Source organism: Modestobacter sp. VKM Ac-2983 (assembly GCF_026967885.1).
Classification (GTDB): Bacteria; Actinomycetota; Actinomycetes; order Mycobacteriales; family Geodermatophilaceae; genus Modestobacter.
Genome location: NZ_JAPVBK010000002.1, coordinates 459,652 through 514,255 on the forward strand (window position 1 = coordinate 459,652; position 54,604 = coordinate 514,255).

Sequence of the window (54,604 nt, forward strand, 5' to 3'; positions counted from 1 at the left end):
GCGATCGACGCCGCCAACGCCGCCTCGGTGCCGGTCTCCACGATCGCGTTCGGCACCGACTACGGGACGCTGGACATCAACGGCGAGCGGGTGCCGGTGCCGGTCGACCGGGCCACGCTGGAGCAGATCGCCGAGGAGACCGACGGCAGCTACAGCGAGGCGGCCAGCGCCGCGGAGCTGTCAGAGGTCTTCGAGGACCTGGGCAGCCAGATCGGCTACACCACCGAGGCGCAGGACATCAGTCCGTGGTTCGTCCGCGGCGGCGTGCTGTTCGCGTTCCTCGGCGTCGTCGCGTCCCTGCTCTGGACCAACCGCCTGCTCTAGCCGGCTCCCTCCCAGGCATAGGAAGCTCTTCGCCCACTTCTGGCTCGAGAACTGGGTGGAAAGCCTCCTGTGCCTGGCGCCTCAGCGGGTGGGGTCGAGGACGAGCTTGCCGGTGGTGCGCCGGGCGAGCAGGTCCTGGTGGGCCTCCCGGACGGCGGTCAGCGGGTAGCGGCCACCGGAGACCGGCTTCAGGGTCCCGTCGGCGACCATCGCCAGCAGGTCGGTCATCGCGGCGTCCATCATCTCCGGCCGGGTCATGCAGTGCGCCAGCCAGAAGCCGATGACCGCCCGGCTGGTGCCCATCAGCGCGGGCACGGCGACCGTGGCGGGGGCCTCCCGACCGGCCATGCCGTAGGCGACCAGCCGGCCGAAGGGCGCCAGCGCCGACAGCGACCCGTCGAAGACGTTGCCACCGGTCATCTCCAGCACGATGTCGACCCGTCCGCCGCCGTTGGCCTCGCGGAGTGCGGCGGTGAAGGCCTTCGGGTCGTCAGTGGCCAGCGCCGGGTCGACGGTGGCGTCGGCGCCGAGGGACGCGGCGAGCTCCCGCTTCTCCGGGCTGGAGGCGGTGGCGATGACCCGGCCGGCGCCCCAGCGCTTGGCCAGCTGGATCGCCAGGGTGCCGACCCCGCCGGCGCCGGCGATGACGACGACGGACTCGCCCTCGGCCAGGTGGGCGGAGGTGCGCAGCAGGTGCCAGGCGGTGGCCCCCTGCAGGACCACGGCGAGTGCCTGCTCGTCGGTCACCCCGTCGGGCACCGGCCAGGTCAGCCGCGGGTGCGCGGCGACCCGCTCCGCGTAGCCGCCGCCGGGCAGCAGGCCCACCACGCGCTGGCCGCCACCGGCCGGGGTGCCGACGAACTCGGCCCCCGGGATCAGCGGGAGCTGCTGCTTGGCGAGGTAGCTGTCCTCGGTCTGGTGGGTGTCGGCGAAGTTGACCCCGGCGGAGGAGATGTCGAACAACGTCTCGCCGTCCCCGGGCACCGGGTCGGGCAGGTCGACGACGTCCATGACCTCGGGTCCGCCGAAGCGGGTGATCTGCACTGATCGCATGCACGTGAGGCTAGGCGCGGCCCAGAGGTCCGCAGTGCCGAGGTCCGCAGTGCATGCGACCAACCTGCCCGGTCAGCACACCTAGAACTCGGCCCGGACACCGGTCAGGGCCTCGGTGGCCGCCCACAGGGCGCGGGCGGTCTCCTCGTCCAGCCCCTTCCGCGCCTGGCGGCGCACCGTCGGGTGGCCCTTGACGCTGGCGATGCCGTCGGGCCCGACGTAGGCGTTGCCCGGCACGTCCTGGGTCGCGGCGAACAGCGTCGGCAGGGCGCCGTGCTCGACGTCGTTGAGCAGCGGGCCTCCCAGGCGCAGGACGACCTTCTGGCTGGAGTGGTCGACCAGGCCGGTGTGGGCGATGCCCGGGTGGGCCAGCACCGAGCGGACCGGGCTGCTGATCGCGGTGAACCGGCGCTGCAGCTCCAGGGAGAAGAGGACCTGAGCGAGCTTGGAGTCCCGGTAGGCCTGCATCGGTCGGTAGGTCCGCGTCCTCCAGTCCAGGTCGGCGACGTCCACCTTCCCCAGACGGTGCAACTGGCTGGTCACGCTGACCACCCGACCGGTGACGTGCGGCAGCAGCAGGTTCGTCAGCACGAAGGGGCCGGTGTAGTTGGTCGCGGTCTGCCGCTCGAGGCCGTCCGCCGTCCGCGCGGCAGGGGTGTCCATGACCCCGGCGTTGTTCACCAGCACGTCCAGTGGCCCGGTCCACGCCGCGGCGAACTCCCGGACCGACGACAGGTCCGACACGTCCAACCGGCGGACGTCGAACTCGCCGGCCAGCCCGGCGACCGCGGACCGGACCCTGTCCGGGTCACGGACCCCCAGCACCACCCGGGCGCCGGCCCGGCCCAGCTCCCGCGCGGTCACCCAGCCGATGCCCCGGCCCGCGCCGGTGACCAGCACCGTGCGCCCGGTCGAGTCCGGCAGGTCTGCCGCCGTCCACTCGCTCATCTGAACTCCTCCTCGATCGTGCCGACGGCATCAGTGCACGGCAGCGCGGGCGCAGCAGAAAGGACACGCCCAGCCACTGACCCCCAGTCAGTGGCTGAGGACGCTGCCGGCCGCGACCATGGGGTGACGACAGGAGGACCATGGGGCGGTCGGTGGACCAAGCTGCGCTCGGTGATTTCCTGCGCGCGCGCAGGGAAGCACTGAGCCCGGAGGACGTCGGGCTGGTCCCGCGGGTGCGCCGGCGCACCCCAGGGCTCCGGCGCGAGGACGTCGCCGAGCTGTGCGCGATGTCGGTGGACTACGTTGCCCGCCTCGAGCGCGGCGACGGCCCGCAGCCCTCGGCGCAGATGGCCGCCGCGCTGGCCCGTGGCCTGCGGCTGACCCTGGCCGAGCGCGACCACCTGTTCCTGCTCTGCGGGCACCGGCCGGCGTCCCGGGAGCTGCGCGGCGAGCACGTGGGCCCGGCTCTGCTGCGGGTGCTCGACCGCCTCGCCGACACCCCTGCCCAGGTGATCGGGCCGGCCGGCGAGACGCTGCTGCAGACCCCGGCCGCCATCGCCCTGCTCGGTGAGCAGACGCAGCACGCCGGCCTGGCGCGCAGTGCGACCTACCGGTGGTTCACCGACCACGGTGAGCGCGCGCGGTACCTGCTCGACGACCACGAGCTCAACGGCCGGGTGCAGGTCTCCCAGCTCCGCGCGGCAGCGGCCCGGGACGGCGCGGACTCGCGGGCGGCGCAGGTGGTCGCCACGTTGCGGCGGGACAGCGCCGAGTTCGCCGAGCTCTGGGACCGGCACGAGGTCGGGCTGCGGTGGAGAGACGCCAAACGATTCGTGCACCCGCAACTGGGCCGACTCGACCTGCACTGCCAGACCTTGCTGGACCCCGACCAAGGGCAGTCTCTGCTCGTCTTCACCGCGACCCCGGGCACCGAGGACGCCGAGAAGCTGGCCTTGCTCGCCGTCCTCGGCACCGACCGCTTCCCGATCGGCTGACCCCGGCCCTCCGGGTACAGCCGGCCGTCGGTCAGCCGCCGGTGAGCCGCTGCAGCCGGGTGGTCAGCGCGGCCCGCCGGTCGGCATTGCCGTGCAGCTCCACGTACCGCTGCCCGAAGCCGGCCAACAGCGTGTCGTCCAGCCGGCGCACGGCACCCGGGGGATAGCGGTAGTCCATCCGGGCGGGGATGCCGCTGTCGTCGGCGCCGCGCAGCACCTCGCCCAGCTCCACCAGGCTGGTCACGCCCAGCTCCAGCAGCAGGCCGGAGATCCAGGTGTAGTGGTCCGGACGCGACCAGCCGGCGTCGGCGTACTGCCCGGCCAGGAACGCAGCCAGCTCGCGGGGCGCGATCCGGGGGTCGTCGGGGTCGGTGTCGTCGACCTCGTCGGCGGGAACCGGTGCCCGGAGGCGCTCGCGGATCGCGGTGAACTCCTGGTCGGCCAGCTCCAGCAGCCCGGCGGCCAGGGTGAACCGGCGGTCGAACTCGGAGGCGTGCTCGGCCGGCACCGTGCCCTTGTAGCGGATGTCGTGCTCGAACTCGGCCCACGCGTGCTGCAGCACCGTGCGCACCTGCACCTGGACCACGCGCCCGACCAGCTCCGGCAGCTCGGCCACCCGACCCGGGTCCACGCCGATCAGCAGGTGCCGGCTGGCGTAGCCGAACCGGCCCTGCTGCGCGGTCCGCCGACCCATGTCGCGGTCGTCGATCACCCGCACCTGCGCGGCCAGCAGCTCCGCGACCGCCTCCACGTCGCTCTGCACGTAGGTGATCACCCGCACGCCGATCTGGTCGGTGATCTCCCGCGCCGGATCCGGGTAGGCGAGCACGCCGTCGACCGTGCGGGCCGCCTTCTCCGCGAACGAGGCGATGGTCTTGGTCCGCCCGGTCACCGACAGGTAGTTGATCCCCGCGTCGTCGAGCACCCCGGTGACGAGTGCGAGCGCCTGCGCCCCGGCGACCAGGGTCTCGGGCCGGCCGTCGGCGTACGCCTGGATGGCCTGCTGCACCGGGTCGGCCGCGGGTGCGGCGACCCGGGGGCCGGGCTGCAGGTCCGGCGGCAGGGTCGGGGTCACGATGGCGCCGCCGGCCGCGTCGCCGTATGTGGTCACCTCGTCCGGGCGCCGGACGGCGATCCATCCCACGTAGGCGCACACCACGGCGTCGACCTGGTCCTCCGCCACCCGCAGCTCGCTCTTGCGGGTGGCGGCCTGCACCTGCTGGCGCAGCCCGGCGAACGGTGCGCCGAGGTCGAGCTCGACCACCGCGCCCAGCAGGTCGATGAGCAGCAGCAGCTCCGCGCGCATCTGCTCGAGCACCCGGCCCGGCTTGTTCTTGTACTTCAGCGTGCGGCCCAGCCGGAACAGCGCCACCGTCGCCGCGTGCGGGTAGACCTCGATCCCACGGCGGTCGCGGCCCGAGCGGGGATCGAGGTCCAGCCGCAGGCGCCGGCCGATCCGCCCGGCCCGGGTGTCACCATCGGTGAACTCTGGTTTCCCGGTGTTCGTCGGGTGCGTCCCGGCCTGGAACCTCGCGAAGTCGGCGTTCAGCGCCCGCTCGGCGGCCCGGTTGCCGGTGGCGTTGGTGACCACCAGCGGGGCGTCGATCGCCACGATGCACGGGCCGGTCGTGAACGGGGCCAGCGCGGTCTCGATCTGCTCGTCGGTGCGCACCGCGCAGACGTGCACCAGTCGGCCGGTGTCGTCGAGCACGGCGAGGCCGGTGGGCTGCTTGAGCCCCCAGGCGAGGTCGATCCCGATGTGCTGCACGGGGTCAGCTTGCCCTGCCCCACACCTCGTCGGGGCTCCTCCCGCGGGACCTGCATGGCGCGTGCATGTGTCGGTCCGCCCGAGGTCGCTCGGATGAGCGCCGTTCCACCGGCCGGCCCGTTCTCCGGGTGGACGAATCGCCGACCTGCACGTCGTCGTGGCGACGCGGATGTGCACCTGCCCTGTGCCGGCCCTGGGTGCTCGGAACAGCGGGCCGCGCGGTCGCCGCCCGATGCCTCCGTGGCGCCGGATGCCTCGGGAAGCGCTGCACCAACCTGTCCGGGCAGCACGACTAGCGGACGGTCAGCGGGGAGCCTGGTGAGGGGGTGGTGGTGCTGGGGAGCGAGAGCTGCGTGAGACGGTGCGCATCCCGCGTCCCGGGTGCCGGTGAATAGACCACCAGGCGCACGTCGGAGCCAGGCGCCTGGAGGACGTCGCCGTCCAGGACGAGCAGTCCGACGTCGGGGTGCTGCACGTGCTTGCGCATGCCCCGGAAGCGGGCGGGACGTGCGGCGTCCCAGCGCTCGACGAACTCGGGACTGGTCTGGCGCAGAGCGGCGACGAGGTCCACCAGCTCCGGGTCCCGGGGATGCTCGACCAGGGCCACCCGCAGGTCGCCCACGATGGCGTCCCGGTAGTTCTCGTCCTCGCTGGGATCGATCCACACGCCCGGGTTCGGCTGGGTCATCTCGAACCAGACGACGTTGCGCTCACGGGCCCCGACGGGCGCGGGGTCACCGAGCAACGCCGACCAGGCGGTGTTCCACCGGAGCAGCCACCAGTCGGCCGAGTACACGGCGACCGGCCACTGCTGCAGGCGAGCGACCATGCGCTCGACGCCTTCGGGGACGACTCGGACCACGGGCCCGACGACGGGGGCCAGGCCGGCGGCGCGGTGCAGGAGCGCGGACTCGTCCGGGTCGAGGCGCAGCGAGCGGGACAGTGCCGCGACCACGGACGCCGACGGTCGGGACGCCCGTCCCTGTTCCAGCTGCACCACGTAGTCCACGGAGACGCCTGCCAGCAGGGCCAGTTCCTCGCGGCGGAGACCCGGGGCGCGGCGAGCGGCGACCGCGTCGACGGGAGCGAAGGTGCAGCGGTCCCGGAACCGGCGCAACAGGGTCCCGAGACCTGGCGCTGCTCCGGGATCGCTCAGAGGGGCTGCCACGCGACCATCCTGCCTCGCCCCGGCCGCTGCCAGCGGAGGGTGGTACCAGCAGTCCTACCGACCCACGTCGCCTTCCACCCGGCTCCGCGGCGTCGCACGCTGGCGCCCATGGACACCATCACCCTCGTCACCGGGGGCAACAAGGGCATCGGGTACGAGACGGCCCGACGGCTCCGCGACGCCGGGCACACGGTCGTGATCGGCGCGCGAGATGCTGGGCGCGGCCGCGCAGCCGCCGCCGACCTCGGCGTCGGTCTGATCCACCTGGACGTGACCGACCAGGCCAGCGTGGACGGGGCGGCTGAACGGGTGCGGCAGGACCACGGTCGCCTGGACGTCCTGGTCAACAACGCCGCGGTCAACAGTGTGGTGGCACCACTGGAGAGCACGGACGCCGCCGACGCCGCCGCGATGCTGGACACCAACCTGCTGGGGGCGCTGCGGGTCACCAACGCCTTCATCCCGCTCCTCCGGGAGTCCCGGCACGCCCGGATCGTCAACGTGTCCTCCTTCGTGGGTTCGTTCGCGGCGACCCTCGAGCACGACATGTTCGACTGGCGGGTCGTCCCGCCCGTGTACGCCATCTCGAAGACAGCGCTCACGATGCTCACCCTCCGGTACTCCCGGGAGCTGCCCGGCATGCTGGTGAACGCCGCTGACCCCGGCTACACGAAGACGGACCTGAACGACCACCAGGGCACCCAGACGGTCACCGAGGGGAGTGATGTGATCGTGCGCCTGGCCATGCTCGCCGACGACGGTCCCACCGGCACCTACGTGAGCCGGGACGACGTCGTGCCGTGGTGACGGAGGGCGGCACCTGCCTCGCCGCACGGGGTCGTCCCGCCGTGGGGTGGACCGCAGCGCGCGGCCGTCCGCACCCGCCGTGGCCTTCCGGGGTGTTCAGGTCCGGTGCCCGTTCCTGAACCGTTGGGCACCGGTGCCGAGCTGTCCGATGGGCAGTGGGCGGTGATCGAGCCGTTGATGCCGTAGGTGACCGGCCGGTCGGGGCGGTACCGGGATCATCGGCAGCCCGGGCGGAGGCAGCGTTCGCTCCCAGCAGTCGGCAGCCGTCGTCGCTCTCCTCGCAGAAGAGCTGTGCGTCATTCGCTCGGGGGTCGCCAGGCTCGTCCGGCGCCGGCTGCAGAGAGGATGCGCCGGGTGATGTCTTGGAGTTGGCGTTGCTGCGTTTTCGTCAGGGGCTCCAGGACCAGCCGCCGGACGGTCGCGATGTGTCCCGGCGCGGCTTCCTCGACCTTGTCCCGCCCGAGGTCGGTGAGGGTCGCCAGGGTGTAGCGCCCGTCGCCAGGGTCGACGGCGCGTTGGACCCATCGTCGTCGCTCCAACCGCGTCACTGCGCGGGAGAGCCGGGTCAACGTGCTGTTCGCGTAGCCCGCCAGGACGCTCATCCGCAGCGTGCGGTCCGGCGCGTGCATGAGGGCGAACAGGACGCCGAACTCGAAGTGCGTGACGTCGGCGTCCCGCTGGAGCTGGGCGTCCAGCAGTGCTGGCAGCCACTCGAGGACGGTCGCGAAGCCGGACCACGTGTGCAGCTCATCGTCCTCGAACCCGGGCGGGTCGGGCGCCTCACCCATGTCGATGGTCATCCCGGCAGCGCATGCGCTGCAGCTTAGGTCAGTTGACGAGGCAAGTGAAGCGACCTAGTTTCACTTGCCCAGGCAAGTGACGACGGAGGCCGGACATGGATCTACAGCTCGTGGGCAAGAGTGCGTTCATCAGCGGATCGACGCAGGGGATCGGCTACGCCATCGCTCGGGCCCTCGCTGCCGAGGGGGTCTCGGTCGTTCTCCACGGCCGCAGGTCCGAACGGGTCGAGGAGGCAGTCGCTCGCCTGCGCGCGGAGGAGCGCGGCGTCGAGGTGTCCGGCGTCGCAGGCGACTTCGCGGACGACACGCAGGTCCGGGAGGTGCTGGATGCCCTCGGTGCCGTCGACATCCTGGTCAACAACGTCGGCCTCTTCGAGGTGAAGCCCTTCGCGGCCGTCACGGACGAGGACTGGCAGTTGTTCTACGACGTCAACGTCATGAGTGCCGTCCGCCTGTCCCGGCAGCTCCTGCCCGGCATGCTCGCCCGGGGTTGGGGCCGCGTCGTCTTCATCAGCAGCGAGTCCGGCGTCAACGTCCCGGCTGACATGATCCACTACGGCGTCACGAAAGCGGCTCTGCTCGCGCTCAGCAACGGCCTCGCCAAGTTGACCCGCGGCAGCGAGGTCACGGTGAACGCCATCGTCGGAGGCCCGACCTACTCCGACGGCGTCGCGACAGCGGTCCGATCCATAGCCGAGGCCCAGGGCCTCCCCGAGGCGGACATGAAGGCCGTCATCGCGCACGGGAACGCCACATCACTCGTCCAGCGGTTCCTCCACCCTGCCGAGCTGGCATCGCTCACGACCTACCTCGCCAGCCCGCTCTCCGCAGCCACGAACGGCAGCGCCCTGCGTGCTGACGGCGGCACGCTCGTTCAAGTTCTCTGAGTCCTGGTGGGCAATTGGACTACCAGCCCACTCCCCATCTCGTGGTGCCGGGCGGAGGGTGCGGTCGAGTCAGTTGGACGACGGCCGGTGATGCGCGTCGGCGTGGTCTACCCCGCCGAGCTCACCTCGTCCAGCTGCTCGCCGTCCCCGGGGACCGGTTCGGGCAGGTCGACGACGTCCATGAACTCGGGCCCGCCGAAGCGGGTGATCTGCACGGCTCGCATGGGCAGGAGGCTGGGTCGAGGCCGCCCCCAGAGAATGGGCCATCGCAGCTTCCTGCTCGAGCAGGTGGCCCATGAGTGCAAGGGATCGCGGCGGGCGTGTGGGCGCCGCTGCCATGAACGGGCGACGGTGTGAAGGCGAGTACTCCCTGGCCGGGCAGGGGGGCGTCGTCTCCTCGCTGGTCACCTGGTGTCAGCTTGGGTGGGTCATCCCGCGGGTAGGCCACCGTTTCGGTGTTCGCGGACCACAGCGAGAAGCGCGGGGCTTCTCTGGCGTGACGCTCCTGCCATGGGGTCGTGGCCGGAGGAGGGCCGGGGGTCAAGTCTGCGACAGGCAGACACTGTCGCTGTCGTTTCATGCCCCTATGAGTCTCATGCTCCTGTGAGGAGTGCCCTGGTGCTTTCCTATGAGGCGCGAGCGGTGTCGGCGGCTCCGCGCCCTGAGGTGTGGACGCTGCTGCTCGACTCGGCCAGCTGGCCAACATGGTCGACCGTCGATGAGCTGGTTCTGGACCGATCCGAGGGGCTGGCACCCGATGGCCGTGACGGAGTCGGCGCCACCCGAGCCTTCCGCACCGGCAAGGTGGTCACGGTCGAGCGCATCACCGCTCTCGATCCTCCCCGGCGTTTCGCCTACGAGGGAGTGCGCAGTGCTCTCGTCTTCGACTACGCCGCGGTGATCGAACTGGATGAGACGTCGTCCGGGGGAACGACCATCCGGTGGTCAGGCAGCTACACCGCTCGCTGGGGCACCCGGTGGCTGATGCGTCGCATCATGCGCGGGGTGATGCAGAGGATGGCGGACGGTCTGGCGTCCCACTCGTCCGCGCAGTGAACACAGTCGGCGCTCCTGGTCTCCTCACCACCCGGTGAACGTGTGCGCGACCGTCACGGGGCTGACGTCCGGTCACTCGGCGATCTGTTGGCTGGACCGGTAGTGCGCGTCGTCGCATGCCCGGACCTCGTGAGCGCCGCGGGCGGCACCTCATGGAGGCCTTGTCACGGCCGTGGTCGGTCGTGGCGCGCGTAGCGATCGGCTGGCTGGTCGATCGAGCCGCCGGCGCGCCGGCCACAGGCGGCTGACCCACGGATCACCCACGGGGGCGCGCCCAGGTCCCGGCCCACTGCACCCGGCTTCCCGGGCTCGGGTGCCGCTCCACGTGGTCCGGAGGCGCCGTGACGCATCTACGCGTGGACCGGTGCCCTGGTCGCCACGAGGGGCCGGACGGGCTGACCGCTCATCGCGGGGTCATGCGGAAGACGGGCCAGCCGATCTCGGTGCGCCAGGCAGCCGGGTCGGCCGTGTCTCGTGGGCCGACCAGGTACGTCTCCCGTACCGGCCCGGCAACGGCCAGCGCGTTGCTCACCACCCAGGTGCCGAGCTCGCCGTAGGTGACGTCGATGCCGTCGTGCTCGCCGACGTGGGTCGTGACGGCGAGCTCGACGGCCGGCAGGGTGACCGGGTGCACCCGGCCGCTGCGCGGCGGTTCCGCCGTCGGCCGGTACACGAGGAGGTGCCCGCGGCCGTCCTCGAAGAGCGCGTTGTCGTAGAGCCCGCCCGGAGCCCCGGTCGGCTGGCGGACCACGGCGTCCAGCTCGGCCATGGCGCCGGCGTACCAGTCGAGCACCTCCTCGTGCGCCACGTCGTCCTCGACCGCGGCCACCGTCGTCGCCGGGACGGCGCGGACCTCGACGTCCAGCGGGGCCGGCTCCGGCCGGAGCAGTCGGCGCAGCGACGTCACCGCGGCGCGGGTCCGATCCAGCTCCGACTCGAGTCGTTGCAGGTGGTCGGCGACGAGGGCGGCCCGGGTGCTCGGGTCGGGGGAGCGCAGGATGCGCTGGACGTCGGACAGCGGGACGTCGAGCCCCCGCAGGCGGTGGATGACCTGGGCGATCGGGATCTGGTCCGCGCTGTAGTAGCGGTACCCGGTCGTGGCGTCCACTGCCGCGGGCTCGAGCAGGCCGGCGTCGTGGTAGCGGCGCAGCGTGCGCACGCTGAGGTGGGTCAGCCGGGAGAACTCGCCGATCGCCAGCATGCGTGCACTGTGCACCCTCGCCCCCGGGGAGAGTCCAGCGCTTGACCCTCCCGCATCGGGAACCCGCACCGTGGGGACATGACCTCACCGACCCGCATCCAGCTCGACCAGCTCCCCGCGACGATCCGCGGCTACCTCGCCGCGCATGATGCCGGCGACGCGGACACCGCGCTGCGGGCCTTCTCACCCACCGCCGTGGTCGTCGACGACGGCCTCACCTACCGCGGGACCGAGGAGATCCGCCGCTTCCTGGCCAAGGCCGGGGCCGAGTTCACGTACACCAGCACCCTCGTGGCCGCGGAGCGCTCCGACGACGCCCACTGGGTCGCCACCAAGCACCTGGAGGGCGACTTCCCCGGTGGTGTCGTCGACCTGCGCTACCGCTTCGTGATGGACGGCGACTGCATCAGGGAGCTCCTCATCGCGCCCTGACGACCGTGCCCTCGTCGTCGGCGCGTGCCCGGCCGGTGACCCACCGGGTGGGCAGTCGAGAGAGCCCCGCCGTGTCGGAACAGGAGACGTCGTCCCGGCCCCTTACCGGGGAAGCCCTGCGCGCACTAGCTTGCCGTCGGCAAGGGGGATCGAACACCGTGCGGCAGCCGGACGGTGAGGGGCGTTGATGGGCGTGGACATGACGACAGCCCGCCTGGTGGGCCGGGATGCGGAGATCGACGGGCTCGATCGACTGCTCCGCGACGTGCGGCGCCGCGGCGCCGCCGTCCTCGTCTGCGGCGAGGCCGGGATCGGCAAGTCCGCCTTGTTGCACCACGTGTGCGACGCCGCGGCCGGACGCGGGCTGCGGGTGCTGGCAACGGCGGGCGTGGAGTCCGAGATGACCCTGCCGTTCGCCGGCCTCCACCAGCTGGTCCGGCCGCTGCTCGGCCGCCTCCCCGCGCTGCCCGCCCCGCAGCGGCGCGCGCTGAAGGCTGCGTTCGGGATGACCGACGACGCTGCACCGGAGCTCTTCCTGATCGGTCTGGCGGCCCTGACGTTGATCAGCGACAGCGCCGCGGACCAGCCCCTCGTGCTGGTGATCGACGATGCGCACTGGCTCGACCGGCCCAGCGCCGAGGTCCTCGGCTTCGTCGCGCGGCGGCTGGAGTCCGAGGCGGTGGTGATGGTGGCGGCCCAGCGCGACGGCTTCCCCCCTGCCCTCGCCGGCCCGGCGCTGGACGAACACCACCTGGAGCGCCTGGACCGTCGCTCCGCCGAGGACGTGCTGGCCCGGCGGGCGCCCCAGCTCGAGCCGGCCGACCGCCGGCGCCTGCTGGCCGAGGCGGCGGGGAACCCGCTCGCGCTGGTGGAGCTGCCCCTGGAGCGTGCGCGGGACGACTGGGCACCCCTGACACTGACTGTGCGGCTGGAGCAGGCGTTCGCAGCACGGCTCCCTGGGCTGCCCGACGTGACCCGGGACCTGCTGCTCGTCGCAGCGCTGGAGGACGAGGGCGACGTGGGGGAGGCCTTGGTCGCGGCGTCCGCACTCCGCGGCGCCGAGGTCACCGCGGACGCGCTGGCCTCGGCCGTCGAGGTCGGACTGGTCGCCGTCGACGGCGGGGAGCTGACCTTCCGTCATCCGCTGGTCCGCCACGCGATCCGCCAGCGGGCAACCCTGGCCGAGCGGCAGTGCGCGCACATCGCGCTGGCCGGGACGCTCCGTGGCACCGACCGGCGGATCTGGCACCGGGCGGCGGCCGCTGATGCGCCGGACGACGCGGTCGCCGCCGAACTGGAGGACGCCGCCACCCGCGCCCAGCGCCGAGGTGGCGTGGCAGCGGCACAGGCGGCGCTCGAGCGCGCCGCCCGACTGACCGCTGACCCGGCGGAACGGATGCGGCGCTACCTGCGGGCGGCTGAGCTGGCCTTCGAGTGGGGGCGCCCAGACGTCGTCGACCGCCTCCTGCGCGAGACCGCGGCCCTCGACGTCCCGGCTCGGGAGCAGGCCCGCATGACGGTGATCCGGGAGGGGTTCGAGGAGGGCATCCACGACGTCCGCGCAGGCACCCGGATGCTGACGGAGGTCGCCGCCGCGGCCGCCGCCGACGGCCGGGCGGACCAGGCGCTCAGGTTCCTCCAGGCCGCGGCGCTGCGGTGCTGGTGGGCTGATCCCGGCGCGGAGGCGCGCGCCGGTCTTCTCGAGGTCGTCGAGCAGGCACTCGATCCGGACGACGTGCTCGCAGTCGAGGTGCTCTGCTACGTGGCGCCGTTCGACCGCGGAGCGGTGTCCCTCGAGCGGTTGCGCGCCCTGTCCGACGGTCCGCTCGACCCGGCGCGGGCCCAGGCCGCTGGCTTTGCGGCGAGCGTCGTAGGTGACTTCCCGCTGGCCGTGGAGTTCCTGACGTCGGCGCTGGCGGGCCTCCGGGCCGACGGCCGGCTCGGGCTCTTGGGCCGGGGCCTGACGGTGCAGGCCTGGAGCGCGCTCAACGCCGGGCGGTTCGACCTGGCCGCCACGGCTGCCGACGAGGCCGCCCGGCTCGCGGCCGACTCCGCGCAGCCGCTGATGAGGGCCGTCGCCCTGGTGGTCCAGTCGGTCGTCTCCGCAGTCCGCGGCGCCGAGGACGTGGAGGAGCGCCTCGCCGAGGCGGCCCGGCTGGGGATGCAGGTGGACTCGAACGCCGTCCTGGCGGTCGTGCAGTTCGCTCGCGGCATGGTCGCGCTCAACTCGGGGCGGCACGAGACGGCCTGGGACCAGCTCGTCCGCCTCTCCGACCCAGCCGACCCTGCCCACCACCCCGTGGTGCGCAGCTTCGCCGTCGGCGACCTGGTGGAGGCCGCCGTCCACAGCGGGCACCGGGCCGTGGTCGAGCCGATCGTGGCGGACCTCGGGGCGATCGCGGCGCGGACCCGGTCGCCGGTGCTGCAGATCGGGCTCCGGTACGGCCGAGCGCTCCTGGCTCCCGAGGACGAGGCCGAGGAGCTCTTCGCGGCCGCTCTGGCGGCCGACCTGGGCTCCTGGCCCCTTGCCCGTGCCCGCCTGCAGCTGGCCCAGGGGGCCTGGCTGCGGCGCTGTCGGCGGGCGGGGGAGTCACGGGCCCCGCTGCGGGCTGCGCGGGACACCTTCGACGCCCTGGGCGCCGCTGCCTGGGGTGACCGGGCGCGGCAGGAGCTGCGGGCCTCGGGGGAGCAGAGCAGGCCGCGCACCCCGGAGGCACGCGAGCAGCTGAGCCCGCAGGAACTGCTGATCGCGCAGCTGGCCGCCGACGGCCTGACCAACCGGGAGATCGGCGCGCGGCTGTACCTCTCGCACCGGACGGTCGGCACGCACCTGCACCGCATCTTCCCGAAGCTGGGGATCACCTCGCGGGTGGCCCTGCGTGCCGCGATCGGCCCATGACCGGCCGACCCACCGTCGTCGCGACGGTCATCTGACGTACGCGAGGCCGGGGCACCGCTTCCTACGGTCGATGCATCAGCGCTGACGCGACCGATCCGGTCGTCCCGGTCGCTGCGGACCGAGAGGAACGAGCATGACCATCGACCCCGCCATCACCGCGCAGGAGAAGCCCACCGTGGTGCTCGTGCACGGCGCCTTCGCCGAGTCCGCGAGCTGGAACGGGGTGATCGAGCAGCTCAGGGGCGATGGCCACCCGGTCATCGCCGCGGCCAACCCGCTCCGGAGCCTGCGCTACGACGCCCTGCAGTTGCGCAGCGTCCTGGACCAGGTGAGCGGCCCGATCGTGCTGGCCGGCCACTCCTACGGCGGCTCGGTGATGAGCGTGGCGGCCGACGGGCACCCCGGCGTCCGGGCACTCGTCTACGTGGGCAGCTTCCTGCTGGAGGAAGGGGAGAGCACCGGTGAGCTGGCCGGGAAGTTCCCCGGCAACGAACTCGGGTCTGCGCTGGACCCGGTCCCCGTCCCCGACGGGAACGGCGGCACGGTGACCGACCTGTACATCCAGCCGGAGAAGTTCCGGCGAGTGTTCGCCGCCGACGTCCCGCCGGAGGTCGCCGAGCTGATGGTCGCGACGCAGCGGCCCATCACCAGCGAGGCGCTGGAGGAGAAGGCGACGGCGGCGGCCTGGCGGACCATCCCGTCCTGGACGCTCGTCACGCGGCAGGACCTCGCGGTCCCGGCCGAGGCTCAGGTCTTCATGGCCCAGCGGGCACGGTCCACGGCCGTCGAGGTCGATGCCTCCCACGCCGTCGCCGTGTCCCGGCCAGGCGCGGTCGCCGACCTGATCGCCGAGGCCGCCCGGGCGACAGCCGGCTGAGCCGCCGCACCACGACCGGCCCGCCGCCCTCCGGGACCCAGCTGACGGAGCGGGGCGGTCGGGGCGGCGCCGCCACCCCGCCGACAGGAATCGGTGACGACATGGAGTCCACGCCCTTGCTGCACCGTGGCGACGACGTACGAGTGGACCTCGCGCGAGCATCGTGGAGCACCCCCGATGACGTGAGCGACACGTCACCCCGGCCCTCGTGAGGGCCTTCTCGCACGTCCAGTTCCACGACGCCACCCGATCCGCGTCCCGGGGGACAGGATGCCCGCCCTGTTGCGGCTGGCCAGGCCGACCGGCGCCCGACCGGAAGGCGTTGGTCGTCTCGAGCGACTTCCCGGACGCCGTCGAGCTCGTCACCCGCCTGTACGACGACCTCGGGTTCGACGCGGTCGACGACAGCCCACTCAGCGAGTCATGGTGCAGTGCCCCGGGAAGGCCGATGTGGCGCCATCACGTCGACGGACAGAGCCGCGAGGAGCTCGTCCAGGACCTCCGGCGCGCCGACCGGATCCTCAGCTGATCGCGGACCGCGCCTCGCCCGGCTGTCGTGGGCCGGCGCGCGTAGTACACGACGGCGGGCGGGAGGTTCCGCCAGACGGTCCGGCCGATGAGCACCTCCTCGAACCGCGCCTCCAGCTCCCGGCGGAACCGTCGGGCGGCGGGCGTCCACCGGCTGTGGACGTACGCGAACGTGGTGAACACGCCATCCGGCGAGAGACCGGTGACCATCGCGTCGAGCAGCTGCGCCTGCTGCTGCGGCCGGAATGCGGCCCACGGCAGGCCGCTGACGACGACGTCGGCGTGCGCGATGCCGCGGTCGGTGAGCACCGTGCCGAGCTGGGCGGCGTCCGCCTGGACCACCGCGACGGCCGGGTGCCGGGTGGACAGGGCCCTGGCCAGCCGTGCGTTGACCTCGATCGCCAGCTGCCGGCCCCGCCCAGCGAGCCGCTGCTCGATGGCCGTCGTCATCGCCCCGGTGCCAGGACCCAGCTCGACGACGACCACGTCTGCGCCGAGGGGCACCGGTGCGATGGCGGCGCGGGTCAGCGCTCTCCCGCTGGCCGCGACCGCACCGATCGTCATGGGCGCTCGGAGGAACTCGCGCGGCATCGAGAGGTCGAGGCACCTCGTCGACGAGGGGTGCTCAGACACCGAACGTCACGCCCGTGAGGTCCTCGGAGACAGCCCACAGCCGCTGCTGGACCGCCAGGTCGTAGGACTCCGGGCTGGACGTGACGAGCCGGGGGTGCCCGCGGACCTCGCCGCGGCCGCTGGGACCGTAGTACTGCCCGCCCAGGACGGCCGGGTCGGTCGCGGCCCGCAGCGTCGGCAGGGCGCCCATCGCGGCCGGCTGGGTGAGGAGCGGAGCCAGCCAGTCCATCGGCGCCCGCAGGACGGTGGGGGAGTTGCGGACCAGTTCGGTGTTCGACACCCCGGGGTGCGCGGCCGCAGCGACGGTGGTGGTGCCGTGCACCGCGAGCCGGCGCTGGAGTTCGTAGGTGAACATGAGGTTGGCGAGTTTCGACTGCCCGTAGGCGCCCGCTCGGGAGTACGAGCGTTGCCACTGCAGGTCGTCGAAGTGGATCGCCGCGCGGATGCGGTGGCCGACGCTGCTGACCGTCACCACCCGCGAACCGGGAACGGGCAGCAGCAGGTCGAGCAGCAGCCCGGTGAGGGCGAAGTGACCCAGGTGGTTGGTGCCGAACTGCCGTTCGAAGCCGTCCTGGGTCGTCTGCTTGGGGGTGTACATCACCCCGGCGTTGTTGATGAGCAGGTCGATCTGCGAGTGCGCGGCGCGCAGCTCGGCCGCGGCCGCGTGGACCGATTCCAGCGACGTCAGGTCGAGCCGCTGAACGGTGACGTCGCCGGCCATCCGGGCCGCTGCCTGCCGGCCCTTGTCGACGTCCCGCACGGCGAGCACCACCGCGGCGCCCCGTTCGGCGAGGGCCTTGGCGGCCTCGAAGCCCAGGCCGGTGTTGGCGCCGGTCACGACCGCCACCCGGCCCTGCTGGTCGGGGATGTCGCGCGTTGTCCAGCTGGTGCTCACAGCGTCCTCCTGAAGAGACCATCGGTCTGTTGTGTCGAGGACGCTAAGAGACCACCGGTCTGCTGTCAAGAGACCGGTGGTCTGCAAGGTGCTAGGGTTGCGCGGTGACCTTCCATCGGGCCCGCAGTGAGGAGCAGCGCGAGATCCGGCGCCGGGCGATCCTGGACACGGCGGCCGCGATGCTCGACGAGATGCCGGTGGCCGACGTCAGCCTCAACGAGCTCAGCCGTCGCGTGGGCCTGGCCAAGTCCAACGTGCTGCGCTACTTCGACTCCCGCGAAGGCGTGCTCCTCGAGCTGATGGACGCCGTCCTACGGGACTGGCTCGCCGAGCTGACCGACGACCTGGCCACCGGGATCGACACGGGCCTGCCGCTGGAGCCGCGGGCCGAACAGCTGGCTGCGGTGCTCGCCCGGTCACTGGCGGGGAACCGGGTGCTGTGCGACCTGGTGGGGGCGCAGGGCGGCGTCCTGGAGCGCAACGTCACCGTCGAGGTCGTCACCCGCCACAAGCGCACGGCCCTGACCCGGCTCGCTGCCGCGGCCGATCTCCTGCGCCGGTACGTGCCAGAGCTCGGCGCCGCGGCCGAGACGTTCTGCTTCCAGGCGATGGTGCTGGCCGGCGCCCTGGCGCCCTACAGCTCGCCGCCGCCCGGCGTGCGGGCCGCCTACGAGGCCGAGCCGGCGCTCGCCGTCCTGCACCTGGAACTGCAGGACTCCCTGCAGCTGGCGATCCGGACCATGCTGTTGGGGGCCGTGCCCCGCGGCTGACGCTGCGGCTCTGACGGCACCGACCGACCTGGTCGCTCCTGTCGAGCGACCAGGTCGGGGACCTCAGGTCATCGGGTGGTCTGCGCCTCGCGACGCGGGAGCACCCAGTCGGGACGCACGTAGTGGCACGTGTACCCGAAGGGGATCTTCTGCAGGTAGTCCTGGTGCTCGTCCTCGGCCTCCCAGAACGGGCCGGCCGCCTCGACCTCGGTGACGACCTCGCCTGGCCAGATGCCCGAGGCGTCGACGTCGGCGATGGTGTCGAGCGCGACGCGCTGCTGCTCGTCACTGGTGTAGAAGATCGCCGAGCGGTAGCTGCGACCGACGTCGTTGCCCTGCCGGTCCTTCGTCGAGGGGTCGTGGATCTGGAAGAAGAACTCCAGCAGCTCCCGGAACGGGATCACATCGGGCTCGAAGACGATCTCGACCGCCTCGGCGTGGTCACCGTGATCGCGGTACGTGGCGTTCGGGGTGTCACCTCCCGAGTAGCCGACGCGGGTGGAGAGCACCCCCGGGCGCTTGCGCAGCAGCTCCTGGGCGCCCCAGAAGCAGCCGCCGGCGAGGATCGCGGTCTCAGTGGTCATGGGTGCCTGCCTCTCTGTCGAGTACGGCCGGACAACACCGAGACCGGTGTCAGTCCTTCCCACCGGCCCCGCGGCTGCCGGCCGGAGGCGATGGAGACCCGACGGCGACAGGGAGTCAGGGCGCCTGGCGGCGGCGAGCGCCGGGCCCGTCGCCCAACGCCTCGTCGAGGGCCTGCGCGAGCACGACCTGCTGGCCGCTCTCCAGGGACGTCAGTCCCTGCAGGTAGCCGTCGAGGTCGATGAGGTCGCCCGTGCCCGTCAGGGCCATGTACCGGAACCAGAGCGCCTGCGTCGTGAGGTCGGCGCGGACGCGGTCCGCGTCCAGGGACGGTCTGCTGGACCGGTGACGAGGGCACGCTGGCTGACCCCGGAGAAGGTCGCCGCCTGGGTGGTCGCCCCGGTGCTCGTCACCGCGTTGGGCGTGGGGATCACGTCGTGGGTCAACCGCCCTCGAACTGACCTCGAGGTCGTCGGCGTCACGGTCCTGGACGGCTCCGTCGTGACCGGCCAGCGCGAGGGTGAGTTCGAGATCGTGTCACCGAAGGTCCAGGTCGCCGTGCGCAACGTCGGCGATCAGGTCTCTGTGGTGACCGGCGCGCAGCTCGAGGTGCTCGACCACGCCTTCTTCGAGGTGTGCGAGGCGGGCGGCGCACTGATGGTCAGTCAGACGTACGACGTGACCCTGCCTCTCGATCCGGAGGCTGGTCAGGTCCTCGATGTGGACGTCGCCCAGGAGATCGAGCCCGCTCGAGCCGATCGGTTCGAGTTCTCCCTGCAGGTCCCCGACCCCGAGGACGTCGTGGGCACCCACATGTACCGGGTGCGGGTGTCGCTGACCCGCCACGGCGACTCCGAGACCCTCGACGCGGGAACCGTCGTCTTCGGCGCCCCGCACCTCCTGGTCGACAACCTCTGGGTGACCGATGAGGACCTCGAGATCCCTGGACCCGTCGGAGCGTGCTACCGCCGCCTGCACCAGGAGTGCCTGCGAGTGCAGGGATGGGAAGGCGAGACGTCGGAACAACTCCGGACTGCGCCTGAGGACGTCCTGCGGGAGGAACCGCTCGACTGAGGACGCCGTCGATGCGCGTGACTGCAGCGGCGTGGGACGGGACCCCGCCGGCCCGCTCCGCTACCTTGGCCTCCCGTTCGACGGGTCACCGGAGGCGAGGCCGCGCGTGCAGGTCAACGACTACGACAGCTTCGGTGCGGCGTACTCCGCGGAGAACGACGTCAACCTCATCAACGCCCACTACGAGCGACCCGCGATGCTGGACCTCGTCGGTGACGTACGCGGTCGCCGCGTCCTCGACGCCGGCTGCGGCTCCGGACCGCTCGCTGCGGCGCTGCGCGCCCGGGGTGCGGTCGTGACGGGCTTCGACTCGAGCGCGGTCATGGTAGAGCTGGCGCGGGAGCGGCTCGGCGAGGACGCCGACGTCCAGGTCGCCGACCTGTCGGCCCCGCTGCCCTTCGCCGACGGCGGCTTCGACGACGTGACCGCCTCGCTCGTCCTGCACTACCTGCGTGACTGGTCCGCACCGCTGGCCGAGCTGCGTCGCGTGCTCAGGCCGGGTGGCCGGCTCGTGCTGTCGGTGAACCACCCGAGTCTCTACAAGATGCTGCACCCCGAGACCGACTACTTCAGCCTCACCCAGTGGACGGACGAGTACACCTTCGGGGACCAGCAGGCTGAGCTGACGTACTGGCACCGGCCGCTGCATGCCATGACGGATGCCTTCGCCGACGCGGGCTTCCAGCTCCACCGGATCAGTGAACCGCCGTGGTCACCGGACACCCCACCGGAGCTCCTGCCGCCCCAGTTCACCGGCCGGACGTCGTTCCTGAGCTTCGTCTTCTTCGTGCTGGTCGCGAGCTGAGCCGGCGACCCTCCGCACGCTGATCAGGACGAGCTGGCTGTCACGACAGTCGGTGGGGGTGTCGTCACCCGTCGTCGGGGGTCAGCGGTGAGAGGCTCCCGAGCGGTCGCCCGGACGGTGACCGTCATGACGGGAGCTCGATGGTGATGACGTCCTCGGTCGGAACGGGGGACCTGGCCCAGGTGGACCCCCTCATCGGCGCCGACCTCCGCATCTCCGTCGGCGGTGAGCAGCGTCGCTACGTCGACCTCGACGCCGCCGCCACCACGTCGGCCTCGGCGGGCGTCGTCCGGGCCGTGCAGGAGTTCCTGCCGTGGTACTCCAGCGTCCACCGGGGAGCCGGTGCGAAGTCGCAGTTCACCAGTGCCCGGTACGAGCAGGCGCGGGAGACCCTCCTCCGGTTCGTGGGAGCCGATCCGGCGACGCACGTGGCCCTGTTCCCCCGGAACACCACGGAGGCCCTCAACCTGACCGCCTTCCGGTTGGGCCTGACCCGCGACGACGTCGTCGTCACCACCGCGGTCGAGCACCACGCCAACCTGCTGCCCTGGCAGCGCCACGCGCAGGTGCGGGTCGTCGACGTCGACCGGGCCGGGACCTTTGACGTCGCGGCCGTGGTCGCCGCCCTCGACGAGCGGCCCACGCCACGCGTGCTGGCGGTCTCCGGGGCGTCCAACGTCACCGGCTGGATGCCCGACCTGGCCGCGATCACGGCGGCGGCCCGGGACCGGGGAGTGCTGGTGGTGGTCGACGGCGCGCAACTGGTGCCGCACCGCCCGGTGGACATGGCCGCCCTCGGGATCGACGTGCTCGCGTGGTCCGGCCACAAGATGTTCGCGCCCTTCGGCGCGGGCGGCCTGGTCGTCGACCGCCGGCTGCTCGCCGACGGCGAGCCCTTCCTCGTCGGGGGCGGGGCGGTGAAGGCGGTCTCGCACACCGACGTCATCTGGGCCGACACCCCCGACCGGGACGACGCGGGCACGCCCAACGTCGTCGGCGTCGTGGCCCTCGCCGCCGCAGCGGAGGAACTGCTCGCCGCGGCAGGGCGGAACCGCTTCCACGAGGACCTCCTCGTCCGGGCGTTGGACGACGAGCTCGCCACCGTCCCCGGGCTGCACCGCCTGGGGCCGGTGTCCGGCGACCGTCTTCCCGTGGCCGCCTTCGTCATCGACGGGATGCCCCACGGGGAGGTCGCGGAGCGGCTGGCCCGGGAGCACGGCATCGGGGTCCGCAGCGGGTGCTTCTGCGCCCACCCCTACCTCAGCCGGCTGTTCGGGCTCACCCCGGGCGAGGTGCAGCAGTTCCACGACGACGCGCGGGCGGACCGGACCGACCGGCTGCCGGGCGCGGTCCGGGTGAGCTGCAGCTCGGCCACGCCGCTGGCCGACGTCGCCACGCTGGGAGAGGCCCTGCGCGCCCTCACCGCGCACTCCGGGGATCAGGTACCGACCCGGCGGCTCGTCCGCAGCTGAGGGCCGGTCAGGCCGAGGACCGCCGGCCCGAGCGCCCGGTCACGCCGTCGCCTTGACCGCACGCAGGACGGCGTCCGCGACGTCGTCGGGCCGCGACGCGGGCACCGCGTGCGAGGCACCCGGCAGCTCGACGACCTCACGCGCGCCGGCCCGGTCGGCCATGAACCGCTGGGCCTGCGGCGGGATGTTGCGGTCGAGCTCGGGGATCAGGAACCACGAGGGGATGCGCTGCCACGCCGGCGACGCCGCGGCGCCCTCGTTCAGGGCCACGTCCCGCAGGGGTCGCTGCGTGGCGGCGCCGAGGGCGGCCTCGCCCGCTGACAGGTCGGCGGCGAACTGCTGGTGGTAGCGGTCCTGGCGGATGTAGAGGTCGGTGCTGCCATCGGCGAGCGGGACCGTCTCGATCGTCTCGCCGAGCGTGCTGCCCGGGAAGCGGCCGGACAGCTCCCCGATGCTCTCGCCCTCCAGCGGGGCGAACGCGGCCACGAACACGAGCGCCTGCACCGCACGGCTGCCCTGGACGGCGCCGGACATGACGGCGCCGCCGTAGGAGTGACCGACCAGCACGACCGGGCCCTCGACGGAGTCGAGGACGGCCTTCACCGCCGCGGCGTCGCCGGACAGGCTCCGCAGGGGGTTGGACACGGCGATGGTGCGGTGCCCGGCTGCCTGCAGGCGGGCGATCACGCCGGTCCAGCTCGCGGACTCGGCGAAGGCACCGTGGACGAGGACGACGGTGGGTTGGGACATCTGCGGTCTCCCTGGGTCTGGTTGGATGCGGCGCGTCGTGTCACCGCAGCGCTGGGGTGCACGGTCGGCGGTGCGACGGGACTCAGGGTCGAGGGCCCCGGCCCGGGCCACATCGCACGTTCGTGCCAGATCCGCCGATGCGGGCCCGCTGATGCCGTCCGCCCCGGCCCCGCACGTCCCGTCGGTCCTCGCGGCCCAGGTCACGACCAGGAGGTGGTCCATGGCGACCGACCGCACCCCGCTGCGCGGCCGGGACACCGAACTGGCCTTGCTGCGCGCCCGGGTCACCGCCGCTCAGCGGGACGGTCGCGGACGGGTCGTCGTGATCTCCGGCGCGGCCGGCACCGGCAAGTCACGGCTGCTGCAGGAGGCCCGCGCGCTGGCCCGGGATGCCGGAGCGCGGATCGTCGCCGTGTCGGGGGACCCGGACGAGCACGTGATCCCGCACGGCCCGCTGCTGGACGCGGTGCAGGCCGGGCCGCACCCGGTGCTCCCTCGTGCCCTGCTCGACGCACTGCCGAGCGGCGCGCAGCAGGGCTGGTGGCTGCGCAACGAGCTCGAGGCTCGGTTGCAGGAGGTCGCCGTCCAGCAGCCCGTGATGGTCTGCGTCGACGACCTCCAGTGGTGCGACCACGGCACGCTCCGGGTGCTCCGCACGCTGCCGCCGCGGCTGGCCGCCGACGCCGTCGTCTGGGTGGTGGCCGTCCGCCACGGCGAGTCCGATCCCGCTGTCTCGGCCACCGTGCGCGCGCTGACCGAGATCGGCGCGGACCGGGTCGACCTGCAGCCCCTCGACGGCGACGCAGTGGCCTTCCTCGCCGGTGACCTGCTCGGGGCGCCCCCGGACGGGAGCGTCCTCACCTCGGCCGCGCGCGCCGGAGGCCATCCGCTGCTGCTGGTCGAGCTGCTGCGTGGCTGGCGGGAGGAACGCCTCGTCCAGGTGGAGGGGGGCAGGGCCCGGCTGGTCGGCGACGTGCTCCCGGCCCGCCTGCGGGACGCGGTCGCGTGCCGCACCGAGCGGCTCTCCGCACCCGCGCGCGAGCTCCTGCAGATCGGGGCCGTGCTGGGTCGGCAGTTCCCGGTCGACCTCCTCGCGGCGATGCTCGACCGGTCGCCCCCGGCGCTGCTCGCTCCGTTGCAGGAGGTCCTGGCGGCGGGCCTGCTCGAGGACGCCGGCGACCAGCTCGGCTTCCGGCACGACCTCATCCGCGAGTCGGTGGCCGCGGGCATCCCCGCCGACTTCGCCCGCGCGCTGCGCCGGCACGCGGTCGACGTCCTGCTCGATCGGGGCGCGCCCACCCTGCAGGTCGCGACGATGCTGGCCGGGTCAGCCGTCCCCGGCGACCTGGCTGCGGTGTCCATGCTGCGTGCCGCGGCCGCGACGCTGGCGCCCAGCTCCTCGTCGGCGGCCGCGGAGTTCAGCGTCCGCGCCCTGGAGCTGCTGCCGGACGACTCCGCGCTGCGGCCCGAGGTCGTCGTCGAGTCGGTGATGCTGCTGTGGCAGTGCGGCCGGGCCGTCGACGCCCAGCAGCTGGCGGCCACCATGCTGGCGGGCAGCCCGGGCGGTGACCCGGTGGCCGAGGCCCGGATTCGGCTCGGCCTGGCCAGGCTCGTCATCCGGTACTCCGGCGGCGAAGCCGTGCGGCAGTGCCAGACCGCGCTGGCGCTGCCCGGGCTCCCGGACGCCGTGCGGCTGGAGGCACTGCTGCTCCTCGCGGTCAACCACGGGATGGCCGGCGACCCCGATGCCGCGGACGTGGTCCTGGCGGAGGTGCGCGAGGCCGGTCCGTTCGAGCCCACGCCGGTGCAGGGCTCGACCATGGCGCGAGTCGAGAGCTACGTGGCCTTCCACCGTCAGCAGTGGGACGTCGCGTTCCGGCGCAATGCGGACGTCGGCATGCTCGCCAGGTCCGACGACCCCTCCAGCCCGCCCGGCGTGTGGGAGGCGGCGCTGTGGATCACGGTCGGCCATCCGGTGCGGGCGCTGGCGTTGATCGACCCCGAGCTGACCGCGGCGCGGCAGCAGGGCCAGGTGGGCCTGCTGCTGCTGTGGAGCACCATGCGGTGCCGGGCGCTGTTCGACGCGGGCCGGCTGGAGGAGGCGCGGGCCGAGTCCGAGGGCGTGCTCGACATGGAGGAGATCGACTCCATCGGTGGCCTGCTGGACCACCTGGTGTTCTACACCCTCGTGCGCTGGGCGCTGTACGTCGGCCGACCCGACGTGCTCCGTGCGCACCGGACCCGCGTGCAGCAGATGACCGCCGCCGAGACCGGGCACGTCCGGCGCAACGGACTGTGGCTGACGGCGCTGATGGCCGACAGCGCCGGGGACGTCGCCGCGGCGATGGTGGCGGCCGCCGAGGCCGTTGCGACCCTGGAGCGTCCCGGCCCCTCCATGGCCGGCGTCCCGGACGTCGCCGACGAGGTGGTCCTCGCCCGGATCGCGCTGCGGGCAGGGGAGCGGGAGATCGCGCTGCGGGCCGTGGCCGCCGCGGAGCGCAGGGCCGCGACGAACCCGACGCGCCGGATGGCCGCGGCCGCGGCGCGGCACGCCCGCGGACTGCTCGACGCCGACGAGGCCTGCCTGCGGGAGGCCCTGGACCTGATGGTCGGCACCGAGCGGCCACTGGTGCGGGCCTCGGCGCTGGAGGACCTCGCCCGGCTGGTCGCCGACCGCCCGCGCGAGGCGGTGGCGCTGCTGGACGAGGCGCTGGAGACCTACACCTCGACCGGTGCCGAGCACCATGCCGCGCGGGTCAGGCGACGGCTCCGCGACCTCGGCGTCCGGCGCCAGCGCATCCCCCTGCAACGCGGCTCGGAGCAAGGGCTGGCGATGCTGACGCCGGCGGAGCGGGACGTGGTGCGCCTGGTCGCCGAGGGCGGCACCAACCGGGAGGTGGCCGCGCGGTTGTTCCTGTCCCCGCACACCGTCAACACGCATCTGCGGAACGCCTTCACCAAGCTCGGCGTGCGGTCTCGCGTCGAGCTGGCGCGGCTGGTGGTGGCCACGGTGGTCCCCTGACGCCCGGTCGGCTGACGGGTCTGCTGAGTCCCCGGGGCCGGTCACCCACGGTCACGTCCGCGAGGTCGAGGAGCGCATGAGGCCCGGACCACCTAATGTCCTCGTGTGCCTGAGTCTGCTGTAAGGGGACCGGGCTGGCTCGAGGTGGTCGCGGCGCAGTTCGACGCCGTCATCGAGAGCGCCCCCCTGGGCATCGGTCTGTTCGACCTGCAGCTGCGCCACGTCCGGGTCAACCCGGTGCTCGCGGAGATGAACGGGTTGCCGGTGGAGCAGCTGCTGGGGCGCACGCCCGCCGAGCTGCACCCGGCGGTGGGCGGCGAGGCCGAAACGCTCTACCGGGAAGTGCTGGACTCCGGCCGGCCGCAGCTGGACGTCCCCCTGACCGGCGCGGTCGGGAGCCGGCCCGACGAGCTCCGTCACTGGAACGCGAGCTTCTTCCCCGTCCGGCACGCGGACGAGGTGATCGGCCTGTGCGTCCTGGTGGCTGACGTGACCGCCGAGCGCGAGCTCGGCCAGGCGCTCGCCGCCTCCGAGGAGCGGTACCGCCGTCTCGCCGAGGACCTGCAGAGCAGCCTGCTCCCCCCGCACCTGCCCGACCTGTCCGGAGCGGACGTGGCCGCGGTCTACCGACCCAGCTCGGCGAGGGCCACCGTCGGCGGCGACTTCTACGACCTGATCGAGCTCGACGGCTCCTCGTGGCTGATGGTGATCGGCGACGTCGAGGGCACCGGGCCGGTCGCCGCCGCGCGCACCGCCGCCGCCCGCTACGCGATCCGCGCAGCCGTGGTGCGCACCACCGACCTGGTGGACGTGCTGCGCACCGTCAACGAGGTGCTGCTGCGGCAGGGGGCCCCCAACGGCACGTGCACCATCGCCTGCGTGCTGGCCGAACGCATCGAGGACCGGGTCGAGCTGCGGGCGGTGTCCGCCGGCCACCCCCTGCCGCTGGTCCTGCGGCACGGCACCGGTGCGGTGGCGGAGCTGGGCGCGCCGGGGAGCCTGCTGGGCATCCTCCCCGAGATCGACCTCCGGGTGGCGACCACGACGCTGCAGAGCGGCGACGTGCTCGTCCTCTACACCGACGGGGTCACCGAGGCGCGCTACCGGGACGGCGAGGGCGTGGTCCACCAGTTCGGCGAGGAGCACCTGCGGTCGGTGCTCTCCGGAGCTCGTGGTGGCAGCGCGGTGGAGGTCGCCGCTGCGGTGGAGACCTCGGTCATGCAGTTCCAGAAGGGGCGTCGCGCCGACGACCTCGCCGTGCTGGTGCTCCGCGCCACCGGTGGCAGCTGAGCACCGCACTGCTCCATTGCGGTCGCGCGACGAGCTCCTTGCGATCCCACGACCGGCCTCGTGTCACCCGTCGGCGACGGCGGTGGCTGGACCACCCTGCGTGCATCGAGGCAGCAGCGCAGCTGCCGTTCATCGCGGAGGTGTTCTCGTGTCCGAGCTCCTGGACCACTCGGTCGTCGTGCAGGCCAGCGCGCTGGCCCGGATGTCCTGCTGCGTCGCGTGCGGCGGACAGGACGTCGGTGACCACCCCGGCGAGTTCGACCCGCAGGACTGGGTGGCGGTCCTGGTCTGCCTGAGCTGCGACCACCGGTGGTCGGTCAACTGCTGAACGCTGGGCAGCATGGGGCCTGACCACCCGGGCCCCCCCAGGTCGCATCAGTACGGCAACACGTGGGGGGAAAGGTGGGACATCTCTGCGTCCCACGACGGGCCTCGGTGACCGCTGCGCTCGGCCGACCCAGAGGGTTCTGAGCCTGGCCGTGGGCTGCGGCCAGCTGTGGCAGCGACACGCGGTTCGGCACGGGGCGATCAGCAGCCCGCTGGCGCGCAGCAACGTCTCCCTTGCGTCACGCTTCGGGTGGAACTGCTGGACTCGGAGGTCGTAGGGCCGCACGATGCGAGCTGTGAACGGACCCCGGCCGGTGTGGCCCCTGCTGGCGATGGCGGCGCTGCTGGCCGCCACGCCTGCGCTGGCCTCCTGCAGCGCCGGCGGGCCGGGCCGTTCGCCCTACGTTGCGGAGTTCGGCCTCGGAGCTGATACGCCCGAGGCCCGGGAGTTCGTGCTCACGCCGCTCCCCGGACTACGCGTTGAGCTGCTCCCCGCGCCGTCCCGTGCGCCGCGAATCAGGCTGCCCGACCCCGAGGAAGGGTTCGACGAGCGGACCTACACGCCCTCGCCAGCGCCTGCGCCCGACTCCGGTGGCCCGTCGCCCCTCGAGTCGGCCTTCCAGCCCTCGATCGCCTGGGTCAACGACGGCCAGTACCTCGCGGTGGTCACCTTCGGCAGTTCCAGCTGTCCCAGCGGCCCGCTTGGCATCGAGGTGGTCGCAGAGCAAGAGATCGAGATCCGCCTGGGACCGCTGTTCCCCGACCGGGACATCTGTTCCGCGGACATGAACGGGCACGTCACGGTGGTGGAGCTGCCGTCGGGGGTCACGCCGACGAAGCCTCTGGTGGCCCGCTTCGAGGACCACGAGGTGACCATCGAGGCCACGGGTCGCTGACCCGGTCCCGCCGTACCTGGCGGCTGCGGCGGCGCGGCCGGCCGTCGCCATGCGCCTACCGGCGTCCGACAAGGGCAGTGACCGGCACGTCCTCACGCATCCGCATCCCCTCGAACGGGCTCAGCGCCCGGCGCAGGCCTTCCTCGAACTCCGGCCTGCGGGCCGTCGGCAGGACGTCTTCGTCCATCGCCGAGTACAGATGGCCGATCGCGTAGTCAGCGTCGACGTCCGCCTGGTAGCGGTGCTCCAGCACCGCCACGTCGGCGAACCCTGCGGCCCGCATCTGGCCCTGACGCTCCCGCAGGGCCTCCTCGTCGCTCCCGCAGCCGGCAGTCACCGGGCGGCCGAACCAGTCCGCACCTGCCCCCGCCCACGGTGTCCAGTAGGCCCGGCACTTCCCGGTCCGAGGCCAACACGCACAGCAGGTTCCGGACGCTCTCCTCGCCGCGCTGCCGCAGCTGCGCCAGCATGTCCGGCTCGGGCTCCACGGCCAGCACCGTGCCGACGCGCGCGGCGAGGGGGACAGCAACCTGGCCGGTGCCCGCTCCCAGATCCAGGGCCACGGCGTCGCGGGTCAGCTCGACGTGCTCGACCAGCCGGTCGAGCAGGGCATCGGGGACGTCACGGCGGTAGAGCCGGTAGTGCGAGGCAGTCGGACCGGCGAAGGCTGGGTCCACCCCGCCATCGTGCCCGCCCAACGGTCGGCCGCAGTCACGTTTCGCGTAGGGCGGAGAGGGGCCTGGCGGGTCGGCGCGCTTCCAACGGCGGCGGCGTCGGCGCTCCTACGTTGCGGTTCACCTGCGGCAGTCGACGGGCCTCGCATGGCAGCGCCTGCGCCGGCCTCTCGAGCCCCACACCGGACCGCGAGCAAGTCCCACATCTCCCCCCACGTGTTGCCGTACTGGAGGTCGCACGGGACGGTGGACCCGACTTGACCTTGACGCAGGGTCAGGGCCGGACGCTCCTGCCATGACCACGACAGCAGCCATCGAGACCACCGGGCTGACCAAGTCCTACGGCGACCACGCGGTGCTCGCGGGCGTCGACCTGAGCGTCCCCGCGGGGACCGTCTTCGCGCTCCTGGGCAGCAACGGCGCCGGGAAGACCACGACGGTGCGCATCCTGTGCACCCTTCTGCGAGCCGACAGCGGGACCGCGTCCGTCCACGGGTTCGACGTCGCCACCCAGCCCGCCGAGGTGCGCGGGGCGATCAGCCTCACCGGGCAGTTCGCCGCCGTCGACGAGCTCCTCACCGGGCGGGAGAACCTCGTGCTCGTCGCCCAGCTGCGGCACCTCGACGGGGCCGGCCGGATCGCCGACGACCTGCTCGCCCGGTTCCAGCTGACCGACGCCGCCGGCCGCCGGGTGTCGACCTGGTCGGGCGGGATGCGCCGTCGCCTCGACATCGCGATGAGCCTCATCGGTGAACCGCCGGTGCTCTTCCTGGACGAGCCGACGACCGGCCTGGACCCGCAGTCGCGGCTGGAGGTGTGGGCGACGGTCCGGGCGCTCGCCGGCCGGGGCACGACGGTGCTGCTCACCACGCAGTACCTCGACGAGGCCGAGCAGCTCGCCGACCGGATCGCCGTCCTCCACCAGGGCCGGGTGATCGTCGAGGGCACCCTCGCCGAGCTCCGGCAGCTGCTCCCCCCGGCCACGGTCGAGTACGTGGAGAAGCAGCCCTCGCTGGAGGACGTCTTCCTCGCGATCGTCGGCTCCGGCCAGCAGGAGACGGACCGATGAGCACCACACACGCCGTCCGCGACACCACGACCCTGCTGAAGCGGTCGCTGCGGCACGTGCTGCGCAGCCCGGACACGATCATCACCACCGCGATCACGCCGATCGCCATGCTGCTGCTGTTCGTCTACGTCTTCGGCAGCGCCATCGAGGTCGGGGACGGGGCGTACGTCGACTACCTGCTGCCCGGGATCCTGCTCATCACCATCGCCTCCGGGATCGCCTACACCGCCTTCCGACTGTTCACCGACGTCTCCAGCGGGATCTTCGAGCGGTTCCAGTCGATGCCGATCGCCCGGCAGTCCGTGCTGTGGGCCCACGTGCTGACCTCGCTGGTGGCGAACCTCGTCTCGTTGGTGCTGGTCGTGCTCGTCGCCGTGGCGATGGGCTTCCGCTCCGGCGCCGGGGTGCTCGCCTGGCTGGCCGTGCTCGGCGTCCTGGTGCTGTTCACCCTGGCGCTCACCTGGCTGGCCGTCGTCCCCGGGCTGACCGCGACCTCCCTGGACGGGGTGAGCGGGTTCTCCTACCCGCTGGTCTTCCTGCCGTTCATCAGTTCGGCGTTCGTGCCGACGTCGGGGATGCCGGGCCCGGTGCGCTGGTTCGCCGAGCACCAGCCCGTCACGCCGATCGTGAACACCCTGCGCAGCCTCTACGCCGAGCAGCCGGTCGGCGACGACGGCTGGACAGCCCTCGCCTGGTGCGTCGGCCTCCTGCTGGTGGCGTACCTGTTCGCGATGACCACCTACCGGCGGAAGATCGGCTGAGCACGCCGCCGAGGAGAGGACATGCCCGTGCTGACCATCAGCCAGCTCGCGTCCTACGCGGGCGTGACCGTGCGCGCCGTCCGGCACTACCACGCCAAGGAGCTGCTGCCCGAGCCGGAACGGGACTCCTCCGGGTACCGGCGCTACGACGCGGTGGCCGTCGTGGAGCTCATCCGGATCCGCACCCTGGCCGAGGCCGGCGTGCCGCTGTCCCGGGTACGGGAGCTGCTGGCGGCCGGCGAGGAGGAGTTCGCGGCGGCGGTCGAGGAGGTCGACCGTCGCCTCCGCGCCGAGATCCGCGACCGCCAGCGGCACCGGACCCGGATCGCGCAGCTCACGGCGGGGGAGAGCCTCGTGCTGCCGCCGGTGGCGGTTGCCTACCTGGAGCGGATGCGCGAGCTCGGCTTCCCGGAGCGCCTGGTCGAGATCGAGCGGGACAGCTGGATCCTCATCGCGGCCCAGGCGCCGGAGCAGGTGCTGGCCATGATGGCGGTCAAGCACGCGCAGCTCGAGCACCCGACGCTGCGCCGGCTCTACCTCGACCTCGGGGAGCTCGCCGACTGCACGGCCGACGACCCGCGGCTGCCCGAGCTCGCCGACCGGGTGGAGGCGTTCCTCGATGGGGCGGCCGCCGCATCCGCCGGGGCGGCGGAGCAGCCGATCAGCGAGGACCTGGTCGCGCTGCTGGACGCGGCGTTCGTGCAGTCCTTCCCGTGGGCGCCGCGACTGCTGCGGCTCCTGGAACAGCGCGGCTACACCGGCTGGACGAACGTCCGGCGCACCTGCCCGGCCGGCTGACCCGCCGTCTCCGGTCAGGTCGGCAGGCGCTCCCGGGCGGCCAGCAGCTGCTCGCGGAGCACGTCCGCATGCCCGGCGTGCTGGGCGAGTTCACCGAGCACCTGCAGGTACAGCGCCAGACCGGGCGGGCCGCACTGCCACCCGCCATCGCCTCGTCGAGTCCCGCCAGGACTGCCCCGTCGACGAACGGGTCCGGGGACGGGTCATCGACGTCCATGTGGTGCTCCGCTGACAGCTCCGCGTTCCCTGGGGCGTGCCTCAGACCGCGACGGTGGTGCCGCAGATGCCACAGACCTCGACCTGTCGGCGTTTCCACCGGGCGACCGGCACGAAGAACAGCGAGAACTGCTTGTACTGCTCGACCCGATCCCACTGCGAGGTGTTGGTGCAGGTCGGGCAGGTGCGGGTCTCGCCGGGGCCCAGGTGCCGCCGCTTGGTGCCGAAGCCGAACAGGAAGAACATCACGTCAGCGTAGGGAGCGTCCGCGGGGGCCGCCTGCGGTCGGACGACGATGAGCCGACGCGGGGGCGCGACGACGGGGGCGGGCGTCCCGGGCGTCGGGCGGTCGTGTCCGGCCGAACCGTGCGGTACGGCTAGCGTGTTCTCCGACCGAGGAGACCAGAGCACCCGTGAACTGCTGGCTGCCCCGCCGCGCCGCCCACCGTCGTTCCCGACGGGACACCCGTGCGCTGTCCCACCTGCGCACCTCCTCGCCCGTGCACGTCCCGCGCTCGTGAACTCCGCCGCGCCGGAACAGCGCTGGGACGTGGTCGTCGCCGGCGCCGGACCGGCCGGGCTGTCGGTCGCTGCCGCCTGCGCCGCACGGGGGCTGAGCGTGGTGGTGGTCGCCCCGCACCTGCGGCCCTGGCACCAGACCTACGGCATGTGGGCCGACGAACTCGATGCCGTGTCCACGGTGCTGCTCGGCGACACGGCCCGGACGGAGGGACCTCCGCCGCTGGGTCGTCGCTACCCGGTCACCGTGGTGCGGACCACCGCCGGGAGCCAGGACATCGGTCGTGCCTACGCCCGGCTGCACAACGACGTCGTGCACGGTCTCCTGCTCGGTCAGCTGTGCGCCGGTGGCGGTGTGACCCGCACCGGGTCGGTCGCCGCCGTCCACCAGGACCCGGCTGGTCAGGTCGTGACGCTCACCGACGGCACCACCCTCACCGGCGACATCCTCGTCGACGCCCGCGGCGGCGGTCCCGGCAGCGCCCATCAGCGGGCCTGGGGGGAACGGGTCACCGGAGACCTCGATGCACTGGTCCCGGACGGGGGTGCACTGCTCATGGACTGGGCGGTGCTGCGCGAGGACGGCGTCGCACAGCCGCCCGCCTTCCTGTACGGGATGGGGCTGGACGACGGCACGACCCTGCTGGAGGCCACCTCCCTCGCCGCCCGCCCACCGGTGGCGCTGCCCCACCTGCGTGACCGCCTGCACCGCCTCATCGCCCACGCCGGTCTGCGCATCGCCGACCGCCCGGAACGGGTGGCCATCCCACTGGACGCCGCCGTCCGACGTTCCGTCGGCGTTCCGGTCGGGGCCGCGGCCGGGCTGGTCCACCCGGCGACCGGGTACAGCGTCGCCGCGTCACTGCGGGCGGGCAGCACGATCGCCGATGCCGTGCTGGCCGGGGCCGATGCGGCTGCGGCGCGGTCGCTGGTCCGCAGCGCCCGGCAGCGGGCGACCCTCGGCCTGCTCGGTCTGGGGCGTGAGGTCCTGCTCGGACTGGACGAGGCCCAGACCGACGCCTTCTTCCAGTCCTTCTTCAGCCTGCCGGAGTCGGCGTGGGTCGCCTACCTCGACATCGGGTCCGCCCCGACGTCCATCGCGGCCACGATGCTGCGGGTCGCCCGAGCGCTCCCACCGCCGGCCCGTCGCGTCCTCCTCACCACCGCCGTCCGTACCGCCCTGCCCCGACTCCCGTCCCGGCGCACCACGCCCCCCGGACCCGTCACGGGATGATGCGCGCCGCTCGGTACCGCTCCACGTAGCGGAAGAAGCTGTCGCGGGAGTCCCGGCTCTCGGTGAACCCGGCCTTGCGGCTCTTGTTCATGTCGGTCAGCACCTCGATCTCCCGGCCGAGGTCGCTGTCGGTGTGCCACCAGGAGGCGATCCGACCGAGGTCGGGCTCGACCAGCTCGTGCTCCGCGGCGATCCCGGCCCAGACGTCCTCGCTGCCGGCCATGCTCTCGGTGAGCGGGCGGACCCGTCCCTCGTAGCCCTCCCACTCCACGCCGAAGTGCGCGGCGATCTGCGGCCACAGCCAGCGCCAGCGGAAGACGTCGCCGTTGACGGTGTTGAAGGCCTGGTCGTGTCCCGTTTCGGTGGCGGCGGCCCAGATGATCTGGTCGGCCAGCAGGTCGGCGTCGGTCACGTCGGTCACGCTGTTCCACTGGGTGCTCGACCCGGGGAAGACGAACGGGCGGCCCGTCTGCTTGCAGATCGCGGCGTACGCGGACAGCGTCAGCACCATGTTCATCGCGTTGCCCACGGCGAAGCCGAAGACCGTGTGCGAACGGTGGACGCTCCAGGTGAACCCGGCCCGGGCCGCGGCGGCGAAGAGCTCGTCCTCCTGCGCGTAGTAGAAGTTCGGCGCGTCCAGGCGGGGCTCGTCCTCGTGGAAGGGCGTGTCGGGCATCTCGCCCTGCGCGTAGGCCTCGAAGGGGCCGAGGTAGTGCTTCAGCCCGGTCATCAGCGCCGCGTGCCGCACCGAGCCGGCCGGCTCGAGCGCCTCGAGGACGTTGCGGACGGCCGCACCGTTGACCGCGATGTTCTCCGCCTCGGTGGCCTGCCGGGTCCAGGCAGTGATGGCGACGAGCTCGGGGGAGCGGCCGGCCAGCGCGGTGGCCAGTCCTGCGGGGTCGGCCAGGTCCGCCTGCACGGGGTGCACGCCGGGGCCGGGGGCCCGCCCGCTGCGGGACAGCCCGTGGACCTCCCAGCCCTGGGCGGTGAGCCGCTCGGCCAGGTTCTGGCCGACGATCCCCGTGGCGCCCACGACCAGGGCCTGGCGAGCTCGGGTTGCTGCAGTCACGTGTCCGGTGTCCCCTGTCGGTGGTGCACGGCGCCGCTGACGCGGCGAGGAGTCGCCGGGCCGGGTGCACGTGTCGCGACGAGCCTCGCACCCACCGGGGCTCAGCGTGCGGTGAGGTGGGCGACGATGAGGTCGCCGAGCAACTCCTGCGGATGCACGCGGCTCAAGTGGACATCGTCGCCGCGCTGGAGGAGCGGTCCGGCTACGGCGAGTTCTTCCGCGCCCTGGAACGGCCGCCTTCCGCAGCCGCCGTCACGGGCCCGGTGCGGGGAACAGCACGGTGACGAGCAGCCCGCCGGCCGGGGGAGCGGACAGCTGCAGGTCGGCGCCGTGCACCTCGGCCACCCGGGCGACGATCGCCAGGCCCAGGCCGCTGCCGGAAGCGGTGGCGTCCCGGCTGGAGACCCGGCCGGTGCTGCGGACGAACGGCTCGGTGAGGGTGCCGAGCAGCTCCGGAGGAACGTGCGGCCCGGTGTTGGACACCGTCAGCTCCGCCCGGCCGTCCTCGGTGCTGCCCGTCGTGACCGACACCGTCCCGCCCGGGCCGGTGTTGTGCCGCACCCCGTTGAGCACCAGGTTCGCCACCAGGTGCCGGACCAGCGGCTCGACGCCGTCCAGGTCGCCCTCGCCCAGCTCGGTGTGCACGCTGACGCCGGCCCGGTCGGCCAGCGGGGCCAGATCCCGGACGACGTCCCCGGTCACCTCGGCGAGGTCGACCGGGGTGCGCGGGGGCGTGCGGCCCTGGTCCAGCGCGGCCAGGGCGAGCAGCGCCTCGACGGTCTCGGTGCCCCGGCGGTTGGTCTCGTCCAGGCGGGCGAGCAGCCGGGGGACGTCCACGGCAGCCGGGTCGGCCAGCGCGACGTCGAGCATCGCGCGCTCCACGGCGTAGGGCGTGCGCAGTTCGTGCGACGCGTTGGCGGCGAACCGGCGCTGCTCGTCGAACGTGGTCTGCAACCGGTCGAGCATCGTGTCGAAGGTGTCCGCGAGTTCGCGGAACTCGTCGTCCCGGCCGGTCAGCCGGACCCGGCGGTCCAGCGATCCGGCGGCGACGTGCCGGGCGACGGCGTGGACCTGGTGCAGCGGGCGGAGCATCCAGCCGGCCAGCAGCCAGCCCCCGCCCGTCCCGACCACCAGGAGGACGGCCAGCACCTGCCAGACCCGCGGCCAGAGGGCGGCCAGCAGGTCGCCGCGGTCGGGCAGGAACGGGGCGCCGGGCGCGCTGAGGTTGCCCTCGGGCACGAACCGGAGGACGTACACCAGCAGGGCCACCAGGGCGGCGGAGGCGATGACCAGGAAGCCGGCGTAGCTGAGGGTCAGCCGCAGCCGGGCGCTCACCGCGGGTCCGGCACCGGGTCCGGCGCCGGTGGCCCCACCCGGTAGCCGGCACCGGGGACGGTGTGGATGAGCCAGGGGTCGCCCAGGCGCTTGCGCAGCGAGGAGATGGTGATCCGGACGGCGTTGGTGAAGGGGTCGGCGTTCTCGTCCCAGGCCCGCTCCAGCAGCGACTCGGCGCTGACCACCCCACCCCGGGCGCCCAGCAGCACCTCCAGCACGGCGAACTGCTTGCGGGTGAGCCCGACGTACCGGCCGTTCCGGTACACCTCGCGCCGGAAGGGGTCCAGGGTGAGCCCGGCGAACTCGACCACGGGCGGTGTGCCGTCGACCGGCCGGCGACCCAGGGCGCGCAGCCGCACCACCAGCTCGCGCATCTGGAAGGGCTTCGTCAGGTAGTCGTCGGCGCCCAGCTCGAAGCCGCGCACCTTCTCCTCCAGCCGGTCGGCCGCGGTCAGCATCAGGATCCGGCAGGGCAGGCCCTCGGCGACGACCCGCCGGGCGACGTCGTCCCCGGAGGTGCCGGGCAGGTCCCGGTCGAGCACGAGGACGTCGTAGCTGGTGACGGCGAGGTTCTCCAGGGCGCTGTCCCCGTCGTGGACCACGTCGGAGGCGATCGACTCCAGCCGGAGACCGTCCCGGATGGCGTCGGCCAGGTAGGGCTCGTCCTCAGCGATCAGCACGCGCATGGGGCGAGAGTAGGAAGGCGGGGATGTCGGCGGCGTATCGGCGCGCGGCGCGCCGGGCCGGGGCAGGACGACGGCGCTCGTGTGCCTCGGCGGCCAGCTGCCGGGCCGCGACGACGCTGGCGGGTTCGCGGGCGGGGACCACGCGCTCAGCCGGCGGTGGGGTCGGTGGCCGGCGCGGGGCACTGGTCACCGCGGTCGACGGCCAGCTCGAAGTGCCACATCTCGTTGCCGTAGGTCTGGCACAGGCCGTAGTCCGACCCGTGCTGGGAGAGCCAGCTCATCGCGTCCGTCGGCCCGACGTCGACCGCGTCGCCGGTGACGTGGGAGGACTCGTCGGGGCGGAGGACCCATTCCCGGGCGGCCTCGGGGCTGCCGTACTGCTGCACCGCGGCGTCGAAGAGCGCCTGCTGGTAGGCAGCGCTGCGCCACCCGCTGGACACGTGGAAGCGGATCCCGCCGGCCGTCGCGTCCCGGGCCGCGTCCTGGACCGCCGTGCGCAGTGCGCTGTCGAGGTTGGTGAGGGCCGGGACGTCGGCGAACGCCGAGAGCTCCTCCCCGTCGACGACGTGGCCGTTCTCGGCGGTCATGGCGTTGCTCGGCGACGCACCCTGCACCGGTGGTCCGGCGGCACCGGCCGGCGTGCCTCCGGACGAGCACCCGGCCGTCGCGGCGAGGAGCAGGGGCGCGGCGAGCAGCGCAGCGACCAGCCCCCGCCCGGGACGGCCAGCGCCGGGCCGCCGCGAGCGGCGCGCGGCGGCCCGGAGCACGCTGGTGACCGCGACCCCCAGGACCGTGCCGGTGGTGTTGGCGGCCACGTCGGCGAGGTCGGGCACCCGGCCGGGCAGCGCGGTCTGCGCCAGCTCGACCACCACCGACGTCGCCGCGCCGAGGGCCACGGGCAGCACCGGACCGCGGCGCCGCAGGGCCAGTGCGGCCAGCGCACCCACCGGCACGAAGAGCAGCCCGTTCGCCACCGCCTCGACCTCGGCCCGGTGCACGCTGCCCGGCCAGGGCGCGGCGAACGCCTCGACCCCGGCCATCACCGTGCGGCGGGCATCGGCGATGAACCCGGCCGGACCGAGCGTGATCCAGCCGACCGCGAACAGCACGGCGACCGCGGCCACCAGGAGCAGCCCCGGTCGCCGGGACCGCGGGGAGCCAGGGGCAGCGGGCGTCCCGCTCGCCCGGACGGCGGACGGGTGGTGGGTGGGCGTCATCGTGGGACTCCTCCCCGCTCGGCGGAGCCGAGGCGGCATCGGGAACTGCTGGACCGATGCCAGTGCACGGGAGCGGGCGTTGCCCGACCGTCTCCGCCTGCGCATACGTCCACGACATCCCGGGGACGCGCCCGAGGTGCGCACCGGGACTCCGTGGGTGCGGAGGGGGCGTCAGCGTGCGGTGAGGTGGGCGACGACGAGGTCGCCGAGCAGCTTCCGCTGGTGCGCGCGGGTCGCCGGGTCGAGCATGTCGCGGTCGAAGATGGCCCGGAACGTGTGCCGGTTGGCGGTCCGGAAGACGCAGAACGCGCTGATCACCTGGTGCACGTCGAGCGCGTCGACGTCGTCCCGGAACAGCCCGTCGTCCCGGCCGCGCTGCAGGATGGCGCCCAGGACGTCGACGGCCGGGTCGGCCAGGCCGGCCAGCGCGGGGGAGCCGGCCAGGTGCGCGGCCCGGTGGATGTTCTCGATGCTCACCAGCCGGATGAACTCCGGGTGCGCTTCGTGGTGGTCGAAGGTGAGCCCGGCCAGTTCGCGGATCGCCGCGACCGGCTCGAGGTGCTCGACGTCCACCTGCTGCTCCAGCGCCCGGATCCGACCGTAGGCCTGCTCCAGCACCGCGACGTAGAGCTGCTCCTTGCCGCCGAAGTAGTAGTAGATCATCCGCTTGGTCGTGCTCAGCTTCTCGGCGATCTCGTTGACCCGGGCCCCGGCGTACCCGCGGTCGGCGAACTCCGCGGTGGCGACGGCGAGGATCTCCGCCCGGGTCCGGTCGGCGTCCCGGGTGCGCTCCACCGGGCGCGCCGCAGCGGCGTCGGTGCACGGCTCGCTCTCCGGTCGGCGCGCGGTCACGGGCTCCTCCTGCCTGGGCGGACGTGCGGCGGAGCCTATGCAACGGCCTGCGCGGAGCGGACCCGGCGACCGGGCCTCCGGCCCCGGCGGGGGGACTGGCGCCCCGACGTCCGATGTGGTCGGGTGGTCGGTAACTCACCACTTGGTACATAAGAGGGCAGGGTCCATGCCAGCAGCTCGTCCACCTCACCTCGCGGGCGCCCGGCACCCACGCCGGGGGATCGCCACCGTCTGCCTGTCGGGGACCCTGGAGGACAAGCTCACCGCGGCCGCGGCCGCGGGCTTCGACGGCATCGAGGTCTTCGAGCCCGACCTGATCGCCTCGCCCTGGCCGCCGGCCGAGCTGGCCGCGCGCTGCGCCGACCTCGGTCTGTCGATCGACCTGTACCAGCCGTTCCGGGACCTGGACTCCACCGATCCCACGCGGTTCGCCGCCAATCTGCGGCGTGCGGAGCGGAAGTTCGACGTGATGGGCGCGCTGGGCGTGGACACCGTGCTGGTCTGCTCCTCGGTCGCACCCGACGCCGTCGCCGACGTCGACCAGCTCGCCGAGCAGCTGTCGACCGCTGCGGGCCGGGCCGAGCGGCGGGGACTGCGGATCGCCTACGAGGCGCTCGCCTGGGGCCAGCACGTCTCGACCTGGGAGGCGTCCTGGGATGCCGTCCGCCGGGCCGACTCCGCTGCGCTGGGGTTGTGCCTGGACAGCTTCCACGTCCTCTCCCGCGGTGGTGACCCGCGCGGCTTCACCGCCGTTCCGGGGGAGAAGGTCTTCTTCCTCCAGCTGGCCGACGCCCCCCAGCTGACGATGGACGTGCTGCAGTGGAGCCGGCACCACCGTCTGTTCCCTGGGCAGGGTGCCTTCGACCTGTCCGGCTTCCTCGGCGCCGTCCTCGCGACCGGGTATCGCGGGCCGTGGTCGCTGGAGGTCTTCAACGACGTGTACCGGCAGTCCGATCCGGCCCGCACCGCGGTCGACGCCATGCGCTCGCTGCAGTGGCTCGAGGAGGCGCTCGCGCTGGGCGATCCCGCCGCCGGCGTCCATCCGCCACCGGCCGCGCCGGCGCTGTCCGGCTGGTCGTTCACCGAGCTGGCCGTCGACGGGGTCTCCGGGCCGCAGGTCGGGGAGGTGCTGACGACCCTCGGGTTCACGCACAGCGGTCAGCACCGGTCCAAGCCGGTGCAGCTGTGGGAGCAGGGGGCGGCGAGGGTGCTGCTCAACGCCTCCGTCGTCCGGCCCGATGCGCTCGGGGAGGCCGTGGTCTCCGCCCTGGGCCTGGAGAGCAGCGACCCGGTGCGCTCGGCCGTCCGTGCCGAGGCGATGAGCGCCCCGGTGCTGCCCCGGACCCGCGGTGCAGCGGAGGCGGACCTGTCCGCGGTCGCCGCTCCGGACGGGACGGAGGTCTTCTTCACCCGCACGGTGGCCGACGGGTGGCCGGCCGACTTCCTGCCCACCGGTGTCACACCCGCGCCGGGCGCCGGCCTGACCGGGACCGACCACGTGGCGCTGACCCAGCCGTTCGACTCCTTCGACGAGGCCGGGCTGTTCTACCGGGCCGTGCTGGGCCTGGAGCCGCAGCAGGTGACCGAGCTGGCCGCCCCCTTCGGCCTGGTGCGCACCCGGGCGGTGACCGGGCCCGACCGGGCGGTGCGGCTGACGCTCTCTGCCTCGTCGCTGCGCCGCGGTGGCTGGGCGCCTCGGGTCCCCGAGCCGCAGTACATCGCCTTCGCCACCGACGACGTCGTGGAGACGGCGCAGCGGCTGCAGGCCGCGGGCGCCCCGTTGCTCCGGCTGCCGGACAACTACGCCGACGACCTCGAGGCCCGCTTCGACCTCCCCGCCGACCTGCTCACGGCCGTCCGGCAGCACGGGCTGATGTACGAGGAGGACGCGTACGGCGCCTGCCTGCACCTGGCGACCGAGGTGCTCGGCGACCGGCTGTTCGTCGTGGTCGTGCAGCGGCTGGGGGGCTACGACGGGTTCGGGAACGCCGATGCGCCGGTCAGGATGGCAGCCCACCGCCGCCAGCGGCGGTCGCCCACGGTGACGCCGGTCCGGCGCCCCGGAGCAGAGAGGACGGACGTGCCGTGAACCGGTTGGCCGTGCACCAGTCGGTGGTGCACCCCCGCGACCCCGCCGAGCTCGCCGAGTTGCTGGCCGGCAGCGGCTGGGACTCGATCGGCCTGCACGTCGGGGCCGTGGCCGAGGTGGAGCCCTGGTGGTCCGGCGGCGCGGGGGAACGGAACCTGCTGCGACTCGTCGACGAGCTCCTCGAGACCCGGGTGACGGTGCTCGACGTCGGCCGCGTCCAGCTCGGCGGCACCCTGCCCGACGACCACGTGCACGCCGCGCACGGCCGGGTGCTGGACCTGGGGGCCCGGTTCGGCGCCCGGTACGTGACCGCCCGGTTCAGCGCGGACGACGCGGCCGGACGACGCGTCGCCGAGCGGGTCGAGGTCTTCGGTCGGCTGGTCGAGCAGGCCCGCCCGTACCGGCTCCTGCCGCTGCTCGCACCGCTGCCGGTCGACCGTCCGGACCTGCTCGCCGACGCGGCCGCCGTCGTCGGGCCGAGTGGCGGTGGGGTCGTCCTGGACGTGCCGGTGGGCAGCTGCGCGCCCGGCGAGGTCGAGGCGGCCGTCGACGTGCTCGGGGAGACCCTGGGTTACGTCCGGGTCAGCGCGCGCCAGGTCGAGCACGCCGGTGAGACCGTGGCCGGGCTGCTCGCCACGCTGCCGCCGCACGTGCCGGTCGCGCTCGGGGGCGACGACTCCGTCGGCCTGCTCACCGACGACCCCGTCGCCCGGCTGCACCACCTGCACGGCTTGGTCGACCAGATGCTCGAGCACCCCCGGGCCCGCGCCCGCCGGCTCGGGGCGGGCTGACCCCCGGTCAGCGCCGCGCTCGGGTCAGTTCAGCGAGACCGGTGAGCGCCAAGGGATAGCCGAGCACCCCGAGACCGACGACGACGCCCCGGGCGACGGGGGAGATGTAGGAGTGGTGCCGGAACTGCTCGCGGGCGTGCACGTTCGAGATGTGGACCTCGACCACCGGCAGCTCCACCCCCTCGATCGCGTCCCGCAGGGCGATGGAGGTGTGCGCGTGGGCGCCCGGGTTGTAGACGGCGCCGATCGCCTGGCCGTCCCGGACGCGCCGGCCCCACTCGTGCACCCAGTCGATGAGCTGGCCCTCGTGGTTGGACTGCCGGAACTCCACGTCCAGCCCGAGCTCGGCCGCCCGTTCCCGGCACAACTGCTCGACATCGGCCAGCGTGGCCGAGCCGTACACCTCCGGCTTGCGGGTGCCGAGCAGGTCCAGGTTCGGGCCGTTGAGCACGAGCACCGAGCTCATGACGGCCTCCTCGGGTGTGGGGTGAGCAGTCGGGCCGGGTTGACCACCGTCATCCGGTGGACGTCGTCCTCGCTGGCGCCGCCGGCGAGCAGCATCGGGACCACCCGCGTGGGGATGTTCTCGAAGCGCCAGTGCGGTGCGTGGACCGCGCGCCACGAGGGCGGCGTGACGCGGCTGAAGCAGGCTGCGTCGTGGGAGAGGACCATCCGGTCGGCGTAGCCCAGCCGCAGCAGCGCCAGCACGGTGGCGACCCGGCGCTCGTCGGGCAGGACGTGCTCCATCCCGAACCTGTCCATGCCGATGGTCGAGCCGGCGTCCATCAGCAGCCGGAGGTACGTGCGGTCCTCGGTGTCCCCGGAGTGGCCGATCACGACCCGGTCGAGGGGGACGCCGTGCTCCCGCAGGAAGGACTGCTGCTCCAGCCCGTTGCGCAGCGCGGGCCGGCTGTGGGTGGTGATCGGGACGCCGGTCTGCTGGTGGGCCACCGCGGCGGCCGTCATCACCCGGGCGACGTCGGTGGTGATGCCCTCCTCGTCGGTGACCACCTTGAGCATCCCGGCCCGCACGCCGGTGCCGGCGATGCCCTCCTCGATGTCCTGGACGAAGAACTCGATGAGCGGGTCGGGGCCGTCGACCAGCAGCCCCGGCCCGTGGGTGCGGAAGAAGGGCGGCAGCACGTTCGAGGTGTAGTAGCCGGTCGAGGCGATCAGGTGCACCGGGGCCCGTTCGGCCACCGGCACCAGGCGGGCGACGTCCCGGCCGAGGCCCAGGACGGTCAGGTCGACCACCGTCCGGACGCCGAGATCGCGCAACCGGGTCAGGGCGGTGACGGCCCGGTCGACGGCGGTGTCCGGCTCCCACTCCGGGTGCGGGTGGTTGAGGTCGAGCTCCGGGCTGCCGACGAAGACGTGTTCGTGCACCAGCGTCGACCCGAGGTGGTCGGGGTGCACCGGGCCCCGGAAGGTCTGCACCACCGCCCCGGGGCGCTCCTGCGCGGAGTCGCCCCGGGGCTGGGTGCGGAGAGCGTCGGTCACTCGGCCGAGTCGCGGATCGCCTCGTAGACGCCGAGCTGCTCCTCGCTCAGGTTGGCCCGCAGGTACTCCTCGGCCCGGGTGCGGAAGGCGTCGACGTCCACGTCCTCCACGACCTCGAACTCCCCGCCGGAGGTCCATTCGTCGAGGACCTGCTGCTCGTCCTCCGCGACGCACTCGGGGACCTGCTCGACGGCCGCGGCCACCGCGGCGTCGAGCGCCTCCCGCTGCTCGTCGGAGAGCTCCTCGACGCCCGGGCCGGCGATGACCAGGTTGGAGTTCTCCTGGTGCGCGGACAGGCTCAGGTAGTCCTGCACCTCACCCAGGTTCTGGGCGTCGATGTTGACGATCGGGTTCTCCTGACCGTCGACGATGCCCTGCTGCAGAGCCAGGTACAGCTCCTCGTAGGCCACCTCGGTCGGGTCCGCACCCAGGGCGCGGGCGTTCATCAGGTACTGCGGCGAGTTGGGGAACCGCATCCGCAGGCCCTCCAGGTCGGCGGGCTCCCGGATCGGCTGGCCGGCGGTGAAGTGCCGGGCGCCGGCGGACCAGGCACCGAGCACGCTGGCGCCGGTGGAGTCGGCGAACCCCTGGGTCAGCTCGTCGGAGGCGTCGCTGCCGAAGAACCGGGCGAGGTGCTCGCCGTCGTCGAACGCGTAGGCCGCGTCGACGACGCTCATCGGCTCGTAGACCGCCCCGAGCGCCGAGGCGCCCTGGATGTCGAGGTCGATGTCACCGGAGATCACCGACTGGATGCGGTCGGCGTCACCACCGAGCTGGCTGCTCGGGAAGAGCTCCACGGTCACACCGACGTCGGCGGCCTCGACCTCGTCGGCGATGACCTGGGCACCGCACCGGTGCTGCGGCTGTGCCTCGGTGTAGCTGTGCGCGAGCGTCAGCTCCACCTCGCCGCCGCCACCGCCGGCGTCCCCGCCGCCGGCGTCGTCGCCGCCACAGGCGGTGGCGAGCAGGAGCGGGAGCAGGGCGGAGGCCGCGAGGAGCGGGCGCTTGGGGAGGGGACGGTTGGGCATGGTCTTTCCCTTCGTTGGGATTCTCAGTGCTCGGTCGGTCGGGTGGTCGGGGTGCCTGGTGGTGGGTTGCCGGACGGGTCGTCGCCGTTGACCTCGGCGGCGACGAGCGCGTCGAAGTCGGCGAACATGGCCGGCCGAGCCGCAGCACGGCCGATGAAGAGCTCGAAGGAGTCGGCGGCCTGGTTCACGGCCATCCCGGCGCCGGTCATCACCTGGCACCCCAAGGCGGTCGCCTCCCGCACGAGCTCGGTCAGCAGCGGTCGGTAGACGATGTCGGCGACCCAGAGGTCCGGGCGCAGCAGGCCGGCGGGAACCGGGGTGCCCGGGTGGGCCGCCATCCCCATCGGGGTGGCGTTCACCAGACCGGATGCGCCGGCGAGCAGGTCGGGCAGCTCCTCTGGCGCGCACACCGCCGTCGACACCTGGTTGCCGGCTGCCGCGAGCGCGCCGATCAGCTGCTCGGCGCGCACCGCGTCGCGGTCGACCACCGACAGCTGCTCGACGCCCTGGCCGGCGAGGGCGTGCGCGACCGCGCCTCCCGCACCGCCCGCGCCGATGAGGACGACACGCTCCAGCGCGACCCCGGGCAGCCCGGCCTGCAGAGCAGCGGCGAAGCCGGTCACGTCGGTGTTGTGACCCCGCGTGCGACCGTCCTCGATCACGATCGTGTTGATCGCGCCGATGGCGGCGGCCTCCGGCGCCAGGTCGTCGACGAGCGGTGCCATCACCTGCTTGACCGGGTGGGTGACGTTGAGCCCGTCGAAGCCGAGCTCGACCGCGGCGCGCAGCAGGCGCCGCAGGTGGTCCGGCTGCAGGGCGTCGTCCGGCAGCTCGACGGTCTTGTAGGTGTAGCGCAGTCCCTGGCGGGCGCCCTCCCGCTCGTGCAGCTCGGGGGAGAGCGAGGGACCGATGCCCTGCCCGAGGAGCCCGGCGAGGAAGGACCGGCGCGGGGCGGGTGCGCCCGTCTGCGGTGCGGAGCCGGTCACAGGCCCAGCACCCCCGGCAGCCAGAGGACCGCGTCGGGGAAGGCGATGATCAGGCCGAGGATCACCACGAGCGGGACGATGAACGGCAGGCAGCCGCGGAAGACCTCGCTGACCTTCGTCTCGGCCACCGAGCTGAGGACGTAGAGCACGGTGCCGACCGGTGGGGTGAGCAGGCCGATCATCAGCGCGACGATCATCAGCACGCCGAGCACGATCGGGTCGACGCCGAAGCTCGCGCTGATCGGCAGCAGGATCGGCACGACCAGCACCAGGACGGCGGTCGGGTCCACCACCGTGCCCAGGACCAGCATCAGGATCGCGGTCATCAGCAGGAAGACCGTGGCGTTCTCGGTGAACCCGAAGACGTTCTCGGCCAGCATCTGGGGAACCCGCTCGCGGGCCAGGATGTAGCCGAGCAGGGACGCCGAGGAGACGATCAGCATGATCGCGCCGGTCGTCGTCACCGTCTCGGTGAGCACCTTCGGCAGTTCCCGGACCTTCAGGCTCCGGTAGGCCAGGCAGAGCAGCAGCATGTAGGCGACGCCGACGGCCGCGGCCTCGGTGGGCGTGAAGAAGCCGCCCAGGATGCCGCCCAGGATGATCACCGGGGCGAGGATCGGGCCGATCACCCGTCGTCCGGTGACGACCAGCCGGCGCATCGAGAAGTCGGTCCGGACGATGTCCGGCTGCTTGCGCACCAGGATGAAGACGACGACGCACAGGCCGAAGGCCATCAGCAGCGCCGGCACGACGGAGGCGGCGAACAGCCCACCGGTCGAGACCGCGGCCAGCCCGGCGAAGATGACCGCGGGGATGCTCGGCGGCATCACCGGCGCGATCAGCGAGGCGGCACCGGTGACGCCCAGACCGAAGCGGAGCGGGTACCCGTTGCGCACCATGGCCGGGATCTGGATCTTCCCCAGGGCGGCGGCGTCGGCCACGGCGGAACCGCTCATCCAGGAGAAGCCGAGGCTCACGCCGACGCTCACGTAGCCCAGACCGCCGCGCACCCGGCCCAGCAGCGCCAGGGCGAAGTCGAAGAGCCGGTCGGCGATGCCGCCCCGGTTGGCGATGACGCCGAGCAGGATGAACAAGGGCACCGCGAGCAGCGGGAAGCTGGCCGTCGCGTTGACGATCAGCCGGAGGCTGAGGCCGAGGGACTGCCCGGTGAGCAGCATGTAGGCCAGCGAGGGACCGAGGAACGCGAACGCCACCGGGACCCGGATGAAGAGCAGGGCGACGATCGCGATGGTCAGCAGCAGGAGGCTCATGCCGGCCGCACCTCCGTCGTCCCGACCGGAGCCGGCACGCCGCGGACGGCGAAGACCACCGCGGCCACGGCGCCGCGGATCGCGGTGCTGAGGAAGCCGAGGAAGGGGAAGAGGTACAGGAAGGTCAGCGGCATCCGCAGGGACGGCGACTTGAGCTGCCCCTGCGAGGACATCAGCTCCCAGGCCTCCGCCGCGAAGCCGGCGCCGATCACCGCGACGATGGCGCTGGCCAGGACCCGCACGAAGCGGACGACCTTCGGGTTCTTCACGTTGTCGACGAGCTGCAGGGCGATGTGGGAGTCGGTGGTGACCAACACCCCGGCCACCGTGAACGTGACCCACACCAGGCAGAACCGCGCCAGCTCGCCGGTCCACGACCAGCCGCCGACCGGCAGGTAGCGCTGGGCGGCCTGCACGAGCACCAGGACGAACAACACCGCCAGCGCCGTCGCGGCCAGCCCGAGCTCCACCTTCGTGATCACCGAGATCCACGTCGGTCCCCGCCGGGCGGTGGTGCTCCCGCCAGTTCCGGTCATCGTCAGCCCCTCCACCAGCTCTTGTGCTGCCCGTCACAGCACCGGGGGACCGTACGAAGGTCGGCGGTCAGACGGCAAACGGTTGCCATGTGTTGCCACACCCTCGTAACCTGACCGTGATGTGCACATGAGGAGCTCGACGATCTACGACGTGGCCCAGGCCGCCGGCGTCGCGACGTCCACGGTGTCGCGGGCGTTCAGCAACCCGGACCGGGTCGGGGCCGCGACGCGGGAGCACGTCCTGGAGGTCGCCCGGCGCCTCGGTTACCAGCCCAACCCGCACGCGCGGGCGCTGGTGTCCCGCCGGACGCGCACCGTGGCGATGGTCGTCTCGGACATCACCAACCCGCACTTCTTCGAGCTCATCCGGGGTGCGGAGATGCGCGCGAAGGCCTCCGGCTACACGCTCGTGCTGGTCAACGCGGAGGAGTCCCCGCGGATCGAGCTGGAGCAGATCCACCGGCTGACCCGGTCGGTCGACGGCTTCCTGCTGGCCGCCAGCCGTCAGCCCGCGGAGGACCTGCTGCAGTTGGCCGCCGGCCACCGCGTGGTCGTGGTCAACCGCCGGGTGCCCGGACTCGCCAGCGTCGTGCTGGAGCACGCCGAGGGGTGTCGGCAGATGGTCGCCCACCTGGCGTCCCTCGGACACGACTCGGTCGTCTACCTCGCCGGCCCGCGCAACTCGTGGATGGCCGCCAGTCGCTGGGCGGCGATCCGTGCGGCCGCGGCGGAGCTGGGCCTGCGTGCGCAGCGCATGGGGCCGTTCGCGCCGACCGTGGCCAGCGGGGGCGCGGCCGCCGACGCGGCGCTGACCACCGGGGCGACGGCGGCCATCGCGCACAACGACCTGCTCGCGATCGGCGTCCTGCGGCGCCTGGCCGACCGCGGGATCCAGGTGCCGCAGGACATCAGCGTGGTCGGGTTCGACGACATCTTCGCCGCCGACCTGTGCACCCCGACCCTGACCACGCTCGGTGGTGCGCACGCCGACGTCGGGCGCGCGGCGGTCGAGATCCTGCTGAACTCGATGGAGCAGCCTCGGGACCACGCCCCCGAACTGGTCGTGCCCTCGGAGCTCATCCTGCGCAGGTCGACCGGGGTCCCCGGTCGGTCCCGGGGCCAGCGACCGGCCTGACCGACGAGCGGTCGGGCCGGTCGGCACGACCACCGGGTCAGGGGCGGGGCGCGGGGATCCCGAGGCCTTCGAGTGCGGCGTGCACCCGCCGGGCATGCCGGTGGGCGTAGCGCAGGGCGGGGCTCCCCGGAGGGTGTTCCTCGACGATCACCGGCAGGCCGCGGGCGGCCAGTTGGTCGGCCACCGCCCGGGTCGTCGCGGCGTCGTCGGTGAACGAGAAGCCCGTGGTCGTGCCGGCCCACCTCCGTCGGTCGAGGGTGACCAGGCCGGTCAGGACGACGGCCGGTCCGAGCGCCGCCCCGACAGCCGGTGGCCGGCCCGTCCTCCGCGACGCCAGCGCACCGGTGGCCGCCGCGACCAGGCACGCTCCACCGAGCGCGCTGAACCCGACGGCGTTCAGCCGGGCGGTACGCAGGAAGTGCCGCCGGGGGAGCCGGTCGCGCGCGCTGAGGACGGCGTGCGGACGCTCCATCCCGACACTGTCCCCGACCGCACCGTCGCCCTCCACTGCGCATGGCCTCGCGCGTTGGCCGCGTCGGCAGATGGGAGGAGAGTGGTGGCGAGCGTGTGCACGAGGACGGTTCGCACAGACGTCGAGGGAGGACTGGGCATGGCTCTCTCCTCTCCGGGAGCGTGCGTGCTGACCGCTGTCTCGCTCGTGGGCGTCCTGGGCTACTCGGCCTGGCAGGGCCCGGCCGTGTGGGAGGACAGTGGTTCGGTCGCCCTCATCCTGTTCGGCGTGCCGGCGGTGTTCGCGGCCGTGGCGCTGTGGGTCGAGTGCGCCAGCCGGACGATGCTGGCCCCGGCGGTCGTCTCGGTCCTCGCGGTGGCGTCACTGGTGTGGTCGCTGGTCACGGCGCTCGGCGTCGGCTTCGGGCTCCTGGTGCCCTCGCTCCTCCTGGTGGTCGCCGCGATGATCTCCTGGGTCGACCGGCGGCCGGGTCGCACGACGCCCACGCGGACCTGACCGAGGTCCGCTCTCCCGGGCATCCGCCGGCCGCGCTGACCTGCCAGGACGACGGAGGTCAGCGGTCGCGGACGCCCTGTTCCCGGTCAGCGGCGAGCGTGCCCAGCAGCTGGACCGCGTCGGCGTCGGTGGAGCCGGGATCGGCGAGGTAGACGACGAGCTGCTGGCCGGGCGAGCTGCGCACGTCGAGGGTCTGCATGCGCAGGCTCAGCCGGCCGACGTCGGGGTGCAGGAACGTCTTGACCTCCGCGCTCTTCCCCCGCACCTCCTGCCGGGCCCAGATCCGCCTGAACTCAGGACTCTCGTCGGTCAGGTGGCGGACCAGGTGCCGGGCGCGGGGATCGTCGGGCAGAGCCCCGTACTGCAGCCGGAAGCCCGCCACCGTGTTGACCGCCGCCCGCGACCAGTCGGCGTAGAACTGCCGGGCGGCCGGGTCGAGGAACACGTTCAGCAGCAGGTTGTCCGAGTGGGTCAGCGGTGCCAGCAGTGCCGCGCCCAGCCGGTTGCACGCCAGCACGTCGTAGGTGCGGCCGAGCACGAACGCGGGGTTCCCCGGCCAGGCGTCCATGAGCTGCACGAGGTCGGGGTCGACCCGCTCCGGGGACCGGTCGGTGAGCGGGCGGGGTGCGATGTCGGCCAGCCGGTACAGGTGCAGGCGCGCGTCGTCGCCGAGCAGCAGCACGCTGCTGAGCGCGTCCAGCACCTGCACCGACGGGTGGCGCTCGCGGCCCTGCTCCAGCCGGACGTAGTAGTCGACGCTCACCCCCGCCAGCAGCGCCACCTCTTCGCGGCGCAGTCCTGGGACCCGGCGGTTCAGCCCCGGCGCGAGCGCCAGCTGGGCGGGCGTGACCAGCGCCCGGTGCGCGCGGAGGAACTCACCCAGTTCACCTGCTGACATGCCCCCGACCGTAGGTGCCGGGGAGGCCGCCTGGGTGGGAGCCGTGCACCCAGGAGGACGGCGGCACCTCGCAGCCGACCTGTCCGGACGACGGTGGCGGCACACCCCGGACGCAGGAGGAGCACCATGACGATCAGCAACCCGACCACCAGCACCCCGACCACCGCACGGGTCGTCCTCGTCACCGGCGCCAGCAGCGGCATCGGCGCGGCGACCACCCGGCGGCTCGCCGCAGAGGGCCACCTGGTCGTCGCGGCCGCCCGCCGCACCGAGCGGCTGACCGAGCTGGCCGCCGAGTGCGCCGCGACCGGCGGCCGGGTCGAGCCCCTGCAGCTCGACGTCACCGACCGAGCGGCGACGGCGGCCGCCGTCGCGGGCATCGTCGACCGGCACGGGCGGCTCGACGTCCTGGTCGCCAACGCCGGCCTGATGCCGCTGTCCCGCCTCGATGCACTGCTGGTCGACGAGTGGGACCGGATGATCGACGTCAACGTGCGTGGTCTGCTGTACGGCATCGCCGCGGTCCTGCCGCACTTCCAGCGGCAGGGGAGTGGCCACGTCGTCACGCTGGCCTCGATCGGGGCGCACGCGGTGTCGCCGACGGCCGCGGTCTACTGCGGCACCAAGTACGCGGCCTGGGCGATCACCGAGGGGCTGCGCCAGGAGGCCGACCCCAGCATCCGGGTCACCACCATCTCGCCGGGCGTCACCGAGTCCGAGCTCGCCGGGACCATCTCCGACCCGGGTGCCCGAGAGCTGATGCGCGGCTACCGGGCGCGCAGCATCCCGGCCGATGCCGTGGCCGGCGCGATCTCCTACGCCCTGGCCCAGCCCGCGGACGTCGACGTGAACGAGATCGTCCTCCGTCCGGCGGCCCAGCGATGAGCGCGCCGGCGCGCTCGGCCGAGCGCCCGGGCAGTGCTCAGTCGCCCGCCAGCGCGGCCTCCACCCGTCGGGCGCTCGCCAGCAGGGCGGCGTCCTCACCCGGCAGGGCCTCCAGCGAGATGCCGATCGGCAGGCCGGCCTGCGTCGTCCCCGCCGGCAGGGAGAGGGCGGGCATGCCCGCCGTGGAGCCGGGACCGGTGTTGCGGATCGTGGTCAGGAAGACCGGCACCTGGCGCCCGTTGAGCTCGGTCGTCTCGTCGTCCCCGAGCGGCGGCGGGGGCAGGGGCACCGTCGGGTAGACGAGGGCATCGAGCCGCTGCGCGCCGGGGGGCTGCAGGGCCGCGGCGTAGGCGGCGCGCAGGCGGTCGCGGGTGGTCATCGCCTGGAGGTAGACCTCCTCGGTGACGACCCCGCTCGTGGCGGCCTCGAGCGCACCCCGGACGTCCGGCGACGCCACCTGCGCCAGCACGTCGGCCAGGGTGAGCGCGCTCTCGGGTCCGGGCAGCGTCGCCAGGTAGGCCGGCAGGTCCTGCGCGATCTCGAAGAACACGATGGGGAAGCCGCACTCCTCGTCCAGCGTGTGACCGCCGACGACTTGCACCTCGACGAGCTCGACACCGGCGGCGGCCAGGCGCTCGAGCGCCTGCTCGGTGCAGCGGGCGACCTCGGGGTGCAGGTCGTCGTAGAAGCCCTCGCGGGGGACGCCCAGCCGCAGCGGGCGGCCGGACGGCCTCGCGGCGGACTCCCCGGTGACGATCTCGTCGACGAGTGCGACGTCGGCGACGGAGGTGGCGAGCACTCCGGCGGTGTCCCGGGTGCGTGAGATGGGCACGACCCGGCCGGTGCCCCAGCGGCCGGTCGTGGGGCGCCACCCGACGACGCCGCAGTGCGCGGCCGGCACCCGCAGCGACCCGCCGGTGTCGGTGCCGAGCGCGATCGGCACGACCCCGGTCGCGACCGCCACGGCGGACCCACCCGAGGAGCCCCCGGCCGAGCGGGTCGGGTCGTGCGGGTTGCGCACCGGCCCGAAGGCGGCGTTGTTGCTGGTGATCCCGAGGGCCAGCTCGTGCAGGTTGGTCTTGCCGATCACGGCGGCGCCGGCCGCGCGCAGCCGTGCCACGGCAGGGTGGTCGCGACCCGGCCGGGAGTCCCGCAGGGCCGGCGTCCCTCCGGTGGTGGGCAGGTCCCGGGTGTCCAGGTTGTCCTTGACCGCGAGCGGGACACCGGCCAGCAGCCCCTCGCGCCACTCCGGGTGGTCGGCGAGGGCGAGGAAGGCACCGAGCTCGGCGATCTCCTCGGCGCGCTGCCTGCTCTCCGCGACCACGGCCTCGGCCGAGGTCGCGGTGATCCGCCGGCGTACCTGCTCGACTCCGCTGGGCTCCACGGACGGCATCGTGGCACGTCCCGCCCTCCACCGGCCCCTGCACGCCAGCCCGGGTTCAGTGGCTCCCGGCCCGGGTCAGGCGGACAGTCCGGTGTAGGTCGGCGTCGCCGCCTCGCCGTCCCAGGTGACCCGGAACTCGAAGGCCGTCTCGAGGTCGGCGAGGTACTGGTCGGCCTCCTCCTCGGTGATCGTGCCGTCGGCCAACAGCGTGTCGATCGCCACGGCGTACTTCGCCACCATGCCGTCGATGAGCTCCTGCGGGTCGATGCCCAGGTCCTCGGCGACCTCGGCCAGGCCCTGCCCGGCCTCCATCCGGACGTGCAGCTCCTCGTGCGTGATGCCGAGGACCTCGTCGAGGACGTCCTCCACCGGCTGGTGACCGCGGTGCAGGTCCAGGCTCGGGTCGCCGTAGGCGTCCTGGACCAGCTCGACCAGTTCCTCCTCGGTGGTGACCGAGGAGACGTCGACCGACCCGCCGGGGCCGCCCTGGCCGCCGCCGGGCATCCCGCCGCCGAAGCCGGCCTCCTCGGGCGTCGCGTCCGTGGAGCTGGTCGACTCGGTGGAGGTGGTCGACGTGCTGGCGGTGGCTGCGTCGTCGGTGGTCCCGCAGGCGGCCAGGGGGAGGGCGAGGGAGAGAGCCAGGGCGGCCACGGTGGTGCGGATCTTCACGGGGGAGTCCTGTCGGTCGGGGTCGTCGTGGGACGACCGGGTGGTGTGCCGACCACGCTGGACGGGCCTCCTCTGCGCTCCGCCTGTGCTCGCTGTGTGCTCGCTGAGTTCTTCCTGGACGACCCACACGCCGTCCTCAGCCCGGGCACAGCCCAGCCGGACACGGTCGACGGCATGACGACGCGTCCCACCCGTGCCCTGGCCGTGACCGCGCTGACCGGTGTGTTGACCGGCGTGCTGGCCGGGGGCCTGACACTGCTCACCGCCGGCGCCGCCCAGGCGCACAGCCTCACCAGCAGCACGCTCGCCGTCCGGGTCGGCGAGGAGCAGGTCGAGGCGACCGTCTCCGTCGCCGCTGACACCCTCGACGGGGTGCTCGGTGGCTCGCCGACCGACGCCGAGGTGAGCAGCTACCTCGCCGAGCACCTGACCGTCACCGGCACCGACGACGGCACCTGGACCGAGACCTGGTCGCCGGTGCTGCGCGAGACCGTGGAGGGCATCGACTCCTACCGCGTCGACGTCGTGCTGGACCCCGGTAGCGCGGACCCGTCGGCGTTCACCCTCGGCTACGACGGCGTCCTGGAGGTCGATGCCTCGCACGAGGCGGTGGTCGTGCTGACCGACGCAGCGGGGGACATCTCCACCGCCGGCGTGCTCACCGCCACCGACCTCACGCTCGTCATCGGGGACGACGGCCGTCTGGGCACCGGACTGACCGACATGGTCGGGTACGGCCTGCACCACGTGCTCGAGGGCGCCGACCACCTGCTGTTCCTGCTCACCCTGCTGCTGGTCGCACCGGTGGCCGCCGTCGCCGGCCGGTGGCGCCGGCGGGACGGGATGCGGCCCACCGCACACTCGGTGCTGGCCGTGGTCACCGCCTTCACCGTCGGGCACTCACTGACCCTGCTCGCCTCCGCGCTGGGCTGGGTGACCGCGCCCAGCGCGCCGGTCGAGGTGCTGATCGCGGTGTCGGTGGGCGTCGCCGCCGTGCACGCGTTGCGCCCCCTGGCCCGCCGCGGCGAGGTGCTGGTGGCCGGCGGGTTCGGCCTCGTGCACGGGCTGGCGTTCGCCGGCATCCTCACCGACCTGGGGCTGGGCGGCGCCACCTCGGTGCCCGCGCTGCTGGCGTTCAACGTCGGCGTCGAACTCGCCCAGCTGCTCACCGTCGCGCTGGTCATCCCCTCGCTGTACCTGCTCTCGCGCACCCGCTGGTACCCCGCCGTCCGCACCACCGGTGCGCTCATCGCGCTGGTGGCCGCCACGACCTGGGCGCTGGACCGGCTGGGCTGGCTGGCCGACCCGCTGGCCGGGGTGGAGGAGACGCTGATCGCGAACCCGTGGTGGGTCGTCGCCGGCCTGGCCCTCCTGGCCCTGGTCGCCCGCACGACCGAACCGTCGGTGCGCCAGGACGACGCCGCCCGGACGACCGACCGTCGCGCCCTCACCCGGCTCGGGTGAGGGACCGTGGGCCCGATCAGGTCCGGAGCGCCCGCCGCTGGACCAGGGCCGCCAGCCGCGGGTAGCTGGCGGGGAGCAGCCGCACCAGCAGGTCGACGACCTTCGCGTCGGTGCCGACCAGCACCCGGGAGCGGCCGGCCGCCACGCCGGCCACGATGATCCGGGCCGCCTGCTCGGCGGGCATCCGGAGCAGCTTCTCCTCGTACATGCGTGCCCGGGCCTCGTCGTCGGCCGTGACCGTGCCGTGCTGCCTGGAGTGCGCCAGCGCCGCGGCGGAGATGTCGGTGCGGACGCCACCGGGGTGGACGACGG

58 protein-coding genes (2 of these 58 running past the window's edge) are annotated in these 54,604 nt (G+C 73.4%); 27 read left to right on the forward strand and 31 right to left on the reverse strand.

Annotated elements, in window-relative coordinates:
• A protein-coding gene (locus O2W18_RS08600) for a VWA domain-containing protein (protein ID WP_269187122.1) crosses the window boundary here: on the forward strand, positions 1-324 show its 3' end. It extends 633 nt beyond the left edge of the window; the window shows 324 of its 957 coding nt (coding positions 634-957); its start codon lies beyond the left edge, outside the window; the stop codon is at positions 322-324.
• A gap of 81 nt (positions 325-405) precedes the next feature.
• On the opposite strand, the gene O2W18_RS08605 is transcribed toward O2W18_RS08600, so the two are convergent.
• Together O2W18_RS08605 and O2W18_RS08610 are read right to left on the reverse strand one after the other, a co-directional pair.
• A complete protein-coding gene (locus O2W18_RS08605) occupies positions 406-1,377 on the reverse strand; it encodes a quinone oxidoreductase family protein (RefSeq protein WP_269187123.1) in 972 nt (323 codons plus the stop codon).
• Between the two features lie 81 nt (positions 1,378-1,458).
• Entirely contained in the window at positions 1,459-2,325 is an 867-nt protein-coding gene (locus O2W18_RS08610; protein WP_269187124.1) for an SDR family NAD(P)-dependent oxidoreductase, read from the reverse strand.
• Positions 2,326-2,477: 152 nt separating this feature from the next.
• Between O2W18_RS08610 and O2W18_RS08615 the strand changes: the two genes are divergently transcribed.
• Complete coding sequence (locus tag O2W18_RS08615) at positions 2,478-3,320, forward strand: helix-turn-helix transcriptional regulator (protein ID WP_269187125.1); 843 nt, start codon at positions 2,478-2,480, stop codon at positions 3,318-3,320.
• A gap of 31 nt (positions 3,321-3,351) precedes the next feature.
• Here the strand turns inward: O2W18_RS08615 and O2W18_RS08620 are convergent, their stop codons facing one another.
• Positions 3,352-5,088 carry a DUF429 domain-containing protein gene (locus O2W18_RS08620; protein WP_269187126.1) on the reverse strand — a complete coding sequence of 579 codons (1,737 nt, stop codon included), beginning with the start codon at positions 5,086-5,088 and terminating at the stop codon, positions 3,352-3,354.
• Positions 5,089-5,380: 292 nt separating this feature from the next.
• Positions 5,381-6,256, reverse strand: coding sequence for a helix-turn-helix domain-containing protein (locus O2W18_RS08625; RefSeq protein WP_269187127.1), 876 nt, complete (start codon positions 6,254-6,256; stop codon positions 5,381-5,383).
• Positions 6,257-6,364: 108 nt separating this feature from the next.
• On the opposite strand from O2W18_RS08625, the gene O2W18_RS08630 reads away from it, so the two are divergent.
• Entirely contained in the window at positions 6,365-7,063 is a 699-nt protein-coding gene (locus O2W18_RS08630; protein ID WP_269187128.1) for an SDR family NAD(P)-dependent oxidoreductase, read from the forward strand.
• 296 nt (positions 7,064-7,359) lie between these two features.
• On the opposite strand, the gene O2W18_RS08635 is transcribed toward O2W18_RS08630, so the two are convergent.
• Positions 7,360-7,863, reverse strand: coding sequence for a MarR family winged helix-turn-helix transcriptional regulator (locus tag O2W18_RS08635; RefSeq protein ID WP_269187129.1), 504 nt, complete (start codon positions 7,861-7,863; stop codon positions 7,360-7,362).
• A 110-nt stretch (positions 7,864-7,973) separates the two neighbouring features.
• Between O2W18_RS08635 and O2W18_RS08640 the strand changes: the two genes are divergently transcribed.
• Positions 7,974-8,750, forward strand: coding sequence for an SDR family NAD(P)-dependent oxidoreductase (locus O2W18_RS08640; RefSeq protein ID WP_269187130.1), 777 nt, complete (start codon positions 7,974-7,976; stop codon positions 8,748-8,750).
• Between the two features lie 107 nt (positions 8,751-8,857).
• Here O2W18_RS08640 and O2W18_RS08645 read toward each other — a convergent pair whose 3' ends face one another.
• On the reverse strand, positions 8,858-8,974 hold the full coding sequence (locus O2W18_RS08645) for a Zn-dependent oxidoreductase (RefSeq protein WP_269187131.1): 117 nt from the start codon (positions 8,972-8,974) through the stop codon (positions 8,858-8,860).
• Between the two features lie 394 nt (positions 8,975-9,368).
• Here O2W18_RS08645 and O2W18_RS08650 point away from each other — a divergent pair, with 394 nt between their 5' ends.
• Complete coding sequence (locus O2W18_RS08650; protein WP_269187132.1) at positions 9,369-9,806, forward strand: SRPBCC family protein; 438 nt, start codon at positions 9,369-9,371, stop codon at positions 9,804-9,806.
• 403 nt (positions 9,807-10,209) lie between these two features.
• Here the strand turns inward: O2W18_RS08650 and O2W18_RS08655 are convergent, their stop codons facing one another.
• A complete protein-coding gene (locus tag O2W18_RS08655) occupies positions 10,210-11,007 on the reverse strand; it encodes a MerR family transcriptional regulator (protein WP_269187133.1) in 798 nt (265 codons plus the stop codon).
• A 78-nt stretch (positions 11,008-11,085) separates the two neighbouring features.
• Here O2W18_RS08655 and O2W18_RS08660 point away from each other — a divergent pair, with 78 nt between their 5' ends.
• The 3 genes from O2W18_RS08660 to O2W18_RS08670 all read left to right on the forward strand — a co-directional run bounded on the left by O2W18_RS08660 (position 11,086) and on the right by O2W18_RS08670 (position 15,215).
• The gene (locus O2W18_RS08660; RefSeq protein ID WP_269187134.1) at positions 11,086-11,439 is read left to right on the forward strand and encodes a nuclear transport factor 2 family protein; all 354 of its coding nucleotides are present in this window, start codon (positions 11,086-11,088) and stop codon (positions 11,437-11,439) included.
• 199 nt (positions 11,440-11,638) lie between these two features.
• Entirely contained in the window at positions 11,639-14,338 is a 2,700-nt protein-coding gene (locus O2W18_RS08665; RefSeq protein WP_269187135.1) for an ATP-binding protein, read from the forward strand.
• A 133-nt stretch (positions 14,339-14,471) separates the two neighbouring features.
• The gene (locus O2W18_RS08670; protein ID WP_269187136.1) at positions 14,472-15,215 is read left to right on the forward strand and encodes an alpha/beta fold hydrolase; all 744 of its coding nucleotides are present in this window, start codon (positions 14,472-14,474) and stop codon (positions 15,213-15,215) included.
• A 459-nt stretch (positions 15,216-15,674) separates the two neighbouring features.
• Here O2W18_RS08670 and O2W18_RS08675 read toward each other — a convergent pair whose 3' ends face one another.
• On the reverse strand, positions 15,675-16,307 hold the full coding sequence (locus O2W18_RS08675; RefSeq protein WP_269187137.1) for a class I SAM-dependent methyltransferase: 633 nt from the start codon (positions 16,305-16,307) through the stop codon (positions 15,675-15,677).
• Between the two features lie 61 nt (positions 16,308-16,368).
• A complete protein-coding gene (locus tag O2W18_RS08680; RefSeq protein WP_269187138.1) occupies positions 16,369-17,271 on the reverse strand; it encodes an SDR family NAD(P)-dependent oxidoreductase in 903 nt (300 codons plus the stop codon).
• Positions 17,272-17,375: 104 nt separating this feature from the next.
• On the opposite strand from O2W18_RS08680, the gene O2W18_RS08685 reads away from it, so the two are divergent.
• The gene (locus O2W18_RS08685) at positions 17,376-18,041 is read left to right on the forward strand and encodes a TetR family transcriptional regulator (RefSeq protein ID WP_269173739.1); all 666 of its coding nucleotides are present in this window, start codon (positions 17,376-17,378) and stop codon (positions 18,039-18,041) included.
• 68 nt (positions 18,042-18,109) lie between these two features.
• On the opposite strand, the gene msrA is transcribed toward O2W18_RS08685, so the two are convergent.
• Together msrA and O2W18_RS08695 are read right to left on the reverse strand one after the other, a co-directional pair.
• Positions 18,110-18,625 carry a peptide-methionine (S)-S-oxide reductase MsrA gene (gene msrA, locus O2W18_RS08690; protein WP_269187139.1) on the reverse strand — a complete coding sequence of 172 codons (516 nt, stop codon included), beginning with the start codon at positions 18,623-18,625 and terminating at the stop codon, positions 18,110-18,112.
• 115 nt (positions 18,626-18,740) lie between these two features.
• On the reverse strand, positions 18,741-18,893 hold the full coding sequence (locus O2W18_RS08695) for a hypothetical protein (RefSeq protein WP_269187140.1): 153 nt from the start codon (positions 18,891-18,893) through the stop codon (positions 18,741-18,743).
• A gap of 75 nt (positions 18,894-18,968) precedes the next feature.
• On the opposite strand from O2W18_RS08695, the gene O2W18_RS08700 reads away from it, so the two are divergent.
• From O2W18_RS08700 to O2W18_RS08710, 3 genes are all read left to right on the forward strand, one after another.
• Positions 18,969-19,697 carry a hypothetical protein gene (locus O2W18_RS08700; protein WP_269187141.1) on the forward strand — a complete coding sequence of 243 codons (729 nt, stop codon included), beginning with the start codon at positions 18,969-18,971 and terminating at the stop codon, positions 19,695-19,697.
• 106 nt (positions 19,698-19,803) lie between these two features.
• A complete protein-coding gene (locus tag O2W18_RS08705; protein ID WP_269187142.1) occupies positions 19,804-20,502 on the forward strand; it encodes a class I SAM-dependent methyltransferase in 699 nt (232 codons plus the stop codon).
• A gap of 146 nt (positions 20,503-20,648) precedes the next feature.
• Entirely contained in the window at positions 20,649-21,974 is a 1,326-nt protein-coding gene (locus O2W18_RS08710) for an aminotransferase class V-fold PLP-dependent enzyme (RefSeq protein WP_269187143.1), read from the forward strand.
• A 39-nt stretch (positions 21,975-22,013) separates the two neighbouring features.
• On the opposite strand, the gene O2W18_RS08715 is transcribed toward O2W18_RS08710, so the two are convergent.
• A complete protein-coding gene (locus O2W18_RS08715) occupies positions 22,014-22,724 on the reverse strand; it encodes an alpha/beta fold hydrolase (protein ID WP_269187144.1) in 711 nt (236 codons plus the stop codon).
• Between the two features lie 220 nt (positions 22,725-22,944).
• Here O2W18_RS08715 and O2W18_RS08720 point away from each other — a divergent pair, with 220 nt between their 5' ends.
• The 4 genes from O2W18_RS08720 (at position 22,945) to O2W18_RS08735 (ending at position 28,259) form a co-directional block, all read left to right on the forward strand.
• The gene (locus O2W18_RS08720; protein WP_269187145.1) at positions 22,945-25,746 is read left to right on the forward strand and encodes a helix-turn-helix transcriptional regulator; all 2,802 of its coding nucleotides are present in this window, start codon (positions 22,945-22,947) and stop codon (positions 25,744-25,746) included.
• A gap of 105 nt (positions 25,747-25,851) precedes the next feature.
• Positions 25,852-27,036, forward strand: a complete 1,185-nt coding sequence (locus O2W18_RS08725) for a PP2C family protein-serine/threonine phosphatase (protein ID WP_269187146.1) — start codon at positions 25,852-25,854, stop codon at positions 27,034-27,036.
• Positions 27,037-27,184: 148 nt separating this feature from the next.
• A complete protein-coding gene (locus O2W18_RS08730) occupies positions 27,185-27,364 on the forward strand; it encodes a hypothetical protein (RefSeq protein WP_269187147.1) in 180 nt (59 codons plus the stop codon).
• Between the two features lie 331 nt (positions 27,365-27,695).
• Positions 27,696-28,259, forward strand: a complete 564-nt coding sequence (locus tag O2W18_RS08735; RefSeq protein WP_269187148.1) for a hypothetical protein — start codon at positions 27,696-27,698, stop codon at positions 28,257-28,259.
• A gap of 55 nt (positions 28,260-28,314) precedes the next feature.
• On the opposite strand, the gene O2W18_RS08740 is transcribed toward O2W18_RS08735, so the two are convergent.
• Both O2W18_RS08740 and O2W18_RS21710 read right to left on the reverse strand, forming a co-directional pair.
• Entirely contained in the window at positions 28,315-28,542 is a 228-nt protein-coding gene (locus tag O2W18_RS08740; RefSeq protein WP_269187149.1) for a hypothetical protein, read from the reverse strand.
• Entirely contained in the window at positions 28,475-28,936 is a 462-nt protein-coding gene (locus O2W18_RS21710; protein WP_442929129.1) for a class I SAM-dependent methyltransferase, read from the reverse strand. Before O2W18_RS21710 ends, O2W18_RS08740 begins: the two co-directional genes overlap by 68 nt.
• A 292-nt stretch (positions 28,937-29,228) precedes the next feature.
• Between O2W18_RS21710 and O2W18_RS08745 the strand changes: the two genes are divergently transcribed.
• From O2W18_RS08745 to O2W18_RS08755, 3 genes are read left to right on the forward strand one after another with little or no spacing between them, the layout of a single operon-like run.
• Positions 29,229-30,002 (forward strand): ABC transporter ATP-binding protein, encoded by a 774-nt coding sequence (locus O2W18_RS08745; protein ID WP_269187150.1) that lies wholly within the window; start codon positions 29,229-29,231, stop codon positions 30,000-30,002.
• Positions 29,999-30,763 carry an ABC transporter permease gene (locus O2W18_RS08750; RefSeq protein WP_269187151.1) on the forward strand — a complete coding sequence of 255 codons (765 nt, stop codon included), beginning with the start codon at positions 29,999-30,001 and terminating at the stop codon, positions 30,761-30,763. The genes O2W18_RS08745 and O2W18_RS08750 overlap by 4 nt, the downstream gene beginning before the upstream one ends.
• A 21-nt stretch (positions 30,764-30,784) precedes the next feature.
• Entirely contained in the window at positions 30,785-31,561 is a 777-nt protein-coding gene (locus O2W18_RS08755) for a MerR family transcriptional regulator (protein ID WP_269187152.1), read from the forward strand.
• 258 nt (positions 31,562-31,819) lie between these two features.
• Here O2W18_RS08755 and O2W18_RS08760 read toward each other — a convergent pair whose 3' ends face one another.
• Positions 31,820-32,023: a zinc-ribbon domain-containing protein gene (locus O2W18_RS08760; RefSeq protein WP_269187153.1), complete on the reverse strand. Its 204-nt coding sequence runs from the start codon at positions 32,021-32,023 to the stop codon at positions 31,820-31,822.
• A 271-nt stretch (positions 32,024-32,294) separates the two neighbouring features.
• On the opposite strand from O2W18_RS08760, the gene O2W18_RS08765 reads away from it, so the two are divergent.
• Positions 32,295-33,530, forward strand: a complete 1,236-nt coding sequence (locus tag O2W18_RS08765) for a lycopene cyclase family protein (RefSeq protein WP_269187154.1) — start codon at positions 32,295-32,297, stop codon at positions 33,528-33,530.
• On the opposite strand, the gene O2W18_RS08770 is transcribed toward O2W18_RS08765, so the two are convergent.
• Positions 33,520-34,599 carry an SDR family oxidoreductase gene (locus tag O2W18_RS08770; RefSeq protein ID WP_269187155.1) on the reverse strand — a complete coding sequence of 360 codons (1,080 nt, stop codon included), beginning with the start codon at positions 34,597-34,599 and terminating at the stop codon, positions 33,520-33,522. The genes O2W18_RS08765 and O2W18_RS08770 overlap by 11 nt on opposite strands.
• 116 nt (positions 34,600-34,715) lie before the next feature.
• Between O2W18_RS08770 and O2W18_RS08775 the strand changes: the two genes are divergently transcribed.
• Entirely contained in the window at positions 34,716-34,883 is a 168-nt protein-coding gene (locus O2W18_RS08775) for a hypothetical protein (RefSeq protein ID WP_269187156.1), read from the forward strand.
• On the opposite strand, the gene O2W18_RS08780 is transcribed toward O2W18_RS08775, so the two are convergent.
• The 4 genes from O2W18_RS08780 to O2W18_RS08795 form a co-directional block, all read right to left on the reverse strand.
• The gene (locus O2W18_RS08780) at positions 34,852-35,934 is read right to left on the reverse strand and encodes a sensor histidine kinase (protein ID WP_269187157.1); all 1,083 of its coding nucleotides are present in this window, start codon (positions 35,932-35,934) and stop codon (positions 34,852-34,854) included. The genes O2W18_RS08775 and O2W18_RS08780 overlap by 32 nt on opposite strands.
• Positions 35,931-36,620: a response regulator transcription factor gene (locus O2W18_RS08785; protein WP_269187158.1), complete on the reverse strand. Its 690-nt coding sequence runs from the start codon at positions 36,618-36,620 to the stop codon at positions 35,931-35,933. Before O2W18_RS08785 ends, O2W18_RS08780 begins: the two co-directional genes overlap by 4 nt.
• 146 nt (positions 36,621-36,766) lie before the next feature.
• A complete protein-coding gene (locus tag O2W18_RS08790; RefSeq protein WP_269187159.1) occupies positions 36,767-37,837 on the reverse strand; it encodes a VanZ family protein in 1,071 nt (356 codons plus the stop codon).
• Between the two features lie 171 nt (positions 37,838-38,008).
• Positions 38,009-38,689: a TetR family transcriptional regulator gene (locus O2W18_RS08795; RefSeq protein ID WP_269187160.1), complete on the reverse strand. Its 681-nt coding sequence runs from the start codon at positions 38,687-38,689 to the stop codon at positions 38,009-38,011.
• A gap of 166 nt (positions 38,690-38,855) precedes the next feature.
• Here O2W18_RS08795 and O2W18_RS08800 point away from each other — a divergent pair, with 166 nt between their 5' ends.
• Together O2W18_RS08800 and O2W18_RS08805 are read left to right on the forward strand one after the other, a co-directional pair.
• On the forward strand, positions 38,856-40,778 hold the full coding sequence (locus tag O2W18_RS08800) for a sugar phosphate isomerase/epimerase and 4-hydroxyphenylpyruvate domain-containing protein (protein ID WP_269187161.1): 1,923 nt from the start codon (positions 38,856-38,858) through the stop codon (positions 40,776-40,778).
• Positions 40,775-41,569: a hypothetical protein gene (locus O2W18_RS08805; protein WP_269187162.1), complete on the forward strand. Its 795-nt coding sequence runs from the start codon at positions 40,775-40,777 to the stop codon at positions 41,567-41,569. Before O2W18_RS08800 ends, O2W18_RS08805 begins: the two co-directional genes overlap by 4 nt.
• A gap of 7 nt (positions 41,570-41,576) precedes the next feature.
• Here O2W18_RS08805 and aroQ read toward each other — a convergent pair whose 3' ends face one another.
• From aroQ to O2W18_RS08835, 6 genes are read right to left on the reverse strand one after another with little or no spacing between them, the layout of a single operon-like run.
• Positions 41,577-42,035 carry a type II 3-dehydroquinate dehydratase gene (gene aroQ / locus O2W18_RS08810; protein ID WP_269187163.1) on the reverse strand — a complete coding sequence of 153 codons (459 nt, stop codon included), beginning with the start codon at positions 42,033-42,035 and terminating at the stop codon, positions 41,577-41,579.
• Positions 42,032-43,069, reverse strand: a complete 1,038-nt coding sequence (locus tag O2W18_RS08815; RefSeq protein WP_269187164.1) for a phosphotriesterase family protein — start codon at positions 43,067-43,069, stop codon at positions 42,032-42,034. The genes aroQ and O2W18_RS08815 overlap by 4 nt, the downstream gene beginning before the upstream one ends.
• Positions 43,066-44,097, reverse strand: a complete 1,032-nt coding sequence (locus tag O2W18_RS08820) for a DctP family TRAP transporter solute-binding subunit (RefSeq protein ID WP_269187165.1) — start codon at positions 44,095-44,097, stop codon at positions 43,066-43,068. The genes O2W18_RS08815 and O2W18_RS08820 overlap by 4 nt, the downstream gene beginning before the upstream one ends.
• 23 nt (positions 44,098-44,120) lie before the next feature.
• Positions 44,121-45,083, reverse strand: a complete 963-nt coding sequence (locus O2W18_RS08825) for a shikimate dehydrogenase (protein WP_269187166.1) — start codon at positions 45,081-45,083, stop codon at positions 44,121-44,123.
• The gene (locus O2W18_RS08830) at positions 45,080-46,354 is read right to left on the reverse strand and encodes a TRAP transporter large permease (RefSeq protein ID WP_269187167.1); all 1,275 of its coding nucleotides are present in this window, start codon (positions 46,352-46,354) and stop codon (positions 45,080-45,082) included. The genes O2W18_RS08825 and O2W18_RS08830 overlap by 4 nt, the downstream gene beginning before the upstream one ends.
• Positions 46,351-46,836, reverse strand: a complete 486-nt coding sequence (locus O2W18_RS08835; RefSeq protein WP_269173698.1) for a TRAP transporter small permease — start codon at positions 46,834-46,836, stop codon at positions 46,351-46,353. The genes O2W18_RS08830 and O2W18_RS08835 overlap by 4 nt, the downstream gene beginning before the upstream one ends.
• A gap of 181 nt (positions 46,837-47,017) precedes the next feature.
• Here O2W18_RS08835 and O2W18_RS08840 point away from each other — a divergent pair, with 181 nt between their 5' ends.
• Positions 47,018-48,025 carry a LacI family DNA-binding transcriptional regulator gene (locus O2W18_RS08840; protein ID WP_269187168.1) on the forward strand — a complete coding sequence of 336 codons (1,008 nt, stop codon included), beginning with the start codon at positions 47,018-47,020 and terminating at the stop codon, positions 48,023-48,025.
• 37 nt (positions 48,026-48,062) lie between these two features.
• On the opposite strand, the gene O2W18_RS08845 is transcribed toward O2W18_RS08840, so the two are convergent.
• Positions 48,063-48,497, reverse strand: a complete 435-nt coding sequence (locus O2W18_RS08845; RefSeq protein ID WP_269187169.1) for a hypothetical protein — start codon at positions 48,495-48,497, stop codon at positions 48,063-48,065.
• A 138-nt stretch (positions 48,498-48,635) separates the two neighbouring features.
• Here O2W18_RS08845 and O2W18_RS08850 point away from each other — a divergent pair, with 138 nt between their 5' ends.
• Positions 48,636-48,992 carry a hypothetical protein gene (locus O2W18_RS08850; protein ID WP_269187170.1) on the forward strand — a complete coding sequence of 119 codons (357 nt, stop codon included), beginning with the start codon at positions 48,636-48,638 and terminating at the stop codon, positions 48,990-48,992.
• Between the two features lie 58 nt (positions 48,993-49,050).
• Here O2W18_RS08850 and O2W18_RS08855 read toward each other — a convergent pair whose 3' ends face one another.
• Complete coding sequence (locus tag O2W18_RS08855) at positions 49,051-49,890, reverse strand: helix-turn-helix domain-containing protein (RefSeq protein WP_269187171.1); 840 nt, start codon at positions 49,888-49,890, stop codon at positions 49,051-49,053.
• Positions 49,891-50,016: 126 nt separating this feature from the next.
• On the opposite strand from O2W18_RS08855, the gene O2W18_RS08860 reads away from it, so the two are divergent.
• On the forward strand, positions 50,017-50,775 hold the full coding sequence (locus tag O2W18_RS08860; protein WP_269187172.1) for an SDR family oxidoreductase: 759 nt from the start codon (positions 50,017-50,019) through the stop codon (positions 50,773-50,775).
• A 37-nt stretch (positions 50,776-50,812) separates the two neighbouring features.
• On the opposite strand, the gene O2W18_RS08865 is transcribed toward O2W18_RS08860, so the two are convergent.
• Positions 50,813-52,159 carry an amidase family protein gene (locus O2W18_RS08865; RefSeq protein WP_269187173.1) on the reverse strand — a complete coding sequence of 449 codons (1,347 nt, stop codon included), beginning with the start codon at positions 52,157-52,159 and terminating at the stop codon, positions 50,813-50,815.
• 75 nt (positions 52,160-52,234) lie between these two features.
• Positions 52,235-52,828 (reverse strand): hypothetical protein, encoded by a 594-nt coding sequence (locus tag O2W18_RS08870; protein ID WP_269187174.1) that lies wholly within the window; start codon positions 52,826-52,828, stop codon positions 52,235-52,237.
• Between the two features lie 174 nt (positions 52,829-53,002).
• On the opposite strand from O2W18_RS08870, the gene O2W18_RS08875 reads away from it, so the two are divergent.
• Positions 53,003-54,292 (forward strand): HupE/UreJ family protein, encoded by a 1,290-nt coding sequence (locus O2W18_RS08875; protein ID WP_269187175.1) that lies wholly within the window; start codon positions 53,003-53,005, stop codon positions 54,290-54,292.
• A gap of 16 nt (positions 54,293-54,308) precedes the next feature.
• Here O2W18_RS08875 and O2W18_RS08880 read toward each other — a convergent pair whose 3' ends face one another.
• On the reverse strand, positions 54,309-54,604 hold the final stretch of the coding sequence (locus tag O2W18_RS08880; protein WP_269187176.1) for an SDR family NAD(P)-dependent oxidoreductase. Its footprint extends 547 nt past the window's final position; only the last 296 of its 843 coding nucleotides appear in the window; its start codon lies beyond the right edge, outside the window — the gene reads right to left on this strand; the stop codon is at positions 54,309-54,311.

Bases quoted from the DNA above. Each gene is read 5' to 3' on its own strand.
- O2W18_RS08645 (WP_269187131.1), bottom strand. From the start codon at position 8,974: ATGCGAGCCGTGCAGATCACCCGCTTCGGCGGGCCCGAGTTCATGGAC.
- O2W18_RS08850 (WP_269187170.1), top strand. From the start codon at position 48,636: ATGGCTCTCTCCTCTCCGGGAGCGTGCGTGCTGACCGCTGTCTCGCTC.
- O2W18_RS08695 (WP_269187140.1), bottom strand. From the start codon at position 18,893: ATGGCCCTGACGGGCACGGGCGACCTCATCGACCTCGACGGCTACCTG.
- O2W18_RS08845 (WP_269187169.1), bottom strand. From the start codon at position 48,497: ATGGAGCGTCCGCACGCCGTCCTCAGCGCGCGCGACCGGCTCCCCCGG.
- O2W18_RS08785 (WP_269187158.1), bottom strand. From the start codon at position 36,620: ATGCGCGTGCTGATCGCTGAGGACGAGCCCTACCTGGCCGACGCCATC.
- O2W18_RS08840 (WP_269187168.1), top strand. From the start codon at position 47,018: ATGAGGAGCTCGACGATCTACGACGTGGCCCAGGCCGCCGGCGTCGCG.
- O2W18_RS08635 (WP_269187129.1), bottom strand. From the start codon at position 7,863: ATGACCATCGACATGGGTGAGGCGCCCGACCCGCCCGGGTTCGAGGAC.
- msrA (WP_269187139.1), bottom strand. From the start codon at position 18,625: ATGACCACTGAGACCGCGATCCTCGCCGGCGGCTGCTTCTGGGGCGCC.
- O2W18_RS08660 (WP_269187134.1), top strand. From the start codon at position 11,086: ATGACCTCACCGACCCGCATCCAGCTCGACCAGCTCCCCGCGACGATC.
- O2W18_RS08875 (WP_269187175.1), top strand. From the start codon at position 53,003: ATGACGACGCGTCCCACCCGTGCCCTGGCCGTGACCGCGCTGACCGGT.
- O2W18_RS08735 (WP_269187148.1), top strand. From the start codon at position 27,696: ATGGCGGCGCTGCTGGCCGCCACGCCTGCGCTGGCCTCCTGCAGCGCC.
- O2W18_RS08745 (WP_269187150.1), top strand. From the start codon at position 29,229: ATGACCACGACAGCAGCCATCGAGACCACCGGGCTGACCAAGTCCTAC.
- O2W18_RS08800 (WP_269187161.1), top strand. From the start codon at position 38,856: ATGCCAGCAGCTCGTCCACCTCACCTCGCGGGCGCCCGGCACCCACGC.
- O2W18_RS08755 (WP_269187152.1), top strand. From the start codon at position 30,785: ATGCCCGTGCTGACCATCAGCCAGCTCGCGTCCTACGCGGGCGTGACC.
- O2W18_RS08820 (WP_269187165.1), bottom strand. From the start codon at position 44,097: ATGCCCAACCGTCCCCTCCCCAAGCGCCCGCTCCTCGCGGCCTCCGCC.
- O2W18_RS08740 (WP_269187149.1), bottom strand. From the start codon at position 28,542: ATGCGGGCCGCAGGGTTCGCCGACGTGGCGGTGCTGGAGCACCGCTAC.
- O2W18_RS08790 (WP_269187159.1), bottom strand. From the start codon at position 37,837: ATGACGCCCACCCACCACCCGTCCGCCGTCCGGGCGAGCGGGACGCCC.
- O2W18_RS08655 (WP_269187133.1), bottom strand. From the start codon at position 11,007: ATGCTGGCGATCGGCGAGTTCTCCCGGCTGACCCACCTCAGCGTGCGC.
- O2W18_RS08830 (WP_269187167.1), bottom strand. From the start codon at position 46,354: ATGAGCCTCCTGCTGCTGACCATCGCGATCGTCGCCCTGCTCTTCATC.
- O2W18_RS08665 (WP_269187135.1), top strand. From the start codon at position 11,639: ATGACGACAGCCCGCCTGGTGGGCCGGGATGCGGAGATCGACGGGCTC.
- O2W18_RS08860 (WP_269187172.1), top strand. From the start codon at position 50,017: ATGACGATCAGCAACCCGACCACCAGCACCCCGACCACCGCACGGGTC.
- O2W18_RS08715 (WP_269187144.1), bottom strand. From the start codon at position 22,724: ATGTCCCAACCCACCGTCGTCCTCGTCCACGGTGCCTTCGCCGAGTCC.
- O2W18_RS08670 (WP_269187136.1), top strand. From the start codon at position 14,472: ATGACCATCGACCCCGCCATCACCGCGCAGGAGAAGCCCACCGTGGTG.
- O2W18_RS08750 (WP_269187151.1), top strand. From the start codon at position 29,999: ATGAGCACCACACACGCCGTCCGCGACACCACGACCCTGCTGAAGCGG.
- O2W18_RS08855 (WP_269187171.1), bottom strand. From the start codon at position 49,890: ATGTCAGCAGGTGAACTGGGTGAGTTCCTCCGCGCGCACCGGGCGCTG.
- O2W18_RS08610 (WP_269187124.1), bottom strand. From the start codon at position 2,325: ATGAGCGAGTGGACGGCGGCAGACCTGCCGGACTCGACCGGGCGCACG.
- O2W18_RS08720 (WP_269187145.1), top strand. From the start codon at position 22,945: ATGGCGACCGACCGCACCCCGCTGCGCGGCCGGGACACCGAACTGGCC.
- O2W18_RS08605 (WP_269187123.1), bottom strand. From the start codon at position 1,377: ATGCGATCAGTGCAGATCACCCGCTTCGGCGGACCCGAGGTCATGGAC.
- O2W18_RS08675 (WP_269187137.1), bottom strand. From the start codon at position 16,307: ATGACGATCGGTGCGGTCGCGGCCAGCGGGAGAGCGCTGACCCGCGCC.
- O2W18_RS08760 (WP_269187153.1), bottom strand. From the start codon at position 32,023: ATGTTCTTCCTGTTCGGCTTCGGCACCAAGCGGCGGCACCTGGGCCCC.
- aroQ (WP_269187163.1), bottom strand. From the start codon at position 42,035: ATGAGCTCGGTGCTCGTGCTCAACGGCCCGAACCTGGACCTGCTCGGC.
- O2W18_RS08630 (WP_269187128.1), top strand. From the start codon at position 6,365: ATGGACACCATCACCCTCGTCACCGGGGGCAACAAGGGCATCGGGTAC.
- O2W18_RS08710 (WP_269187143.1), top strand. From the start codon at position 20,649: ATGACGTCCTCGGTCGGAACGGGGGACCTGGCCCAGGTGGACCCCCTC.